Annotated in this window: 47 protein-coding genes and 1 pseudogene (1 of these 48 running past the window's edge); 29 read left to right on the plus strand and 19 right to left on the minus strand. The window is 63.3% G+C overall.

The window, feature by feature from the left end:
• Positions 1-235 precede the first annotated feature (235 nt).
• A complete protein-coding gene (locus NKH12_RS11480) occupies positions 236-850 on the plus strand; it encodes a LysE family translocator (protein ID WP_352953213.1) in 615 nt (204 codons plus the stop codon).
• Positions 851-932: 82 nt separating this feature from the next.
• Here the strand turns inward: NKH12_RS11480 and NKH12_RS11485 are convergent, their stop codons facing one another.
• Both NKH12_RS11485 and NKH12_RS11490 read right to left on the minus strand, forming a co-directional pair.
• A complete protein-coding gene (locus tag NKH12_RS11485; RefSeq protein WP_352953214.1) occupies positions 933-1,256 on the minus strand; it encodes a YciI family protein in 324 nt (107 codons plus the stop codon).
• A gap of 129 nt (positions 1,257-1,385) precedes the next feature.
• Complete coding sequence (locus NKH12_RS11490; protein ID WP_352953215.1) at positions 1,386-1,949, minus strand: peroxidase-related enzyme; 564 nt, start codon at positions 1,947-1,949, stop codon at positions 1,386-1,388.
• 135 nt (positions 1,950-2,084) lie between these two features.
• Here NKH12_RS11490 and NKH12_RS11495 point away from each other — a divergent pair, with 135 nt between their 5' ends.
• Both NKH12_RS11495 and NKH12_RS11500 read left to right on the plus strand, forming a co-directional pair.
• Positions 2,085-6,893 (plus strand): NAD-glutamate dehydrogenase, encoded by a 4,809-nt coding sequence (locus NKH12_RS11495; protein WP_352953216.1) that lies wholly within the window; start codon positions 2,085-2,087, stop codon positions 6,891-6,893.
• A gap of 92 nt (positions 6,894-6,985) precedes the next feature.
• Positions 6,986-8,365, plus strand: coding sequence for an MFS transporter (locus tag NKH12_RS11500; protein ID WP_352953217.1), 1,380 nt, complete (start codon positions 6,986-6,988; stop codon positions 8,363-8,365).
• A gap of 157 nt (positions 8,366-8,522) precedes the next feature.
• On the opposite strand, the gene purH is transcribed toward NKH12_RS11500, so the two are convergent.
• The 4 genes from purH to htpX form a co-directional block, all read right to left on the minus strand.
• Positions 8,523-10,139 carry a bifunctional phosphoribosylaminoimidazolecarboxamide formyltransferase/IMP cyclohydrolase gene (gene purH, locus NKH12_RS11505; RefSeq protein ID WP_352953218.1) on the minus strand — a complete coding sequence of 539 codons (1,617 nt, stop codon included), beginning with the start codon at positions 10,137-10,139 and terminating at the stop codon, positions 8,523-8,525.
• Positions 10,140-10,205: 66 nt separating this feature from the next.
• Positions 10,206-11,954: a heparinase II/III family protein gene (locus tag NKH12_RS11510; protein WP_352953219.1), complete on the minus strand. Its 1,749-nt coding sequence runs from the start codon at positions 11,952-11,954 to the stop codon at positions 10,206-10,208.
• A 139-nt stretch (positions 11,955-12,093) separates the two neighbouring features.
• Entirely contained in the window at positions 12,094-13,488 is a 1,395-nt protein-coding gene (locus NKH12_RS11515) for an RsmB/NOP family class I SAM-dependent RNA methyltransferase (RefSeq protein ID WP_352953220.1), read from the minus strand.
• Complete coding sequence (htpX, locus tag NKH12_RS11520) at positions 13,479-14,492, minus strand: zinc metalloprotease HtpX (protein ID WP_352953221.1); 1,014 nt, start codon at positions 14,490-14,492, stop codon at positions 13,479-13,481. Before htpX ends, NKH12_RS11515 begins: the two co-directional genes overlap by 10 nt.
• A 142-nt stretch (positions 14,493-14,634) precedes the next feature.
• On the opposite strand from htpX, the gene NKH12_RS11525 reads away from it, so the two are divergent.
• Positions 14,635-14,874, plus strand: coding sequence for a DUF1674 domain-containing protein (locus NKH12_RS11525; RefSeq protein WP_352953222.1), 240 nt, complete (start codon positions 14,635-14,637; stop codon positions 14,872-14,874).
• A 7-nt stretch (positions 14,875-14,881) separates the two neighbouring features.
• Here the strand turns inward: NKH12_RS11525 and NKH12_RS11530 are convergent, their stop codons facing one another.
• Positions 14,882-15,547 carry an HAD-IA family hydrolase gene (locus NKH12_RS11530; RefSeq protein ID WP_352953223.1) on the minus strand — a complete coding sequence of 222 codons (666 nt, stop codon included), beginning with the start codon at positions 15,545-15,547 and terminating at the stop codon, positions 14,882-14,884.
• 176 nt (positions 15,548-15,723) lie between these two features.
• Between NKH12_RS11530 and NKH12_RS11535 the strand changes: the two genes are divergently transcribed.
• The 3 genes from NKH12_RS11535 to NKH12_RS11545 all read left to right on the plus strand — a co-directional run bounded on the left by NKH12_RS11535 (position 15,724) and on the right by NKH12_RS11545 (position 20,003).
• Positions 15,724-16,593, plus strand: coding sequence for a transglutaminase-like domain-containing protein (locus NKH12_RS11535; protein ID WP_352953224.1), 870 nt, complete (start codon positions 15,724-15,726; stop codon positions 16,591-16,593).
• 344 nt (positions 16,594-16,937) lie between these two features.
• Complete coding sequence (locus NKH12_RS11540; protein WP_352953225.1) at positions 16,938-18,299, plus strand: pilus assembly protein TadG-related protein; 1,362 nt, start codon at positions 16,938-16,940, stop codon at positions 18,297-18,299.
• A gap of 435 nt (positions 18,300-18,734) precedes the next feature.
• Complete coding sequence (locus tag NKH12_RS11545; RefSeq protein ID WP_352953226.1) at positions 18,735-20,003, plus strand: class I SAM-dependent methyltransferase; 1,269 nt, start codon at positions 18,735-18,737, stop codon at positions 20,001-20,003.
• A 1-nt stretch (position 20,004) separates the two neighbouring features.
• Here NKH12_RS11545 and NKH12_RS11550 read toward each other — a convergent pair whose 3' ends face one another.
• Both NKH12_RS11550 and acs read right to left on the minus strand, forming a co-directional pair.
• Entirely contained in the window at positions 20,005-20,751 is a 747-nt protein-coding gene (locus tag NKH12_RS11550) for an MOSC domain-containing protein (RefSeq protein WP_352953227.1), read from the minus strand.
• Entirely contained in the window at positions 20,751-22,706 is a 1,956-nt protein-coding gene (gene acs, locus NKH12_RS11555; RefSeq protein ID WP_352953228.1) for an acetate--CoA ligase, read from the minus strand. Before acs ends, NKH12_RS11550 begins: the two co-directional genes overlap by 1 nt.
• 305 nt (positions 22,707-23,011) lie before the next feature.
• Here acs and NKH12_RS11560 point away from each other — a divergent pair, with 305 nt between their 5' ends.
• A complete protein-coding gene (locus tag NKH12_RS11560) occupies positions 23,012-23,284 on the plus strand; it encodes an usg protein (RefSeq protein WP_065011174.1) in 273 nt (90 codons plus the stop codon).
• A gap of 250 nt (positions 23,285-23,534) precedes the next feature.
• Here NKH12_RS11560 and NKH12_RS11565 read toward each other — a convergent pair whose 3' ends face one another.
• Positions 23,535-24,569, minus strand: coding sequence for an aldo/keto reductase (locus NKH12_RS11565; RefSeq protein WP_352953229.1), 1,035 nt, complete (start codon positions 24,567-24,569; stop codon positions 23,535-23,537).
• A gap of 36 nt (positions 24,570-24,605) precedes the next feature.
• Positions 24,606-25,787, minus strand: coding sequence for an MFS transporter (locus NKH12_RS11570; RefSeq protein WP_352953230.1), 1,182 nt, complete (start codon positions 25,785-25,787; stop codon positions 24,606-24,608).
• Between the two features lie 133 nt (positions 25,788-25,920).
• Between NKH12_RS11570 and NKH12_RS11575 the strand changes: the two genes are divergently transcribed.
• Positions 25,921-26,829 carry a LysR family transcriptional regulator gene (locus NKH12_RS11575; RefSeq protein WP_352953231.1) on the plus strand — a complete coding sequence of 303 codons (909 nt, stop codon included), beginning with the start codon at positions 25,921-25,923 and terminating at the stop codon, positions 26,827-26,829.
• A gap of 59 nt (positions 26,830-26,888) precedes the next feature.
• On the opposite strand, the gene NKH12_RS11580 is transcribed toward NKH12_RS11575, so the two are convergent.
• Entirely contained in the window at positions 26,889-27,938 is a 1,050-nt protein-coding gene (locus tag NKH12_RS11580; protein ID WP_352953232.1) for an aldo/keto reductase, read from the minus strand.
• 346 nt (positions 27,939-28,284) lie between these two features.
• The gene (locus NKH12_RS11585; protein WP_352953233.1) at positions 28,285-30,468 is read right to left on the minus strand and encodes a primosomal protein N'; all 2,184 of its coding nucleotides are present in this window, start codon (positions 30,466-30,468) and stop codon (positions 28,285-28,287) included.
• Positions 30,469-30,659: 191 nt separating this feature from the next.
• On the opposite strand from NKH12_RS11585, the gene fsa reads away from it, so the two are divergent.
• The gene (fsa, locus tag NKH12_RS11590) at positions 30,660-31,313 is read left to right on the plus strand and encodes a fructose-6-phosphate aldolase (RefSeq protein WP_023678103.1); all 654 of its coding nucleotides are present in this window, start codon (positions 30,660-30,662) and stop codon (positions 31,311-31,313) included.
• 278 nt (positions 31,314-31,591) lie between these two features.
• Here the strand turns inward: fsa and lptE are convergent, their stop codons facing one another.
• Together lptE and leuS are read right to left on the minus strand one after the other, a co-directional pair.
• Positions 31,592-32,188 carry an LPS assembly lipoprotein LptE gene (lptE, locus tag NKH12_RS11595; RefSeq protein ID WP_352953234.1) on the minus strand — a complete coding sequence of 199 codons (597 nt, stop codon included), beginning with the start codon at positions 32,186-32,188 and terminating at the stop codon, positions 31,592-31,594.
• Between the two features lie 16 nt (positions 32,189-32,204).
• Complete coding sequence (gene leuS / locus NKH12_RS11600) at positions 32,205-34,829, minus strand: leucine--tRNA ligase (RefSeq protein WP_352953235.1); 2,625 nt, start codon at positions 34,827-34,829, stop codon at positions 32,205-32,207.
• 145 nt (positions 34,830-34,974) lie between these two features.
• Between leuS and NKH12_RS11605 the strand changes: the two genes are divergently transcribed.
• From NKH12_RS11605 to NKH12_RS11635, 7 genes are all read left to right on the plus strand, one after another.
• Positions 34,975-35,637, plus strand: a complete 663-nt coding sequence (locus NKH12_RS11605) for a YggS family pyridoxal phosphate-dependent enzyme (RefSeq protein WP_352953236.1) — start codon at positions 34,975-34,977, stop codon at positions 35,635-35,637.
• A 211-nt stretch (positions 35,638-35,848) separates the two neighbouring features.
• On the plus strand, positions 35,849-36,244 hold the full coding sequence (locus tag NKH12_RS11610) for an AGROH133_08824 family phage infection protein (protein ID WP_352953237.1): 396 nt from the start codon (positions 35,849-35,851) through the stop codon (positions 36,242-36,244).
• A gap of 246 nt (positions 36,245-36,490) precedes the next feature.
• Entirely contained in the window at positions 36,491-37,048 is a 558-nt protein-coding gene (locus NKH12_RS11615; RefSeq protein ID WP_352953238.1) for a F0F1 ATP synthase subunit delta, read from the plus strand.
• On the plus strand, positions 37,048-38,577 hold the full coding sequence (gene atpA / locus NKH12_RS11620; RefSeq protein WP_029349046.1) for a F0F1 ATP synthase subunit alpha: 1,530 nt from the start codon (positions 37,048-37,050) through the stop codon (positions 38,575-38,577). The genes NKH12_RS11615 and atpA overlap by 1 nt, the downstream gene beginning before the upstream one ends.
• A 33-nt stretch (positions 38,578-38,610) precedes the next feature.
• Positions 38,611-39,495 (plus strand): F0F1 ATP synthase subunit gamma, encoded by an 885-nt coding sequence (locus NKH12_RS11625; protein ID WP_352953239.1) that lies wholly within the window; start codon positions 38,611-38,613, stop codon positions 39,493-39,495.
• 73 nt (positions 39,496-39,568) lie between these two features.
• On the plus strand, positions 39,569-41,152 hold the full coding sequence (gene atpD, locus NKH12_RS11630; RefSeq protein ID WP_352953240.1) for a F0F1 ATP synthase subunit beta: 1,584 nt from the start codon (positions 39,569-39,571) through the stop codon (positions 41,150-41,152).
• Positions 41,153-41,249: 97 nt separating this feature from the next.
• Positions 41,250-41,657 (plus strand): F0F1 ATP synthase subunit epsilon, encoded by a 408-nt coding sequence (locus NKH12_RS11635; RefSeq protein ID WP_352953241.1) that lies wholly within the window; start codon positions 41,250-41,252, stop codon positions 41,655-41,657.
• Between the two features lie 332 nt (positions 41,658-41,989).
• Here NKH12_RS11635 and NKH12_RS11640 read toward each other — a convergent pair whose 3' ends face one another.
• The gene (locus NKH12_RS11640; RefSeq protein ID WP_352953242.1) at positions 41,990-43,468 is read right to left on the minus strand and encodes a mannitol dehydrogenase family protein; all 1,479 of its coding nucleotides are present in this window, start codon (positions 43,466-43,468) and stop codon (positions 41,990-41,992) included.
• A 175-nt stretch (positions 43,469-43,643) separates the two neighbouring features.
• Between NKH12_RS11640 and uxaC the strand changes: the two genes are divergently transcribed.
• The 8 genes from uxaC (at position 43,644) to NKH12_RS11680 (ending at position 50,772) form a co-directional block, all read left to right on the plus strand.
• Positions 43,644-45,053 carry a glucuronate isomerase gene (gene uxaC, locus NKH12_RS11645; RefSeq protein ID WP_352953243.1) on the plus strand — a complete coding sequence of 470 codons (1,410 nt, stop codon included), beginning with the start codon at positions 43,644-43,646 and terminating at the stop codon, positions 45,051-45,053.
• A gap of 37 nt (positions 45,054-45,090) precedes the next feature.
• Positions 45,091-46,068, plus strand: a complete 978-nt coding sequence (locus NKH12_RS11650) for a TRAP transporter substrate-binding protein (protein WP_095495458.1) — start codon at positions 45,091-45,093, stop codon at positions 46,066-46,068.
• Between the two features lie 104 nt (positions 46,069-46,172).
• Entirely contained in the window at positions 46,173-46,700 is a 528-nt protein-coding gene (locus NKH12_RS11655) for a TRAP transporter small permease (RefSeq protein WP_029349033.1), read from the plus strand.
• A 4-nt stretch (positions 46,701-46,704) separates the two neighbouring features.
• On the plus strand, positions 46,705-47,985 hold the full coding sequence (locus NKH12_RS11660; protein ID WP_352953244.1) for a TRAP transporter large permease: 1,281 nt from the start codon (positions 46,705-46,707) through the stop codon (positions 47,983-47,985).
• A 9-nt stretch (positions 47,986-47,994) separates the two neighbouring features.
• A complete protein-coding gene (locus NKH12_RS11665; RefSeq protein WP_352953245.1) occupies positions 47,995-48,771 on the plus strand; it encodes a FadR/GntR family transcriptional regulator in 777 nt (258 codons plus the stop codon).
• Positions 48,772-48,798: 27 nt separating this feature from the next.
• A complete protein-coding gene (gene kduI / locus NKH12_RS11670) occupies positions 48,799-49,656 on the plus strand; it encodes a 5-dehydro-4-deoxy-D-glucuronate isomerase (protein ID WP_352953246.1) in 858 nt (285 codons plus the stop codon).
• Positions 49,653-50,420 (plus strand): 2-dehydro-3-deoxy-D-gluconate 5-dehydrogenase KduD, encoded by a 768-nt coding sequence (kduD, locus tag NKH12_RS11675; protein WP_352953247.1) that lies wholly within the window; start codon positions 49,653-49,655, stop codon positions 50,418-50,420. Before kduI ends, kduD begins: the two co-directional genes overlap by 4 nt.
• A 13-nt stretch (positions 50,421-50,433) precedes the next feature.
• Positions 50,434-50,772, plus strand: coding sequence for a cupin domain-containing protein (locus NKH12_RS11680; protein ID WP_126035635.1), 339 nt, complete (start codon positions 50,434-50,436; stop codon positions 50,770-50,772).
• A 142-nt stretch (positions 50,773-50,914) separates the two neighbouring features.
• Here NKH12_RS11680 and NKH12_RS11685 read toward each other — a convergent pair whose 3' ends face one another.
• Entirely contained in the window at positions 50,915-51,286 is a 372-nt protein-coding gene (locus tag NKH12_RS11685) for a hypothetical protein (protein WP_352953248.1), read from the minus strand.
• A 156-nt stretch (positions 51,287-51,442) separates the two neighbouring features.
• On the opposite strand from NKH12_RS11685, the gene NKH12_RS11690 reads away from it, so the two are divergent.
• Together NKH12_RS11690 and recQ are read left to right on the plus strand one after the other, a co-directional pair.
• On the plus strand, positions 51,443-52,930 hold the full coding sequence (locus NKH12_RS11690; protein WP_352953249.1) for a hypothetical protein: 1,488 nt from the start codon (positions 51,443-51,445) through the stop codon (positions 52,928-52,930).
• A gap of 754 nt (positions 52,931-53,684) precedes the next feature.
• Positions 53,685-55,529 (plus strand): annotated as a pseudogene (gene recQ, locus NKH12_RS11695) (DNA helicase RecQ).
• A 38-nt stretch (positions 55,530-55,567) separates the two neighbouring features.
• Here recQ and NKH12_RS11700 read toward each other — a convergent pair.
• Positions 55,568-56,527, minus strand: a complete 960-nt coding sequence (locus tag NKH12_RS11700; protein WP_352953250.1) for a DUF1186 domain-containing protein — start codon at positions 56,525-56,527, stop codon at positions 55,568-55,570.
• Positions 56,528-56,969: 442 nt separating this feature from the next.
• On the opposite strand from NKH12_RS11700, the gene NKH12_RS11705 reads away from it, so the two are divergent.
• The gene (locus NKH12_RS11705) at positions 56,970-57,212 is read left to right on the plus strand and encodes an antitoxin MazE family protein (RefSeq protein WP_352953251.1); all 243 of its coding nucleotides are present in this window, start codon (positions 56,970-56,972) and stop codon (positions 57,210-57,212) included.
• Positions 57,209-57,556, plus strand: coding sequence for a type II toxin-antitoxin system PemK/MazF family toxin (locus NKH12_RS11710; RefSeq protein WP_352953252.1), 348 nt, complete (start codon positions 57,209-57,211; stop codon positions 57,554-57,556). The genes NKH12_RS11705 and NKH12_RS11710 overlap by 4 nt, the downstream gene beginning before the upstream one ends.
• Positions 57,557-57,665: 109 nt before the next feature.
• Here the strand turns inward: NKH12_RS11710 and NKH12_RS11715 are convergent, their stop codons facing one another.
• Positions 57,666-57,671, minus strand: the final stretch of a protein-coding gene (locus NKH12_RS11715; protein WP_352953253.1) for a hypothetical protein. Its footprint extends 318 nt past the window's final position; the window shows 6 of its 324 coding nt (coding positions 319-324); its start codon lies off the right edge, out of view; its stop codon occupies positions 57,666-57,668.

Consider the following 57,671-nt stretch of genomic DNA (forward strand, 5'->3'; position numbering starts at 1 on the left):
AAGCCGCCACCGGTCAATCCAAGCCGACCAAAAGACCGAGCCTCTCCCAATCAGATGGCCTTCATATATGAATAACTTTCCCCGGACAGCCCTGCGTTCACGGGGAGAAGATGGCGGCAGCCAGATGAGGGGCAGCGCCGACGACTCTTCAGAGGGCAAGTTCTCTGCAGTCTGCAGGGTGCCAAATCGCCGCCGATCGGATATCCTTGGCTCTCTGACGCTCGAAGGCACTCACATGCACGTCACCTCGCTTCTGATCTTCGCCGCCGCCCTTTTCGTCGCCGCCGGCTCGCCCGGCCCCTCGATCGCCGCTCTGGTGGCACGGGTCATCGCAAAGGGTTTTCGCGATGTGTTCCCGTTCCTGCTCGCCATGTGGATCGGCGAGGGCATCTGGCTGTCGCTGGCGGTATTCGGGCTGGCGGTGGTGGCGCAGACCTTCCATCTCGCCTTTGTCGTGCTGAAATGGGTCGGCGTCGCCTATCTCGCCTATCTCGCCTGGAAGATGTGGACAGCCCCGGTCGAGGCGCGCGAGGGCGAGATGCCGCGCGAGGAGTCGGCCGTTAAACTGTTCTTTGCCGGCATGGCGGTGACGCTCGGCAATCCCAAGATCATGATGTTCTACCTGGCGCTGCTGCCGACCATCATCGATCTCGCCTCGGTGACGGTCGTCGGCTGGGTCGAGCTGACGCTGACGATGGCCGTGGTTCTGGTCGCCATCGATCTGGCCTGGGTGCTTGCGGCAGCGCAGGCGCGAAAACTGCTGAAGAGCAAGCGCGCAATGAAGATTGCAAACCGCGTCAGCGCCAGCACCATGGCCGGCGCCGCGGCGGCGATCGCGGCGCGGTCATAGCGCATAATCCCGAACCGAAGAACCGCGTCATCGAAAATGGCAACCGGTTTTTGCTTCGCGGACCTTCGGTTCGGAAAGAACGTCACATCATCTCGATGATCGGCGCGATCTCGACGCTGAAACCCGGGTCCCTCAGGATAGGACAATCCTTGGCCTTGTCGACGGCATCGTCGATGTCTTTCGCTTCGATGATTGTGTAGCCGGCGGTCGGATTGCTGCCGCCATTGTTCTCGACCTTGCCGCCCGGCAGCACGGTCTTCGACATGCCGACCGGATTGCCACCGTCGACCACGGCCGAGCCAAGCTTGCCATACCAGCCGTTCCAGGCATCCATCGCTGCTTGCCGTTCTGCCTCGTCGGTCGGCATCTTGCCCGAGCCATGATACACATAGAGAAATTTCGCCATGTTCTCCTCCGTTGATCGGCGGCATCAACCGGGCTGCGGTCATGCCGCAGGGCGATCATCGGGCCAAACCGGCAAACAAGCAACGAGAATGCGCAATAGCTAATATATCCTGTTCGGTTGACTCGCACCTCACCTTGCCATCGCGTGGTATTCATCGTTCGGCCGCATGTCGACCGCCGCCGCCACCCGGTTCGACATGTTGAAGAAGGCGGCGGTCGAGGCGATGTCCCAGATGTCGCGATCGGAAAAGCCGGCCTCACGCAGCGCGGCACGGTCGGTCTCGACGATCTTGCCCGGCTGCTCGGTCAGCTTCACCGCGAATTCAAGCATCGCTTTCTGTCTAGCGGAAAGCTCGGCGGCGCGAAAATTCATCACCATCATCTCGCCGAAAGCCGGATCGCCGGAAAGCTGGCGCACCGCCGCGCCATGGGCGGCGAGGCAATAGTAGCAATGGTTGATTGAGGAGACGGCGACTACGATCATCTCACGCTCCAGCTTGGACAGGCCGGATTGGCCCAACATCAGATCATTGTACATATCGGTGAAGGCGCGCAGCTTCGTCTCGTCGAAAGCGTAGGCCAAAAGCACGTTGGGAACGAGGCCGAGCTTTTCCTCGCATTTGGCGAAATAGGCTTTTGTCGCTTCGCTGAGTTCCGCGGGTGCGAGGTCAAGTGCAGTGATTTTTCCGGCCATGGGCTGTTTTTCCTTGTTCGTCGGTGATTTGCCGCCGAATTCCGACATTTCGTCGCAAGCGGTCAAATCTTTGTCGCCAATATCGGTCATCTGCTACCATAGTTATAAAACATATGACGGGAGGGATTTAGCGACATGGCCGGCCTGAAATCTGCAAGCCAGTTGAAAAAGATAAGCACGGCCAAGGGCAGCGAGAAACCCGCCAGGCTTGCCGATTACCTGCTCGCCCGAGCGCCGGCCGAAGATGTTGCCGCCTATGAGGTCACCGCTCTCGAACGCGCCGCCGATCTCGCTGGACGCGCCGTCGTCAGGCACAAGAAGGGCGACTGCGTCGTCGCCATAGACCTCGATTCCGGTGTCGTCCGCCAGGGCAGGCCGATGACGGTGATCACCGTTGTCAATGACAACATGCCGTTCCTGTTCGATTCCGTCCTCGGCGAGATCACCGAGAGCGCCGGCGAACCGCTGCTGGTCACCCACCCGGTCATCGTCGTCAGGCATGGCAAGAGCGGCGTCGACGAAATCCTCGGCGATGGCGGCTTTGCCAAGGGCGATCACAGTCATGAGCGGCTGAGCGTCATCCACGTCCATATCGGCCGTCTTTCGGCCGAGCAGGCCGACGCATTGGCTGGGCGGCTGAAAAAAATATTGGACCAGGTGCGCGCCGCCGTCACCGACTGGAAGCCGATGCTGGCCCGCCTCGACCAGGCAATCTCCGAGTTCCGCTACGCTCCGGTGCCGCTCGACAAGGCCCACGTCGCTGAGGCGATCGCCTTCCTCGAATGGCTGCGCGACGACAACTTCACCTTCCTCGGCATGCGCGAGTTTAGATATACCGGCGGCGAGAAGAGCGGCATGCTGGAGCGCACGGAAAAGCCCGGCCTCGGCATCCTCTCCGATCCCGACGTGCTGGTGCTGCGGCGCGGCACCGAAGCGGTGTCGACGACGCCGGAAATCCGCGCCTTCCTGCACGGGCCGGAACCGCTGATCGTCACCAAGGCCAACGCCAAATCGACCGTACATCGCCGCATCTATCTCGATTACATCGGCGTCAAGACCTACACCGCCAAGGGCGTGCTTGCAGGCGAGTTGCGCATCGTCGGCCTGTTCACCTCGACCGCCTACACGCGCTCGGTGATGAAGATCCCTTATCTCAGGTCGAAAGCTGAAACGATCATCGCCAAATCCGGTTTCAACCCTGAAGATCACTCCGGCAAGGCACTGATCAACGTGCTGGAGAGCTATCCTCGCGACGAGCTGTTCCAGGTTCCAGTGCCGATCCTGCGCAAGCACGCTGAAGCCATTCTGGGGCTGATCGAGCGGCCGCGCGTCAGAGCGCTGGTGCGCGCCGATCAGTTCGACCGCTTCGTCTCGGTCCTCGTCTTCGTGCCGCGCGACCGCTACGACAGCGTCGTACGCGAGAAGATCGGCACCTATCTGAAGACGGTGTTCCAAGGCCGGCTGTCGGCCTACTACCCCGCCTTTCCGGAAGGCGGGCTGGCTCGTGTCCATTTCATCATCGGCCGTTCCGGCGGCAGGACGCCGAAGGTCGACCAGACGACGATCGAGGCAGCGATCCGCGCCATCGTGCGGACCTGGGACGACATTCTGCGCGAGACCGCGGCCGAGACCGTCGCCGATGCGGCGCTCACGGCGATCGCTTCGCGCTTCTCGGGAAGCTATCGCGACAGCTTCTCGCCGGCGGAGGCGTTGGCCGATGCCGGGCGCATCGCCAGGATCAGCGCGGCCAATCCGATCGCCATCGACTACTATCGTCATGCCAACCAGGAACCGCATCAGGCGGCGCTGAAGATCTATCACCATGGCAGCCCGGTGGCGCTGTCGCGGCGGGTGCCGGTGCTGGAGAACATCGGCTTCCGCGTTATCAGCGAGCGCACCTTCGAGGTCGGGGACGAGGCTTCCGGCATGATCAATAGTGATCAGCCGGGCATGGTCTTCATCCACGACATGGAGCTTGAAAACAGCTACGGCAAGCCGATCGACCTCGGCGACCGCGGCGCGCTGTTCGAGGACGCGTTCCTTTCCGTCTGGCGCGGCGACATCGACAATGACGGCTATAACGGCCTTGCCCAGACCGCCGGCCTGTGGTCGAGCGAGGTCACCATCCTGCGCGCCTATGGCCGCTATCTGCAGCAGGCCGGGATCCCGCAGAGCCAGGATTTCATTGCCGCCGCGCTCAACCGCTATCCGGAGATCGCGCGTGGCCTGCATGAGCTGTTCGTCGCCCGCCTCGGACCGACGGCGGAGACGGAAGGGGTGGTCGCGGCCAAGCACCTCAAGGCCAAGATCAGGGATGCGTTGGAAGAGGTTCCCAACATCGATGACGACACCATCATCCGTCGTTACCTCAACCTGATCGAAGCCTCGCTACGCACCAATCATTTCGTTCCCGATCTGAAGGAGAAGGGCCAGTCGCTGGCGATCAAGCTCGACTCGCAGGCGGTCGACGGCCTGCCGGCGCCGCGGCCGTGGCGGGAGATCTTCGTCTACGGCTCCGAGGTCGAGGGCGTGCATCTGCGCTTCGGCCCGGTCGCCCGCGGCGGTCTGCGCTGGTCGGACCGCGCGCAGGACTACCGCACCGAGGTGCTCGGTCTGGTCAAGGCACAGCAGGTCAAGAATGCGGTGATCGTGCCGGTTGGCGCCAAGGGCGGGTTCTATCCGAAGAAGCTGCCGATGGGCGCCGGCCGCGACGCCATCTTCGAAGCCGGCGCGTCCGCCTACAAGAATTACGTTTCCAGCCTGTTGTCGATCACCGACAATATCGGCCTCGACGGCGTCATACCGCCAGCCGGTGTGATCAGGCGCGACCAGGACGATCCCTATTTCGTCGTCGCCGCCGACAAGGGCACGGCGACCTTCTCCGACACCGCCAATGCCATCAGCGAGAAGCATGGCTTTTGGCTCGACGACGCCTTCGCCAGCGGCGGCTCGGCCGGCTACGACCACAAGAAGATGGGCATCACCGCCAAGGGGGCCTGGGAAGCGGTCAAGCGGCATTTCCGCGAGATGAACCGCGACATCCAGACCACGCCCTTCACCGTCGTTGGCGTCGGCGACATGTCGGGCGATGTGTTCGGCAACGGCATGCTTCTGTCCGAGCAGACCCGGCTGATCGCCGCCTTCGACTATCGCGACATCTTCATCGATCCCGCTCCAGACATGGCGGCTTCGATGGCCGAGCGCCGGCGCATGTTCGCCCTCGCCCGTTCGAGCTGGCAGGACTACGACAAGACGAAACTGTCCGAAGGCGGCGTCATCGTCTCGCGCAGCCAGAAATCGATCACGCTGCCGCCGGCCGCGGCCGCGGCGATCGGCCTCGGCAAGACGACCGCCTCGCCGGTCGAGATCATGAGCGCAATTCTCAAGGCGCCGGTCGACCTTTTATGGTTCGGCGGCATCGGCACATATCTCAGGGCATCGACGGAAACCAACCAGGATGTCGGCGATCGCGCCAATGATGCTATTCGGGTGACCGCGCTCGAAGTGCGCGCCAAGGTCATCGGCGAGGGCGCCAATCTCGGCGCGACGCAGCGGGCCCGCATCGAGTTCGGGCTGAATGGCGGGCGCTGCAATTCCGACGCCATCGACAATTCGGGCGGCGTCAACTGCTCCGACGTCGAGGTCAACATCAAGATCGCGCTGGCTTCAGCCATGCGCAAAGGGGCACTGACCCGCCCAGCGCGCAACAAGCTTCTTGCCGAGATGACCGACGAGGTGAGCGCGCTGGTGCTGTCCAACAACTACGAGCAGACGCTGTCGCTGTCCCTTGCCCGCAAGCGCGGCCTTGCCGACATCGCCCATCAGAGCCGTTTCATGGCAGCGCTCGAGGCGCGCGGTCTGCTCGACCGCAATGTCGAAGCTCTGCCGTCGCCGGCAGCCCTTGCGGAGCGCGAGGCGCGGGGCGAGCCGCTGACCAGGGCCGAACTCGGCGCGCTGTTGGCCTATGCCAAGATCGTGCTGTTTTCCGATATCGTCGCCAGCGACGTGCCGGACGATCCGCATTTCGACCGTGACCTGATGGGCTATTTTCCGGACCGGATGGCGATGAAATACGCGGCCGAGATCCATGGCCATCGCCTGCGCCGAGAAATCATCGCCCGTGTCGTCGCCAACGATCTGGTCAATCGCGGCGGCCCATCCTTCGTCAACAGGCTGCAGGAAGCAACCGGCCGCAGTGCGGCCGACGTGGTCCGGACCTTCGCCGTGGTGCGCGACGGCTTCGGCTTGCTGGCGCTCTATCGCCAGATCGACGCGCTTGACAACCAGATCGACGGACAGGTGCAGCTCGACCTCTATCAGGCCGTTAGCCGGCTTATCTATGTGACCAGCGGCTGGTATCTCAAGAACGATACCGGCATCGCACCGCTCGGCCAACGGATCACCGAATTGCAGGACGCGCGCAAGGCACTGGAGCCGAAGCTCGTTTCGCTGCTGCCGGCCTTCTCGCGCGAGCGGATCGAGGAACGGCGGCATGGTCTGGCCAAGGGCGGCGCGCCCGAAAAGCTGGCCGAACAGCTGGCGCTGACCGATGTGGCCGGCGTCGTCCCTGACATCGCGCTGACGGCCCGAACGGCGAACGCCGACATTGTCGTCGCTGCGCAGGCGTTTTTCGCGGTCAGCGATGCGTTCCGTATTCCGCGCGTCGAGGATGCGGCGCGCTCGATCGCGCCGTCCGACTACTATGATCAATTGGCGCTTTCCCGCGCCACCGACACGATCGGCGCGGCCAGGCGCGGCATCGCGGTGGCGGCGCTCACCGGCCATGCCAACGCGGCGGACCCGGTGGCGGCATGGCTGGAGGCCGGCGGCGAGAGGGTCGGGCGCATCCGCGAGCGGCTGCAGGCGCTGACCGAGGGCGGCGACATCACCGTGTCGAGGCTGTCGGTGGCATCGGGGCTGATCAGCGACCTGACGGCGCTGTGAGAAGTTTTCCACATCGCGCGGGATTGCTGGCAGGAACTGCGCTATAGAGCGGCGCGGCGCCCTGGTTCGTGGCGCCGTTCGTGGGAGGGCATATGGCCGAGGTAGCAGTGCAGCGAGCGCCGGAACGCGGCATCTGGGGATGGATGCTGTTCGACTGGGCAGCACAGCCATTCTTCACGGTCATCACCACCTTTATCTTCGGGCCCTACTTCGTCTCGCGCATGGCGAGTGATCCGGAAACGGGCCAGGCGGCATGGGGTTACGGCATCGCCGCGGCGGGTCTGGCGATCGCCGTGCTGTCACCGATCCTCGGCTCGATCGCCGACCAGACCGGCCCGCGAAAACCGTGGATCGCACTCTTCGCCGCGATCAAGATCACCAGTCTTTGCTTACTGTGGTTCGCTGCTCCCGGTTCGAACCTTTTCCTGGTCGTGCTGTTCTTCTCGCTGGCCTCGGTCGCGGCGGAATTCTCGACCGTCTTCAACGATTCGATGATGCCGCGTCTGGTGCCGAAGAGCGAAATCGGCCGAATCTCGAATATGGCATGGGGTCTTGGCTATCTCGGCGGCATGATTGCTCTAATCTTCGTCGTCGCCTTCATGGCCAGTTCACCGGAAACCGGCAAGACCATCGTCGGCCTCGACCCGGTCCTCGGGCTCGATCCGAAACTCGGCGAGGACGCACGGGCGACCGGACCCCTGTCAGCGGCCTGGTATTTCCTGTTCATCCTGCCAATGTTCTTTTTCACACCGGATGCCGCGAAGGGCATTCCCCTTCGACCGGCGGTGCGCGAGGGACTGTCGGAACTGAAATCGACGCTGGGTGAAATACGCAAGCGCAGCGGCATCTTCCGCTTTCTCGTCGCCCGCATGGTCTACCAGGATGGCGTCAATGCGTTGCTTGCGCTGGGCGGTGCCTTTGCGGCGGCGATGTTCCACTGGTCGATCACCGAGATCGGCCTGTTCGGCATCATCCTCAACGTCGTCGCCATCGTCGGCTGCCTGGTTGCCGCACGCCTCGACGTGGCGCTTGGCTCCAAGACCATAGTGATGATCTCGCTTGTCCTGCTCAGCATCGCCACGATCGGCATCGTCTCGACCGGGCCGGGCTACACGCTGTTCGGTGCCTGGATGATGCCCGGAGCCGATAGCGGCGGGTTGTTCGGTACACCGGCGGAAAAAGCCTACCTCTTCTTTGGTCTGCTGATAGGGCTTGCCTTCGGGCCGGTGCAGGCATCGTCGCGCTCCTACATGGCGCGCAGCGTCACCGCTGCCGAATCAGGCCGCTATTTCGGCATCTATGCGCTGGCCGGGCGGGCGACCAGTTTTGCTGCGCCATTCATAGTGGCCACGATCACCTTGGCCAGCGGCTCGTCGCGGCTAGGCATGGCGGCAATCGTGCTGTTCCTCGGCGTCGGCCTGGCGATCCTGGTCCGCACGCCGTATCCGGCCGACAACCGGCCGGCGGAGTGAGAGACGTTCGATAATTCTACTCCGCCGGTCGCCTGACGCGATTTTCTGCGCTTCCGGTGCTCACGGACTCAATGTCCGCTCCGCTCCGGTTCTCGAAAACCACGCCATCCGGCTCAGCGGAGCGAATTCTCAGAACGCCTCTACACCGGCATAGCAATCAATGCCTGAAATGCCTCACGCCGGTAAACACCATGGCGATGCCGTGCGCGTCGGCGACGGCGATGACATCGTCGTCGCGCATCGAGCCGCCTGGCTGGATGACGGCGGTGGCGCCGGCTTCGATCGCAGACAAAAGCCCGTCGGCAAACGGGAAAAAGGCATCCGAGGCGACGACAGAATTTTTGGTCAGCGGCTCGGCCAGACCGGCAGCCTCGGCCGCGTCTAGCGCCTTGCGCGCGGCGATGTGCGAGGAATCGACCCGGCTCATCTGGCCGGCGCCGATGCCGACGGTGGCACCGTCTCTGACGTAGACGATGGCATTCGACTTGACGTGCTTGGCGACGCGAAAGGCGAATTTGAGATCGGCCATTTCGGTCGGAGTCGGCGCCCGCCTGGTCACCACTTTCACGTCGAGGTCATCGACCACCGCATTGTCGCGGCCCTGGACGAGCAACCCGCCGGAAACGGATTTCACGATGGAGCCGGCCGTGCGCGGATCGGGCAGGCCGCCGGTGACAAGCAAGCGCAGATTCTTCTTGGCGGCGACGATGCGGATAGCTTCTTCCGAGGCGCCCGGCGCGATGATGACCTCGGTGAAGGTTTTGACGATCTCTTCGGCGGCCTCGGCATCAAGGGTACGGTTCATCGCGACAATGCCGCCAAAGGCCGAGACCGGATCGCAGGCAAGCGCCTTGGCGTAGGCCGCCTTCAACGAAGCGCCCTCAGCGACGCCGCACGGGTTGGCGTGCTTGATGATGGCGACGGCGGCGGAGCGGGCCGGGTCGAACTCGCCGACCAGTTCGAAGGCGGCATCGGTGTCGTTGATGTTGTTGTAGGAAAGCTGCTTGCCCTGAAGCTGGCGCGCCGTCGCGACGCCCGGCCGCTTGTCGCCATCGACGTAGAAGCCGGCGCTCTGGTGCGGGTTCTCGCCGTAGCGCATCACCTGGTCCAGCCTGCCGCCGAAGGCGCGCCAGGTGGGGTGCTCGATCTCCAGCGCTTCGGCGAACCAGCCGGAGATCGCCGCATCATAGCTGGCGGTGCGGGCGAACGCCTTGGCCGCCAGCTTCTTGCGGAAATCCAGCGAGAGCGAGCCGAAATTCATCTCCAGGGCGTTGATCACCGAGGCATAGTCCTCGGGATCGGTGACGATGGCGACATAGGCGTGGTTCTTGGCCGAGGCGCGGATCATCGCCGGGCCGCCTATGTCGATGTTCTCGACGATCGAGGCGTAAGCGGCGCCGGAGCGGCGGACATCCTCGAATGGGTAGAGATTGGAGACGACGAGATCGATCGGCTCGATGCCATGATCGCGCATCGCCGCGGCGTGTTCGGGATCGTCGCGCACGCCGAGCAGCGCGCCATGCACGGACGGATGCAGCGTCTTGACGCGGCCGTCCATGATCTCGGGAAAGCCGGTAAGGTCGGAGACGTCGCGCACGGCCATGCCTGCCTCGGCGATCGCCTTTGCCGTGCCGCCGGTGGAGACCAGCTCGACGCCGGCCGCGGCCAGCGCCCTGGCGAAATCGATGAGCCCGGTCTTGTCGAAGACGGAAAGCAGCGCGCGGCGAACGGGAACGAGGTCGGGCGCGGGGATGTTCTTGGCGGCGACGGCCATGGGCTGGCGGCCTTTCACGGCTGGTTGGGAAAGTGTCCGCGCGCCGTAGCACATGAGGCCTGGAAATCAAACTGCGAGGCTAACCGCAGTCTCAGCTTTTTGCCGGAGGACGGCGATCACCGTCCGCGTCAGTTGCCAATGGACTTCGGAAACCTCCGATGCCTTGAAGGCCAGCACGATCTGCCGGCTGCGGCGCGGGCCGCCAAGACCGGCGAAATAAATCGATTCCTCGACCTCGGGCGTCACCTCGGTGCAGGTGAACACCCACGTGTCGGCCTGATCGGCGGTCAGCACCAGGCGACCGTGCTCGTCCTGGAGCAGGCCTATGTCGGGATGGATGTGGAAGCGCACCGTGACGAAATCGCGACCGTTGTTGCGGATGGCCGCGCCGCCCGGCCGCAGAATGCGATCCTTACCGGCGAGCACATTGCCGTTGGCCGACAATTTCAGTTCGCGCTCATGCAGGAAGCCGAAGCGCGCGACATAGCCGTCGTGGCGAGCCAGAAAACCCTGGCTGCCTTGCTGGTCGGTGCGCTTGCAAAGCACATGCTGCGGGCCGCCGATCAACGGCGTGCCGAGCAGATCGTTGACGCGCAGCGAGTGGCTGAAACGCGCTGACGAGGTGTCGTTGATGGTGGCGGTCGAATGGGCCGCCGTGGCGCGGGCAAGCGGCCGGAATTCGGCGGCGCCGTAGGTGTCGACGCCAGCGTTGACGACATAATGCTGGCGGCCTGAAGACAGCTCGAAGGCCAGGCATCCGGCGTGCGCCGCGTTGGAAACATCGATGGGCGGCGGCGGACCGGTATCGGCGATCACGGTGACGCCGCTCATGGAGAGACGCTCGTAGCCCGAATGCGGTGCGTGCAGCAACGGCGCGCCGGCGGTGTCGTCGTGGCGCAGAATGGTGGCGATGCGGTCGTGGATAGTCGCACCCATGCCGTTGAAGCGGGCGAGGCTGCCGTTCTGGTGGCGAAAGAAGCGCAACGCCGGCAGCATACGGTCGATGGCGCCCATCAGCGCCGCCGGCGGCGTTTCGGCTTGATTGGCATAAGTCTGCCGCAGCGGCAGAAGGTCGGCGAGAATTTCAAGCACGGCCATCGGATTGCGGGAAATATGGCCGCCATCCGGTAGAATCTGGCGGTCGAGCTCCTCGGCAAGGTTGCGGGTTGCACCGCGCAGCGCCGATGGCGGCGCCGGCAGTGACAGAGCGGCAAAGGCAAGCGCGATGCGGGCGCGCAGCCTGTCCTTGCCGTCCGGCATCTCGCGTGCCATCGCCCTGAGATAGCGGATCTGCATGGCCAGCGATTTCAGAAACGCCCGGTAGAAGGGAAATTCAGCACCCTGCAGCACTACCGAGGAATGCTGCAGCCAGGCAATAACGCGCTTGGCCGTCGTGCCGGGCTCCCAGGCGACACCGGAAATGTTGCTGCCATGAATAGTGATCCAGTCGGAGACCAGCGCGCGGGCATTGGCTGCGGCAAGCTCGGTGCCGGCGGCGCGCATATGGCGCAGCCAGCGAAAGCCGTGCAGGGCCTTTTGCCAGCCGGGATTGGCCACGGCGATTTGGAAGGGCGACTTGCCGCCGGTCTCGACCAGATGCCCCGACAGCGGATAGCGACCATAATAGATCTCGAGCGCAATCTGCGGGTCGGCCAGGCGCAGGTCCGGCGGAGCGATCAACACGCGTTCCGGCGTGCGGCCGGAGTAGCGCCAGCGATAGATAGGCCCGGCACGCAGGCGCCGGCGCGTCTTGCGCCAGAACTCCTTCGCGACAAGCGTCCATAGACGCGTCGTGCTGCCGGCAGCGATCGCCAAAAGCCCTCCTGATACCCCTCAATCCGAAGACAAGTTATATGGTTCAAGAACTTATGCGAAGGCGAATTTCCACTGAGGCCTTGGAGTTCAGCCTGTTTTCCGCAGGATTCTTCCTAAAATAGTCTTCAAATTCTCAGCTTTAGCCGGCCCTGCGCATGCGGGCGGCGAAGAAGCCGTCCAGGCCGGACCGTTCCGGTGAGCCGAGCTCGAGATCGGCGGGCGTGGTGCGCAGCGTGCCTTGCGAGGTCAGGAAAGGATCGATGCCGGCGATCTCGCCCGGGCGGAGCGGATCGTCGACGATATCAGCCGTTCCGGCGAGGAAGGCGCGGTGAAGCGCCTCGCCTTCGAGCGGGTCGAGCGAACAGTTGGAAAAGACGATGCGACCGCCGGGCCTGACCAGGGTGACGGCGCGGGCGAGCAGCCTCCGCTGCAGATCGGCGAGTTTTTCGACGTCGGCCGCCGTCTTCGTCCAGGGCACGTCGGGATGCCGCCGCACCGTGCCGGTCGAGGAGCAGGGCGCATCGAGGAGGACGGCGTCGAACGGTTGTTCCGGCTCGTATTTGAGCAGATCGGCCTGGACGATCTCTGCGGACAAACCAAGCCGCTCGAGATTCTGCGAGAGCCGCGCCAACCGGTTCTTCGAGGAATCAATCGCGGTGACCTCGGCGCCGCCGAGAATGAGCTGAGCGGTCTTGCCGCCAGGGGCGGCACAGAGATCGGCGACGCGCAAACCCCTGATGTCGCCGAAGAGCCGGGCCGGAAGACTGGCGGCGGCATCCTGAACCCACCAGGCGCCGTCTTCGAAGCCGGGCAGCTCGGTGACGGAGGCGCTGAGCTTTTCCACCCGCACCGTGCCGGTCGGCAGCACGATGCCGCCGAGCCGCTCGGCCCACAGCGCGGGATCGGACTTGGCGGTGAAGTCGACCGGCGCCTCATACCTGTGGGCGGCGAGGATTTGCCTGGCCTTATCGGCGCCATAGGCAGCTTTCAGCCGGTCGGAAAACCATTTCGGCGCTTCGTCGGTAGCGGCAAGCGCCGCAGCCAACTCGGCCTGCTTGGACCGCGCCAGCGTGCGCAGCACGCCATTGACGAGACCGGAGAAGCGCACCGTGCGCGGATCGGACTTGGCGTGGGTCACGGCAAGGTCGACGGCGGCACTGTCGGGAATGTCGAGGAACAGGATCTGCGCCGCCGCTACATGCAGAATGTGCGAAAGCGCGGTGGCGTTGGGCGGCAGCGGCTTTTCCAGCCGGCGCGCCAGCAGCCCTGATATGGTCATGCGAAAGCGCAGCGCAGTGACCAGTATAGCGCGCACCAGCGCCCGGTCGCGCAGGTCGAGCGCCTTGTATTGCGGATGGCCGTTCTCGTGGTCGGTCAAACCGTCGAGCGGCGTCTTGGCATCGATGACGGCGGCAAGCAACCGTGCCGCCGCCTTGCGCGCGGCGAGACCAGCGACGGGCTCGTCGGGGCTCGCTGTATTGTTTTCATGATCGCCTGAAATTCGGTGCCGGCGTTTCGCTTCGCTCACGACCACGGGCCTTTGGGTCCGGTCGGATTGCGGCCCCAGGGATTGGATTTCGGCCTGGCCGGTTCAGTCGGCTGCTCAGGCTGCTCGGCTGCCTTCTCCCACGGGCCGGACGGCCGCTGCTCGTCCTGCCGCGGCATCGGGGCCTGCCGCTGAGCGGGGGCGGATGTCATGTCCCGCGCCATCGCCTGCAAAGCCGCGATGCGGTTGTCGGTGTTCGGGTGGGTGGAAAACAGACTGTCCATGCGCTCGCCGGAAAGAGGATTGATGATGAAGAGGTGGGCGGTCGCCGGATTGCGCTCTGCATCCGGGTTGCGGATGCGTTCGGCGCCACGGGCGATTTTGTCAAGCGCCGAGGCAAGCCAAAGCGGCTGTCCACAGATCTCGGCGCCGCGCCGGTCGGCCTCGTATTCGCGGGTGCGGCTGATCGCCATCTGCACAATCATCGCGGCTAACGGCGCCACGATCATCGCCACCAGCACGCCAATAATGCCGAAGGAATTGTTGTTGTCGCGGCTGCCGCCGAAAAAGAAGGCGAAATTGCCGAGCATCGAGATCGCGCCGGCAAGCGTGGCGACGATCGTCATGGTCAGCGTGTCGCGGTGCTGCACATGGGCGAGCTCGTGCGCCATGACAGCCGCGACCTCCTCATGCGACAGTTGCTGCAGCAGCCCGGTGGTGGCGGCGACCGCGGCATTCTGCGGGTTGCGGCCGGTGGCGAAAGCGTTGGGCTGCGGGTTGTCGATCAGATAGGTTTTCGGCATCGGCAGGCCGGCCTGTCTGGCGAGGCTCTGCACGATGGCGTAATATTCCGGCGCGTTCCTTTCGTCGACCTCGACGGCGCGGTTCATCGACAGCACCATCTTGTCGGCATTCCAATAGCTGAACAGGTTCATAGCGGCGGCAATCAGCAAGGCGATCACCATGCCGCCCGATCCGCCGATCAGATAGCCGACGCCCATGAACAGCGCGGTCATCGCGGCCAAAAGCATGGCGGTGCGAAGTGTGTTCATCGTCTGCTCCCGTTTCTGCCGGCCCTGCGTAAAAAGGGGTCGATCGCTATCGGCTCATCGCTATATGATGGGAACCATGCGGCCCTGTTTCAATTGGGGCCCGTTTCAAATGGGGCCAGTTTCAATCCGCCGGGAATATCGGATGATCGACGAAACCAATAAAACAGCTGAAACCAGTAATACAAACGCCGGCCCCGGTCACGACGCGCCGCAAAAGACGCTGACGCCGGCAGCCCGCCGTGCTTTGGCGGAAGCGGAAGCACGGCGCGAACGCTATCGCCAGCAGGAAGCCGCGATGCCCCGGGAGATCGGCGGGCGTGGCAGCAAGGAACCCGGCCGCTATGGCGACTGGGAGGTGAAAGGCCTGACCAGCGATTTCTAAGGGCACCCTACGCCGCAGTGCGCTCCGCCGCGAGGACAACCCAGCCTCGGTCGTCGACCGTAATGCCTAGCCCGTCATAAGAGGCGATCGCAGCATGCGGCGTTTGCAACGGATGCTGGTGCGTGGCGCTGATCACCACTACCGCAGCTCCTGCGGCCTCGGCCGCCGATATGCCGGCGGGCGCATCTTCGAAAACGAGACAGTCGCCCGCATCCACGCCCAACAGCTCGGCCGCCAGCCGGAAGCAATCGGGCGCCGGCTTGCCGCGGGAAACGTCCTCCGCCGCAACAAGGACGGCGGGAAGCGGGATGCCTGCGGCCGCGATGCGCAGGAGAGCCAGCTCGCGCGGCGCGGAAGTGACGATGGCCCAGCGCTCGGGCGGCAGCGACGCCAGAAACGCCGCGGCGCCGGCGATCGGAAGGATGCCCTCGATATCGGCCGCCTCGGCCTGCAGAAGCGCATCGGCCTCGCGCATCGGATCGACGCCTGGAAGCGCCAGCCGAGCGATGGTCTCGATCGCCCGCACGCCGTGGATCGTCGGCAGGAATGCGGCAACGTCGACACCTTGCCGGCGTGCCCAATCTGCCCAGACCCTTTCTGCGGCGGCAATCGAATTGACCACCGTGCCGTCCATGTCGAACAGGAAGGCTGCGAATTTCTTGCCTGCGAACATCTGTTATCCCGGGAGGTTGTGTCGGAGGGAACCAAAAGCGTGTCGATCGACCGTAACGTCGCGTCGGCTGCATGGGAAGGCGCGAGATCGCCTTTTCGATATACGAGGGAACCATGGCGGGCCGTTTCGCGTTGACCAAACTGTCTTCCACCATGCTCAAAAAAGAGGAAACCGCGATGCTGATTCGGCTCGGCTACGAAATCGCCATCGACTGTGCTGAAGCCACCCCGGTGATTTCGCTGCTCGAGATCCACAGGGACCGCCAGGCCGACATAAAACGGCAGACGCGCGTGCTGACCTCGCCTTCCGTGCCAACCCGGCTCTATCACGATCTTTATGGCAACACCTGCCGCCGCTTCACCGCGCCTGGCGGCGGCTTTCGCATTCTTTACGACGCCGTCGTCGAGGACAGCGGCGAGACCGACGAGGTCAACCCGCTGGCCAGGCAAGTGCCGGTGGCGGAGTTGCCTGATGACGTGCTCTGCTATCTGCTCGGCAGTCGCTATTGCGAGACCGATCATCTCAGCGATCTGGCCTGGCAGGTTTTCGGGCCTGTTCCATCCGGCTGGGCGCGGGTGCAGGCGATCGTCGACTATGTCCACAACCGTCTGTCGTTCGGTTACGGCTATGCGCGCTCAACCCGCACGGCGGCGCAGGCGCATGAAGAGCGCGTCGGAGTCTGCCGCGACTTCGCTCATCTGGCGATCACGCTCTGCCGCTGCATGAACATCCCCGCCCGCTACGTGAACGGTTATCTCGGCGACATCGGCGTACCGGTCGACCCGGCACCGATGGATTTTTCGGCGTGGCTGGAAGTGTTTCTCGACGGCAAATGGTACACGTTCGACCCTCGCCACAACACGCCGAGGATCGGCCGCGTCGTCATCGCGCGCGGCCGCGACGCGACCGACGTGCCGCTGCTGCACAGTTTCGGCCCGCACCAGCTCAGCTTGTTCAAGGTCTGGACCTACGAGCAGGAAAGCAACCTGTTCAACCCGCCCCATCGCGGCGTCGACAGGACCGCCAGCGCGCAGATGCTGGCATAGAAGCGCAAGCACGAACGGCGTGCGTCTTGCGGTTACGATCATCCGGGCTGTCGTACGGATCTGATGGCCCCTGGTCCGCTTCGGCACAGCGCGCCTGTGCCGGATCGGGATGGGGTTTTGGTGCTCTGCGGCGGACGGCGTGATCATGGTAAGCGCTTCGTAAACGAAATTGCCGCAGCGGCTTGTCGTTTACCGTTTGTTCACCTTGCCGCGTTTCGAAACCAAGCAGAAACAACGATTTGACAATGAGCCGGTAGCTGTTGGTCCCTTCGCGGCGCCGTCCGGCCGGAATCCTGCAATGCCCCTCACACGGCCTCGAGGTCGTGGCGAATGGAGGCGGAAGCATGCGGCATTTTGGGGGTCTTTTTCACGCGATCGGCAGCTTTGCCGGGGATCGAAGCGGAAATTTCGCGGTTCTGTTCGGCATGGTTGCGTCGGTGCTGGCGCTGGGCGCCGGCTTTGCCGTTAACGTTTCCCAGCTTTATAACGCCAAGTCGAGCTTGCAAGGCGTGGTCGATGCGGCGGTGACCTCGACGGCGCGCGACCTGACGACCGGCGTCATCAAGGAGGCCGACGCCAACAAGTCGGTGCAGGCGTTTCTCGATGCCAACAGCCGAGCGGGCATCCTGCAGGCTGATCGGATCGTCCTCGACAAGTTGACGCTCGACAGGACCGCCAAGACGGTTCAGGCGGACGTGCATGTCGATCTCGGCCTTTATTTTCCGCTTTTCAGCATGGGTGAGATGAAGCGCGTTGCCGCATCGACGACAGCGCTCTATTCGGACAAGACGATCGAAGTGGCGATGATGCTCGACGTCACAGGGTCGATGGCCGGCCAGAAGATCATCGATCTGAGGACAGCTGCAGCGAACGCGGTCGACAGCTTCCTGGACGGCCAGGACTCCTCTAACCCCCGAGTGCGTGTCTCAATCGTACCATACGCCAATTCGGTGAATGCCGGCGCCCTTGCTGCCAGCAGCGTCTATGTCGAAACCTCGACCAGCCAGCGCAAGCAGGCGCCAGGCAATGGCGCCGTACAGTATGTCTCCGGCTTAATGCGTCCGGACAATTGCGCCACCGAGCGCAAGGGTACCTATCAATATTCGGATGTAGGTCCCGACATCAGCATGGTCAATCGCGATTACCTGTTGTCGTCCTTTGCCGGGCAGACCGGCACGGCTGGCTGCCCGGCCGCCAGGTTGAAGCCGCTGACGGCGGACGCCGCGGCGCTCAAGAACGTCATCAAGAACTTTGTCGCATCGGGCGGCACCGCGGGCCATATCGGCGTGCAGTGGACATGGTACATGCTTTCGGAAAACTGGGGCAGCGTGATGAATGCTTCGCAGCGGCCGGCCAAGGCGGATCCGAACAAGGTCGCCAAAATCGCGATCCTGATGACCGACGGCGAGTTCAACCTGTCCTACTTCGATGCCAGCACTGTCGGTGAGGTCTACAATGATGCCGGCAAGGAACCGACCCGCACGGCAGCCAAGACGCTCTGTACCGCCATGCGCGACAAGGGTATCGAAATCTTCACCATCGGTTTCGATCTCAACGAGGAGAATGCCGAGGCGACACTGCAGAATTGCGCGAGCCCGGATACCGCCAAGATCAAGCACTTCTATCAGGCCGCCAACGGGACGGAACTCAACCAGGCTTTCCAGGAGATAGCGCGCAACATCGAAAGCCTGGCATTGACCAAATAGAGGGCATTACCTGACAGGATCCGGACAAGGAAAAGGCCGCCGCTTCTTTCGAAGCCGGCGGCCTTCCGTGTTCCGTCCATGGCGCGGCTCATGGCAGCGACGTGTAGAGTTTAAGTGCTGGAGCGTCCTTTGCGTGTCCAAAGGACGCTCGGCGCTCCAGGCGTCGCCAGCCGCGCATCTCGCGCCTTAACGGGAAGACTGCTTCCCGAAAGTGCAATCCGCTGAGGCCACGTTCTGGAAAACGAAATCACTCGACATCGGATCACCTCCTTTCGATTTGTTGAAGACGCCCTCATGATGGGGTGTCGATCTGCAAATGGCAAGGCGCCATGGTGAAAATGCCGTACGCGTTTGCCGCTAACTGCTTGCGGCTATCCGATCGGACAGGCAAAGTCGCTGCCGCACCGCCAGCGTGCTGAGCAGGGGAGGATGGGGATGGAGGCAGCCGACAGAGCCGCACGGATCGTTCGAACGGTCATCGAGACATTGAAGCCAGGTTTCGCTGTCAAGCTGTGGAACGGCGAGCGGATCGGGCCCCCCACCGGCCCCGTGGTCACCATCAACGACCAGGACATCGTCTGGCAGGTGATGCGTCGGCCCAACCTCTCGACGCTGATCGAAATGTGGATTTCCAAGACCATCGACGTGGAAGACGGTTCGCTGTTCGATTTCTACGCCCTGCCCGCGCACGGTAAACTCAGGACGAAGCTCAAGTCGTTGCCCAAGCTCGCGGTCCTGCGCGACCTGCCGGCCGTGCTTTTTTCGAGAAAACAGATGACGGCGCGGACCGACCTTTCCGGGCGCACCCCCTTCGTCAGCGGATCGAACAGGCAAGCCATCCAGCACCACTACGACATTTCGAACGCCTTCTACCGGCTCTTCCTCGACGAACGCATGGTCTATAGCTGCGGCTATTTCAGCGATTTCGCCAATGGCATCGACCAGGCGCAGAAAGACAAGCTCGACCACATCTGCCGCAAGCTCCGGCTGAAGCCGGGCGAAAAGCTGCTCGACATCGGCTGCGGCTGGGGAGCCATGCTCATCCATGCCGCGAAACGTTACGGCGTCGTCGGCCACGGCGTCTCGCTGTCGGAAGCCCAGACCCAGCTCGCCCGCGAGCGCATCCGCGCTGAGGGGCTGGAGGATCGCATCACCATCGAGATAAAATCCTATGCCGAGCTATCCGGCTCCTTCGACAAGATCTCGTCGATCGGCATGTTCGAGCATTTGGGGCTGGCCAACCACGCCGCCTATTTTTCGACCATCCATCGCCTGCTCAAACCGGGCGGCATTTATCTGCATCACGCCATCACCCGGCGCGACAAGGGCAGCATCAAGAAGACCTTGCGCAAGGGCCCGGAATTCAAGGCGCTGATCAAATACATCTTTCCCGGCGGTGAGCTCGATACGATCGGCATGACGCTCGGCAATCTCGAAGCGCACGGCTTCCTCGTCTACGATGTCGAGAATTTGCGCGAGCACTATGCCCGCACCTGCCGCCTGTGGGCCGAGCGCCTCCACGCACGCTTCGACGAGGCGATCGCCGAGGTCGGCGAAGCCAAGGCACGCCTCTGGCTGCTTTATCTCACCGGCTGTTCGATCACTTTCGAACGAGCCTCGGCGCAGGTTTTCCAGACGGTCGTCACCAAGCGCGCGCGGGGCCCAAGCGGCCTGCCGCCGACGCGGGCGGACCTTTATCGGTAGCCTACAGGAGGCGCATCGTCTCGCCGAGTTCAACGCGGGCGGGGCGGTCGACCGTGCAGTAGACGCCGAAATTGTGGGCGTTATGGCGGACCAGATTGCGCAGGATCGCCGCATCGTGGCCGAAACCATCCTGAGCGATGATGGTGAAGCCGCAGCGGCGGCATGGTTCGAAGATGGTCAACAGCAGATCGCCGATCGCCAGCTTGCGTCCGATCCATTCCGTCTCCGGGAATGATCCCTCGATCGCCGTCATGTCGACGACGATGTTGGGGCGGAAACGGCGCGGGTCGGCGGCGCCTTCCGGATGCAGCGCCTTCAGGCGCGCCAGCGAAGCGGTGGTCAGGAGGTGGATGGGCGCCTTGCGGTAACGCTCGGCGGTCAGAAGGCCGGTATAGTCCGGCGCATCTTTCTGGCGAAACGGCCGGATCGAGGCCGCGAAGCCGAGAAAGGCAGAAACGGTATAGTCGCTCTCGACGCCCGGCGCCGTCAACCACTTGCCACCGGGAATGGCAATCTCAAGCGCGCGGTCACCATTCAGCCGGGTCCGAATGAGTGGCACCTTGTGCCATTTCCCCTCGCGGTCAGGCCGCGCGATCTCACCGTCAGAGGCGTCTACAAGGCCGAACAGGCGGTCGCCGTCGATGGTCTCAAGGCCGACGGAGATCACATCCCGGTGTTCGCCGGCAAGCGAACTCGCCGGATAGCGCCAGAGCTCGCTGACAGTACCGATCTCCGTCGAGGCGGGCATCAGGCCCGCTTGTTCTGCCGGTTGGCGATGAGGTCGTCGACGACCGCCGGGTCGGCCAGTGTCGAGGTATCGCCGAGCGCGGCAAAATCGTCCTCGGCGATCTTGCGCAGGATGCGCCGCATGATCTTGCCCGAACGGGTTTTCGGCAGGCCGGGAGCGAACTGGATCTTGTCGGGCGTGGCGATGGCGCCAATGTCCTTGCGGACATGGGCGACGAGTTCCTTGCGCAACTCCTCGCTCGGCTTCTCGCCGGCCATCAGTGTGACATAACAGTAGATGCCTTGGCCCTTGATGTCGTGCGGATAGCCGACGACGGCAGCTTCCGAGACTTTCTCGTGCGAAACCAGCGCGGATTCGACCTCGGCCGTGCCCATGCGGTGGCCGGAGACGTTGATGACGTCGTCGACGCGGCCGGTGATCCAGTAGTAGCCATCGGCGTCGCGGCGGCAGCCGTCGCCGGTAAAATATTTGCCCTTGTAGGTCGAAAAATAGGTCTGCACGAAGCGCTCGTGGTCGCCATAGACGGTGCGCATCTGGCCTGGCCATGAATCGGCGATGCAGAGGTTGCCGCTTGCAACACCGTCCAGCACCTTGCCGTCGCCGTCGACCAGTTGCGGCTTGACGCCGAAGAACGGCCGCGTCGCGGAACCTGCCTTGAGGTGGGTGGCGCCGGGCAGAGGCGTGATCAGGATGCCGCCGGTCTCGGTCTGCCACCATGTGTCGACGATCGGCACCTTGCCGTTGCCGACGACGTTGAAATACCACTCCCAGGCTTCCGGATTGATCGGCTCTCCGACCGTGCCGAGCACGCGCAGCGATTTGCGCGACGTCCTGGCGACATGGGCGTCGCCGGCGCCCATCAGCGCCCGCAACGCCGTCGGCGCGGTGTAGAAGATGTTGACCTTGTGCTTGTCGATGACCTCCCAGAAGCGGGACTGCGACGGGTAGTTCGGCACGCCTTCGAACATCAGCGTGGTGGCGCCGTTGGCGAGCGGCCCGTAGACGATGTAGCTGTGGCCGGTGACCCAGCCGACGTCGGCGGTGCACCAGTAGATATCGCCGTCATGATAGTCGAAGACATGTTGGTGGGTCATCGAGACATAGACGAGATAGCCTGCCGTGGTGTGCAGCACGCCCTTCGGCTTGCCGGTCGAACCTGACGTATAGAGGATGAACAGCGGGTCCTCGGCCTTCATCTTCTCCGGCTTGCACTCCGCCTTAACCGTCGCGACCTCGTCGTGGTACCAGACGTCGCGTCCGGCTACCCAGCCGGTCTTGCCGCCGGTGCGGCGCACGACGACGACCCTCTCGACTTTCGTTCCGGCCTTGGCGGCGATCTCGATCGCCTTGTCGGTGTTGTCCTTCAACGGGATCGGCTTGCCGCCGCGCAGGCCTTCGTCGGCCGTGATGACGAAGGTTGATTTGCAGTCGTCGATGCGGCCGGCTAGCGCGTCCGGCGAAAAGCCGCCAAAGACCACCGAATGGATGGCGCCGATGCGCGTGCAGGCGAGCATTGCATAGGCGGCTTCCGGGATCATCGGCATGTAAATGGTGACGCGGTCGCCCTTCTTGACGCCGTGCTTCTTCATCACGTTGGCGAGCCGGCAGACATGCGCGTGGAGCTCGTTATAAGTGATCTTCCCGTCGTCGTAGGGATTGTCGCCTTCCCAGATGATGGCGGTCTGGTCGCCGCGCTTCTTCAGATGCCGGTCGATGCAGTTCCAGGAAACATTGGTCTCGCCGTCCTCGAACCATTTGATCGAGACCTTGCCGTCGAAGGAGGTGTTCTTGACCTTGCTGTAGGGCTTGAACCAGTCGATGCGCTTGCCGTGCTTGCCCCAGAACTTGTCCGGGTTCTTCACGCTGTCGGCGTACCATTTCATATAGGTGTCATTGTCGATCAGCGCATTCTTCTTCCACGCCGGCTGGACGCGATGGACATGAACCTCGGACATTTTTCCATTCCCTCCCAAGACCAACTGTCAGCTTGCTCGCCGAGCAGCATCGCGGCGAAGCGGCCGCGAATTCGCGCGCATTATTAACAGTTCCGCGGTGACGGCAACATTAGACGTTGGATTCGCGCGGCGGGATGCCGCAGACGTCGTTTTCGCCGCTATCAGCACTCGACCACGATCGCTGCTAACCGCATGTTTTTGCGTTGTAAATCTGGCCTCTAACTACGAAATATCAATAGACGATTAAGCAAATAGCGCGCACAATTTCAACTTGGGAGGAAAGGAGAATCAACCAGGGGACCGCGATGCGCGACCATTCCGAAATGGACCTGATGCTCAAGGGCTATGGCTTGACCACGGCCAAGATTCTTTATCATTTTCCCGATCATCCGCATCTGCTGCAGAGCTTCATCTGGCAGGACTACGACATCGCTCCGAAATTTCCGGTGCTGATCCGGTTCATCGAGTTCTGGCAGACCAAGCTAGATGGCCCGCTGCATTCGGTGAGCTACACGCACCAGAAGCTGATCGCGCCCAACGAATGGCACAAGGTCGACGGCGAGTTCGTGCTGCATTAGTCGACGGCTTAGGACGTCAGGTTGCAATCGTATTGGATGCCGAGGTGGGCGCTTTACGGCGCCCCCCTTTGTCCTGCCGGACATCTCCCCTACAAGGGGGGAGATCGGCAGCTTCGCTGACCGTGCCATTCTTTCACAACGTTGGAGATCTGGCGAAAGTCGTTGCAACATCCAATCTCCCCCCTCGTGGGGGAGATGTCCGGCAGGACAGAGGGGGGCGCTGTCCCGCGGCCTGTCGGCCCCCGCGCAATCAGACCGCAGGCGGGCTCAGCCGGGCGAAACCCTCCTGCCGGCGATAGGGGAAATACGGATAGGGTGCGGTAACGGCGCTTGCGGCGTCGAGCTTCTTCATCTGGTCTGCCGTCAATGACCACCCGGCGGCGCCGAGGTTCTGGCGCAGCTGTTCCTCGTTGCGCGCGCCGATAATGACAGAGGCGACGGTCGGCCGCTGCAGCAACCAGTTGATGGCGATCTGCGGCACGGTCTTGCCGGTTTCCTCGGCGACAGTGTCGAGCGCATCGACGACCCTGTAGAGCTGTTCGTCCTCGACAGGTGGCCCGAAGCTTGCGGTGTCGTGCAGCCGGCTTTTTTCCGGCAGCTTCTCGCCGCGGCGGATCTTGCCGGTCAGGCGGCCCCAGCCGAGCGGGCTCCACACCAGCGCGCCAACACCCTGGTCGAGGCCGAGCGGCATCAGCTCCCATTCATAGTCGCGCCCGACCAGCGAATAGTAGACCTGGTGGGCGACGTAGCGCGGATAGCCGTGCTTGTCCGCCAGGCCGAGCGATTTCATTACTTGCCAGCCGGAAAAGTTGGAGACGCCGACATAGCGCAGCTTGCCGGTGCGCACGAGACTGTCCAGCGTCGACAGCACCTCCTCGATCGGCGTTGCGGCGTCGAAAGCGTGCAGTTGCAGCAAGTCGATGTAATCGGTGCCGAGACGCTTCAGCGCATCCTCAACGGCCTTGATGAGACGCGAACGGGAGGAGCCGGCATCGTTAGGTCCGTCGCCCATCGGCAGCGAGGTCTTGGTCGAGATCAGCACGGCATCGCGGCGGCCCTTGATGGCTGCGCCGAGCACCTCTTCGGAGGCGCCGTTCGAATAGACGTCGGCGGTGTCGAACAGGTTGACGCCGGCCTCCAGGCAGATGTCGACCAGCCGCCGCGCTTCCGTCGCATCGCTATTGCCCCAGGCGCCGAACAGCGGCCCCGAACCGCCGAAGGTTCCAGCGCCGAACGAGAGCGCCGGGACCTTCAGGCCCGAGGCGCCAAGACGTCGATAATCCATGGTTTGCTCCTTGTAGTTTGGATTTGTCTGGGATCGTCACGACCGGGCGGATGCCGGTACGCCGAGGACCGAGCTGCGGTCGAGGCGCAGCGCCAGCGCCGCAACGGCCAGCGCCGAGAGCGGCAGCAGGGCGGCGACCCAGGTCACGGCACCGAGGCCGGGGCCATGGGCGATGACCACGCCGCCGAGCCAGGCGCCGGCGGCGTTGCCGAGATTGAAGGCGGCGATGTTGAAGGACGAGGCCAGGCTCTGACCGGCGCCTTCAGCCTTTTCCAGCACCCACATCTGCAGCGGCGCCACGGTGGCGAAGGCGGCGGCGCCGAGCAGGCCGACATATATGACGGCCATCGCCGGGCTATGCAGGGCAAAGGTCATCGTGCCCAGCACCAGCGCCAGCACAACGAGACTGCCGAGAACGGAAGGCGCCAGCGATCGGTCGGCGAACTTGCCGCCGGCGAGATTGCCGGCGATGAGGCCGCCGCCGAAGACAAGCAGGATCGGCGACACGGCTGCTTCCTCAAAACCGGTGATCTCGGTCAGCAAGGGGGCGATATAGGTGAAGACGGCGAAGACGCCGGCATAGCCAAGCACGGTGATGGCGAAGCCAAGCAGGACGGGCGCGCGGCCGAGCACAGCGAGATCGCCGCGCAGATCGCTCTTTTCCAGCGCTGCCTTGTTGCGCGGCACCAGCAGGAGAATTATGGCGAAGGCGACGATACCGACCAGGGTCACCGCCCAGAAGGTCGCCCGCCAGCCGAAGGCCTGGCCGAGCCACGTGCCGAAGGGCACGCCGAGGATGTTGGCGATGGTCAGGCCGGTGAACATCAGGGCGATCGCCGAGGCCTTCTTGTTGGGCGCCACCAGCCCGGTCGCAACGACCGAACCAACGCCGAAGAAGGTGCCGTGGGCAAAGGCGGTGAGCACGCGGGCGCCCATCAGTGTCCAGTAGTCGGGGGCCAGCGCACAGGCGAGGTTGCCCAGCGTGAAGATCGCCATCAGCGTCAGAAGCACGGTCTTGCGCGGCCAGCGGCCGGTGGCGATCGTCAGCAGCGGCGCGCCGACGACGACGCCGAGCGCATAGCCTGAGATCAGCTGGCCGGCGGCCGAGATCGAGACACCGAGATCGGTGCTGACGTCGAGCAGCAGGCCCATGATGACGAATTCGGTGACACCGATGCCGAAGGCACCGGCGGCGAGGGCATAAAGAGCAAGAGGCATGGCGGTTCCCACTTCGATCACGGTCGTTTGATGGGACGCCGTGTCTTCCCACGCCCCGTCCCGGAAGATCGTGTCGCGATGTGCTGTGAACCAGCCTTGCGTCAGGCACATTGTCTGTGAAATAGATTCACGAATGGCGAGACCAGACATCAACCGCTCCGGCGAGATCGAAGTGTTCGTCCGCGTTGTCGAGGCAGGCAGCTTTTCGGCCGCCGCTCGCGCGTTGCGGATGACCCCGTCGGCGGTGAGCAAGCTGATTGCCCGACTTGAGGCCCGTCTTGGCGCGCGGCTGGTCACCCGTTCGACGCGCAAGCTGCAACTGACACCGGAGGGAGCGGCCTTCTTCGACAGCGGCGTGCGCATCCTGGCCGAGATGGCGGCAGCCGAGCGCGAGGCGGCGGCCGGTGCCGCCCCGCGTGGGCGGCTGCGCGTCAACAGCTACGTGCCGTTCGGGCAGCACCGGCTGATCCCGCTTTTGCCGCGCTTCCTCGAACGTTATCCGGAAATCGCCATCGATCTGGTTTTGACCGACAATGTCATCGACCTGATGGAGGAGCGCGCCGATGTCGCCATCCGCGCCGGGCCGCTCGGCGAATCACGGTTGGTGGCGCGCAAGCTCGGGCAGAGCCGGGTGGTCGTCGTCGCCGCGCCATCCTACCTCAGGACGCATGGCACGCCCCGAACGCCGGCCGATCTCGATTATCACAACCGGATGGGTTTCTGCTTCGTGCGCCATCTCGACGGCTGGCCTTTCGTCGGCGCGGCTGGCGAGGCCATTGTCGTCCCGATCACCGGAAATGCGCTGGTCAGTGACGGCGAGGCGATGCGGCTGATGGCGCTCTCCGGGACAGGCATTGCCCGGCTGGCGCGCTGGCATGTGGAGCCCGACATCGCCGCCGGGCGGCTGGTGCCGCTGCTGGAGAATTTCTACCCCGGCGACGAGGAGCTCACTCATGCCGTCTATGTCGGGCAGGGCAAGCACTTGCCGGCTCGGGTGCGGGCCTTTCTCGATTTTCTGGTCGAGACGGTCCGGCTGACCTGAACCCAAAAAGATCGGGAGCCCGCCGGCTCCCGCAACATCAAATCGAATATGCGATTGAATTACTTTTTCGGCGCAAAGGGCGCCGGCCGCCGGCCAGCCGCCTGACGCTCGAGCATCCAGCCCGGATATTCGGGTGGCAGCGCGCTGACTTCGTCGAGACGAGCAAGATCGTCGCTGTCGAGCTTCAACTCGGTGGCGGCAAGGTTCTGCTCGAGCTGCTCCATGCGGCTGGTGCCGATGATCACGCTCATTACGAAGGGTTTTGCCAGCACATAGCCCAGCGCGACCGTGGCGACGCTGACGCCGTGCTTGGCGGCGATCTCGCGCATGACGGCGACCGCCGCCCAGGCGCGGTCTTCATTGACCGGCGGGAAATTGAAGCTGGCGCGACGGCCCTCGCCATTGCCGGGCGCGCCGGGTCCGTATTTGCCGGAGAGCAGACCGCCCGCCATCGGCGACCAGACCATCAGCCCAAGCTTCTCCTCGTTGAGCAGCGGCACGATCTCGCGCTCCAGATCGCGGCCGGCGATCGAATAGTAGGACTGGACGGTCTCGAAACGGGCAAAGCCTTTGCGTTCGGCAATGCCGAGCGCCTTGGCGATGCGCCAGGCCGCCCAGTTCGAGACGCCGACATAGCGGACCTTGCCGCTGGCAACCAGATCGTCGAGCGCTCTGAGTGTCTCATCGATCGGCGTCACCGTGTCGGTGCCGTGAAGCTGATAGAGATCGATATGGTCGAGCTGCAGCCGCTCGAGACTGGCCTCGACCGAATCCATGATGTGGCCGCGCGAGGAACCGCGCTGGTTGGGGCCGTCGCCCATGGCGCCATGGACCTTGGTGGCGATGATCACATCCTGCCGCTTGATGCCGAGATTCCTGAGCGACTGGCCGAGAAGCCGTTCCGATGCACCGAAGGAATAGACATCCGCGGTGTCGAAGAAATTGACGCCAGCGGCGAGCGAGCGCTGGACGATCTCGTCGACGCTATCCTGGTCGAGGCTGGCGATCAGGCCCCATTGGGCGTTTTCGCCGGCGGCGCCGAAGGTCATAGTGCCCAGGCAAAGTTCGGAGACGAACATCCCCGTATTTCCAAGTTGGTTATAGCGCATGGCACGGCTCCGGGAATTTGGTGGTGAGATCTCCCAAATAGGAACGGAACGTTTCGTTTCCAGTCCTGGCCCAACGAATTCTCGGCCTGGTAGAAAGGCCGGCGCCGCTACGAACACCAACCGCGTCGCCTCAGCCAGCCAGGCGCGCCACGATCGCGAAGGCAGTCATGCCGAAGGCGACTGCGGCGAGCGGCAGGAGGAGCTCGACCAGCGCGGTTTTGGCGCTCACGCGCCCTTGCCTCGCAGCCACTGCCCGTTTGAACGGCCTGTCGGTTTTGACGGCCAACACCCGGCATTTTGCGATTCTCGACGTGCCGAACGCGCCTCGGAAGCGCAATTCGACACCTCACAAAAAACTCTGCGGGTCGATGTCGACTTGCACGCGCACCGAGCCCCGTATCTTCGGTCCCTCGGCCAGGATGGTGCGAATGAACCCCTGCATGTCGGCGCGCCGCTCGCCCTGGATCAGCAGGCGAAAGCGATGGCGGCCGCCGATCAGCGACAGCGGCGCCTCGGCCGGGCCGAGCACGAACAGGTCGGCGGCCTGAGGTGCGGCGCGCCGCAAACCCCGCGCATGGCCCTCCGCTTCCGCCCTTGTCGCAGCACTGACGATGACGCCGGCGAGCCGGCCGAAAGGCGGCAGCCCTGCCCGCTCGCGCTCGGCGATCTCGCGCTCGTAAAATGCCTCGGCATCACCGGAGACGATCGCCCGCATCACCGGGTGGTCGGGCTGGAAGGTCTGCAGCAGCCCGAGGCTCTTCTTGCCGGTGCGGCCGGCGCGGCCGGTCACCTGGCTGAGCAGCTGGAAGGTGCGCTCGGCGGCGCGCGGATCGCCATTGGCAAGACCGAGATCCGCGTCGACCACACCGACCAGGGTCATGTTTGGGAAATTGTGGCCCTTGGCGACGAGCTGCGTGCCGATGACGATGTCGGCCTCGCCATTGGCGATGGCTTCAAGCTCTAACCTCAGCCGCCGCACGCCGCCCATCAGGTCGGACGACAAGACGATGGTTCGGGCGTCGGGGAACTGCCCGACGACCTCTTCGGCGATGCGCTCGACGCCCGGCCCGCAGGCGACCAGATGATCGAGCGTGCCGCATTCCGGGCAGGCCTCGGGCCGCCGCTCATTGTGTCCGCAATGGTGGCAGACGAGCTGGCCGCGAAAGCGGTGCTCGACCAGCCAGGCCGAGCAGACCGGGCAGCCAAAGCGATGGCCGCATACCCGGCACAGCGTCAGCGGCGCATAGCCGCGCCGGTTGAGGAACAGCAGCGACTGTTCCTTTTTCTCCAATGTCTGGCGCATATGGCCAAGCAGCACCGGCGATAGGAAGCCGCCGCGTGCCGGCGGGGCGCGGCGCATGTCGATCGTCTTCAGGTCTGGAAGCGCCGCCTCGGCAAAGCGCGCCGAAAGCACCGCCCTGCTGTAGCGGCCTTGGCTCGCATTGACCCGGCTTTCGACCGACGGCGTCGCCGAGGCGAGCACCACCGGAAAGCCGCCGATATGGCCGCGCACCACCGCCATGTCGCGCGCATTGTAGAAGACGCGGTCCTCCTGCTTGTAGGCCGGGTCGTGCTCCTCGTCGACAACGATCAGCCCAAGCTCCCTGAACGGCAGGAACAGCGCCGAACGCGCGCCGGCAACCACGCGCACGCCACCTTCCGCCACTTGCCGCCAGACACGCTCGCGCATCCTTGGCGGCAGGTCCGAATGCCATTCGGCCGGCTTGGCGCCGAACCGTTCCTGGAAGCGCTCGAGGAAGGCGTGGGTCAGCGCGATCTCCGGCAGCAGGATCAGCACCTGCTTGCCACGGTCGAGCGCCGCCGCGACCGCCTCGAAATAGACCTCAGTCTTGCCCGATCCGGTCACCCCGTCGAGCAGCGTGACGCCGAATGTGCCGGCCGCGATATTGGTTCGCAGCATCTCGGCCGCATCGCTCTGGTCCGGCATCAGCGAAGGCACGGCGTAGCCCGGGTCGGGTGCTGCGACCACCGGTCGCGGCGGGATCATGACGGTCTCGAACACGCCTTGCGCTTTCAGCCCGTCGATGACCGTCGACGAGACGCCGGCCGCATGCGCCAGCCCAGACCGCGTCCAGGCGAGCCCGCCTTCGGCTGTTTCCAGCACGCGCATCCTCGCACCCGTCATCCGGTCGGGGTTGGCGAAGGTGCGTTGCAGTCCTTCGATCCACGGTTCCGGGTCGAAGGCCTCCGGCGCCCGCAGCAGCATGCGCGCCACCATACCGGGCGGCGATAGCGTGTATTGCGCGATCCAGTCGACGAAGCGGCGCATGGCGCGGTCGATGGGCGGGCAGTCGAAGACCTGCTCGATCGGGCGAAGCTTTTTTGCGTCGATCTTTTCGACGGCGCCGTCCCAGACGATGCCGGCAACCTGGCGCGGACCGAGCGGCACGCGCACGATCGAGCCCGGCACCACGCACATGCCGGCGGGCACGGCATAGGTGTAGGGCCGCTCGGCGGGCATCGGCACCAGCACCGGCGCGGCTGCGACAAAGGGCGAATCTTCGATCATGAGGCGTGACCTTGCCCCGACTTTCGTCTAGATCAAAGTCCGACCCCAAATGTGCATGACATGCACTAGAGCGACGCGCGTCCATCCGGACGCACAAAGTACGCTCTAGAACTTTAAACCTCGCATCGTGCTTTCCAAAAATCGATTTCGATTTTCGGGCCGATGCGATAAAAATCTTTAGGAGACCCGTCATGAAATTTTTTGTCGACACCGCCGATGTCAAGGAAATCCGTGAGCTGAACGATTTGGGGCTGCTCGACGGCGTCACCACCAATCCCTCGCTGATCCTCAAATCCGGCGGCAAGATCGCCGACGTCACCAGAGAGATCTGCGAGATCGTCAAGGGCCCGGTCTCGGCCGAGGTCGTCGCCACCGAGTACAAGGACATGATGGCGGAGGCCAAGATCCTGGCCAGGATCGCTGACAATGTCTGCATCAAGGTGCCGCTGACGCTCGACGGCCTGAGGGCCTGCAAGGACATCCGGTCGGACGGCCGCATGGTCAATGTCACGCTGTGCTTCTCGGCCACCCAGGCGCTACTCGCCGCCAAGGCCGGCGCCTCCTTCATCTCGCCCTTCGTCGGCCGCATCGACGACAGCGGCTGGGACGGCATGGAGCTGATTGCCGATATCCGCACCATCTACGACAATTATGATTTCCAGACCGAGATCCTGACCGCTTCGGTGCGCACGGTGAACCACGTCAAGCAGGCTGCACTGATCGGCGCCGACGTCATCACCGCCCCGCCGGCGACGCTGAAGGCGCTGGTCAAGCACCCGCTGACGGACAAGGGCCTTGAGCTGTTCCTCGCCGACTGGGCAAAGACCGGCCAGAAGATCGGCTGAAATCAAGAAGATCGCTTTCGGCCGTTTCCTACCCGTCTGCAGCGGTTGTGCAGTCTTGTGAGACGTCGGCGGGACAGCACCCCCCTCTGTCCTGCCGGACATCTCCCCCGCAAGGAGGGAGATTGACCGTGATTTCGGCTTTCGCCAATTTCCAAAAGTTTGGAGCCGCTAGTGAAGCTGCCGATCTCCCCCCTTGCGGGGGAGATGCCCGGCAGGGCAGAGGGGGGTGGGAAGGATCGCTGCAGGTTTCATTGACAATAACGATCGACTACTGCTGCCTACAGCTTCCAGCCTCTCAAAATCGCGCTGTCGAGGCTCCAACCCGCCACCGTCTTGCCGTGCTTGATCAGATTCTGGGCGATCGACAGGCGCAGCAGGTCCGCCAGTTCGCGCGCCGCGCGGTTCTCGGCGTCGATTTGCGCCCGGTAGGAGGCAAATTCCTGACGGGGCCTGTCGAAGGACGACGCTATCGAGCGCCTGCCGGTCGCGATGGTCGTGCCGGTCTTGGCGTCGGTCAGCACATAATTCGCGGTCAGTGTCACCGTGCCCGCCGTTGGCTCGTCGTCATCGGTCGTGACCTGCACGGTTGCAGCGGATTCAACCAGTTCGGTTACGCCGAGGTCGAGCGAATAGGCGGGTGAAGCCGGCTCGCCCGCACCCTGGCCGAGCGCGAAGATCAGATTGTTGCGGACCTGCTGGGCATAGCGGGTGTTGACCGGCTTGACCGAGATCGACCCGAGTTCGGCGGCAGCCCCGGCTTGTGAACCGGCCGACAGCGGCGCGCTCGAATAGAGCGGGCGCACCGTGCAGGCCGAAACCAGCGCAACCGAAGCGACCAGGCCATACAGCGCGGTACGGCGCAGCAAATGCGTCACTTCTGTCTTCCTCGGATCAGGCAACGACATTGACGATCCTCTGCGGGACGATGATCACCTTGCGCGGGGCCTTACCTTCGAGCGCTTTCTGCACGAAGTCGAGAGCCAGAACCGCTTTTTCGACGGCACCTTGGTCCGCGTCGCGGGCAATTGTCAAATCGCCGCGCTTCTTGCCGTTGACCTGGACCGGCAGCACGATCTCGCTGTCGACGACAAGCGACGGATCATAGACCGGCCAGGGCCGTTCGGCGACCAGATCGGTGCCGCCGAGCGTCTGCCAGCATTCCTCGGCCAGATGCGGCATCACCGGCGCAATCAGATGCACGAGGATGTCGACGGCTTGCCGGCAGGCAGCCTTGAGCGCCGGCTCGGCCTTGCCTTCGGCCGCCTCGTTGAGCGGCGTGGTGAGCGCATTGGCCAGCTCGTAGATGCGGGCGATAGCGCGGTTGAAGGCGAGCTTTTCGATATCCTCGCCGACCGATTTCAACGCCTTGTGCGCGGCCTTGGAAACAGTCCCTGCCTCGCCTTCCTTCGCCGCTGTCGGCTGGACTGCAGCGAGCGATTCGGCAGCCGTCGACACCAAGCGCCAGATACGCTGGATGAAGCGGTGCGCGCCGGCAGCACCCTCGTCGGTCCATTCGACGTCACGCTCGGGTGGCGAGTCCGACAGCATGAACCAGCGCGCGGTATCGGCGCCGTAGCCGTCGGTGATCTCTTCCGGGCTCACCGTGTTCTTCTTCGACTTCGACATTTTTTCGAGCGGGCCGATCACCGCCTCTTCGCCGGTCGCGATTTCGAGGGCGCGGCGTTTGCCGTCGACGTCCTCCAGCCGAACCTCGCTGGGCGCAAGCCAGCGGCTGTTCGAGCCACTGCCGACCCGATAGGTTTCGTGCACCACCATGCCTTGCGTGAACAAGCCCCTGAACGGCTCGGCGAGATCGACATGGCCGGTCTCGCGCATGGCGCGGGTGAAGAAGCGCGAATAGAGCAGGTGCAAAATGGCGTGCTCGATGCCGCCAATATACTGGTCGACCGGCAGCCATTCGGTAGCCGCCTTGGGGTCGGTCGGGTCGTTCGCCCAGGGCGCGGTGAAGCGCGCGAAATACCACGACGAATCGACGAACGTGTCCATCGTATCGGTTTCGCGGCGTGCATCCTTGCCGCATTGCGGGCATTTGACATGCCGCCATGTCGGATGGCGATCGAGCGGATTGCCCGGCCGGTCGAACTCGATATCGTCCGGCAGCCTGACCGGCAGGTCCGCCTTCGGCACCGGCACCACGCCGCAATCCTCGCAGTGGATCATCGGGATCGGGCAGCCCCAGTAGCGCTGGCGCGAAATGCCCCAGTCGCGCAGGCGGAAGTTGACCTTGCGCTCGGCCATCGGCCGATTGCCGATGGTCTTTTGTTCCAGCAGCTTCGCCACCTCATCGAACGCCTGATCAGGCTTCATGCCGTCGAGGAAGCGCGAATTGATCATCACGCCATCGCCGACATAGGCCTCGTCGATGATCTGGAAGTTTCCCTGATTCTCGCCTTCCGGCATCACCACCGGAATGACCGGCAGGCCATATCTGTTAGCGAAGTCGAGGTCGCGCTGGTCACCGGACGGGCAGCCGAAGATGGCGCCGGTGCCGTACTCCATCAGCACGAAATTGGCGACGTAGACAGGCAGCGTCCACGCATCGTCGAACGGATGGACGACACGGATCGCGGTATCGACCCCCTTCTTCTCGGCCGTCTCCAGGGCCGCCACCGAAGTGCCCATGTGATGCACTTCATCGATGAACTTTGCCAGCGCCGGATTGTGCTCGGCGGACTTTTTGGCCAGCGGGTGGTCGGCGGCGACCGCCATAAAGGAGGCGCCGAAGATGGTATCGGGCCGCGTCGTGTAGACCTCCAGCTCATCTTCGCCATCGACTGGAGTGGCCAGCGGCCAGCGGATCAGCAGGCCTTCCGAACGGCCGATCCAGTTCGCCTGCATCAGCTTCACTTTTTCCGGCCATTCGTCGAGGCCTTCCAGCGAGTCCAGCAGATCCTGCGCATAGTCGGTGATCTTGAAGAACCATTGCGTCAGCTCTCGCTGTTCGACCAGCGCGCCCGAGCGCCAGCCGCGTCCGTCGATGACCTGCTCGTTGGCAAGCACCGTCATGTCCTCCGGATCCCAATTGACCTTGGAGGATTTGCGCGTCACCAGCCCCTTCTCGACGAAATCGAGGAACAGCATCTGCTGGCGGTGGTAGTAGTCGACGTCGCAGGTGGCGAATTCGCGTGCCCAGTCGAGCGACAGGCCCATGACCTTGAGCTGCTCGCGCATGGCGGCGATGTTCTGATAGGTCCAGTCCTTGGGATGGACCTTGTTCTGCATCGCCGCGTTCTCGGCCGGCATGCCGAAGGCGTCCCAGCCCATCGGGTGCAGCACGTTGAAACCCTTGGCTCGCTTGTAGCGCGCCACCACGTCGCCCATCGTGTAATTGCGGGTATGGCCGATATGAATGCGCCCCGACGGATAAGGAAACATCTCGAGCACGTAGTATTTCGGACGCGGGTCGTCGTTATCGGCCTCGAACAGCTTCTTGGCGTGCCAGGCCTTCTGCCATTTGGGCTCTGATGCGCGCGGATTGTATCGTTCGGTTGCCATCGGGTGTTTTTCACTTAAAAGCATGCGCGAACAGCCGGACATGCCCGGCGGCTCAGGAAATGTCGTCGCGGTGTTCACCATGGATTGCCGAACCCGTCAACTGCGACGCCTCGGCCAGGACAAAAACCAGAGTCAGGATATAGGCATGGCGAGCGCCGTCGAACAGTTTTTCACGGTTAAGGCGAAGATCGCCGCCGCCGAGCGCGAGGCGGGACGGAAAGCCGGCGCGGTGACGCTGGTCGCGGTGTCGAAGACCTTCGACGCCGCCGATATCGGTCCGGTCATCGAGGCCGGCCAGCGTGTCTTCGGCGAGAACCGCGTCCAGGAAGCACAAGCCAAATGGCCGGCGCTGAAGCAAGCTTTCCCCGACATCGAGCTGCACCTGATCGGTCCGCTGCAATCGAACAAGGCGAAGGAAGCGGTCGCGCTGTTCGATGTCATCGAGACGGTCGATCGCGAGAAGATCGCTGCCGAACTCGCCAAGGAAATCGCCAGACAAGGCCGGGCGCCAAAACTCTACGTCCAGGTCAACACCGGCTCGGAACCGCAAAAGGCCGGCATCGAACCACGCAAGGCCGTCGCCTTCGTCGCCCGCTGCCGCGACGTCCACGGCCTCGCTATCGAAGGTTTGATGTGCATTCCGCCGGCCGACGAAAATCCCGGCCCGCATTTCGCGCTGCTGGAGAAACTCGGGCTTGAGGCGGGGGTCGAAAAGCTCTCCATGGGCATGTCCGGCGATTACGAGACTGCGATCGCCTTCGGCGCGACGAGTGTTAGGGTTGGCTCGGCGATCTTCGGCAGCCGTTAGCGATCGTTCCCCAACCGCCAATCTCCGACATCTGCGATTAGGCGCAGGCCACCCCGACTTCGTCATCCTGGGGTCTGCGCCGCGTCCGAGGCAACGTTCGCGTTCGCGTTGGACTGATGCGCGCCCGTAAATTGCCGACGCCATCTGGCGCATGTCTCTTCCTTGGCTAGAATGCCCGAAATTTCGAAACAGCCATTTGCGAGGGGACAGTATGGAATTTGCGTTTCCGTGGCCGATGAGCCAGGGCGAGTGGCTGGCATGGTCGAGCGCCGTCGTGACCTTGTTGCTGGGCCTGCTGCTGTTCCTGGCGCCCGGGCTGGCCTTTCGGATCCTGCGACTGCAGGTCAAGCCCGAGAAGGCGGCGGCGATCGCCGAAGGGCGCGGCAGGATGTCGGGCTTCTATCTCGGCGTGGGCCTGTGCTGCATTCTGCTGGCGCAACCGCTGCTCTACATGGCGCTTGGCTTTTCCTGGCTGTTCACCGCCTTCGGCCGCCTGCTGTCGATGATGTCGGACGGCGCCAACACACCTTTCAACTGGGCGTCCATCGTGGTGGAACTGGTGCTGGCGGTGCTGCCGCTTGCCTTCGCCTTCGGCTTTGTGCCTTGAATCAAAGGCTAATTCGGGACCGGCGGTCAAACCGCACCGCCGGATGCGACAATAGTGCCTGAAAACCATGCGGGACGACGCATTGCGGTCTGAAAATGCCTGTGCTAGACGGCAATCGACTTTCGGCCGGGGATAGCGGAAGCCGCGCCTCCGTGCTTGGAAAAATGCAGTAAGGTCAAAGATTTAGCTAGAGTTTTCACTCGCGCAAACAATCTGCGGCCTGTCAGACAAGAGAAAAGACGGTCCGTGGCCCAATCGTCATCGCCAATCTCAGGTGTCGCAGAGCGCTATGCAGGTTCGCTGTTCGACCTCGCGCTCCAGGCGAATTCGGTCGCCCAGGTCGAGGCCGACCTCAACAGTTTCGCGGCGATGCTCGGCAGCGCGGATCTGACCCGTCTGATCAACAGCCCGGTGTTCTCCAGCGAGGACCAGGCCAAGGCCATTGCGGCGATCGCCGACAAGGCAGGGATCACCGGCCTCACCGGCAATTTCCTGCGCGTCGTCGCCCAGAACCGCCGGCTGTTCGCCATCCCCGGCGTGATCAAGGCATTCCGCCAGATCGCCGCCGAGCATCGTGGCGAGACCGCCGCTGAAGTTACCTCGGCGCACGCGCTGACTGACGCCCAGCAAACCGAGCTGAAGGCGGCTCTGAAAAGCGTTGCCGGCAAGGATGTCGCGATCACCGTGACCGTCGATCCGTCGCTGCTCGGCGGGCTGGTGGTCAAGATAGGCTCGCGCCAGATCGATACGTCGCTCAAAACCAAACTCAATTCGCTCAAGCTTGCACTGAAAGAGGTCGGCTGATGGACATCCGCGCCGCGGAAATTTCCGCAATTCTGAAAGACCAGATCAAGAATTTCGGCAAGGAGGCCGAGGTCTCCGAAGTCGGCCAGGTTCTGTCCGTCGGCGACGGCATCGCCCGCGTCTATGGCCTCGACAATGTCCAGGCCGGTGAGATGGTCGAGTTCCCCGGCGGCATCCGCGGCATGGCGCTCAACCTCGAAGCCGACAATGTCGGCGTCGTCATCTTCGGCGCCGACCGCGACATCAAGGAAGGCGACATCGTCAAGCGCACCGGCGCCATCGTCGACACGCCTGTCGGCATGGGCCTGCTCGGCCGCGTTGTCGATGCGCTCGGCAACCCGATCGACGGCAAGGGCCCGATCCAGGCGACCGAGCGCAAGCGTGTCGACGTCAAGGCGCCCGGCATCATTCCGCGCAAATCGGTGAACGAGCCGATGTCGACCGGCCTCAAGGCCATCGACGCGCTGATCCCGGTCGGCCGCGGCCAGCGCGAGCTGGTCATCGGCGACCGCCAGACCGGCAAGACGGCGATCATCCTCGACACGATGCTCAACCAGAAATCGGTGCACGAGCACGGGCCGGAGAAGGAAAAGCTCTACTGCGTCTACGTCGCCGTCGGCCAGAAGCGCTCGACCGTGGCGCAGTTCGTTAAAGTTCTCGAAGAGCGCGGCGCGCTCGACTATTCGATCATCATCGCCGCCACCGCTTCCGATCCGGCGCCGATGCAGTTCCTGGCGCCGTTCACCGCCTGCACCATGGGCGAATATTTCCGCGACAACGGCATGCATGCGCTGATCAGCTACGACGATCTGTCGAAGCAGGCTGTCGCCTACCGCCAGATGTCGCTGCTGCTGCGCCGCCCGCCCGGCCGCGAAGCCTATCCGGGCGACGTCTTCTACCTGCATTCGCGCCTTCTGGAGCGGGCCGCCAAGCTCAATGACGACAATGGCGGCGGTTCGCTGACGGCACTGCCGATCATCGAGACCCAGGCCAACGACGTGTCGGCCTACATCCCGACCAACGTCATCTCGATCACCGACGGCCAGATCTTCCTGGAAACCAATCTGTTCTTCCAGGGCGTCCGCCCGGCGGTCAACGTCGGCCTGTCGGTGTCGCGCGTCGGCTCCTCGGCGCAGATCAAGGCGATGAAGCAGGTCGCCGGCTCGATCAAGGGCGAGCTCGCGCAGTACCGCGAAATGGCGGCCTTCGCCCAGTTCGGCTCCGACCTCGACGCCGCTACGCAGCGCCTGCTCAACCGCGGTGCGCGCCTGACCGAACTGCTGAAGCAGCCGCAATTCTCGCCGCTCAAGGTCGAAGAACAGGTCGCGGTGATCTTCGCCGGCGTCAACGGCTATCTCGACAAGCTGGCAATCGACCAGGTCAGCAAATTCGAGCATGGCTTGCTCAGCCACATGCGCTCGGCCGGCAAGGAGGTGCTCGACGGCATCCGCAAGGAGAAGGCGCTGTCGGACGATCTGCGCGCCAAGCTGAAGGCGGAGATCGACACCTTCGCCAAGACCTTTGCTTGAACGAAGCCGGACGGACGGGATCAGGTTTGAAGCATGCCTTCACTAAAAGACCTTCGTAACCGTATCGCCTCGGTCAAGGCGACGCAGAAGATCACCAAGGCGATGCAGATGGTCGCCGCGGCGAAGCTGCGCCGCGCACAGGAGGCGGCGGAAGCCGCGCGCCCCTATTCGGAGCGCATGGGCGCGGTTCTGGCCAACATCACTCAGGCGATCGGCGGTGGTGGCGAAGCTCCGGCGCTGATGACCGGGACTGGTAAGGACGACGTGCATCTGCTCGTCGTCTGCACCGCCGAGCGTGGTCTGTGCGGCGGCTTCAATTCGCAGATCGCACGCCTTGCCCGCGACCATATCCGCAAGCTTTTGGCCGACGGCAAGCAGGTCAAGATCATCTGCGTCGGCAAGAAGGGGTTCGACATCCTGCGTCGCGACTACGCGGCGCTGATCATCGAGCGCGTCGACCTGCGCGAAGTGAAGACGCTCGGCTTCGTCAATGCCGATGCCATTGCCAAGAAAGTCATCCAGCTCTTCAACGAGGGCGGCTTCGACATCTGCACGCTGTTCTACTCGCAGTTCAAGTCGGTGATCAGCCAGATCCCGACGACCCAGCAGATCATCCCAGCAGGCGTGCCTTCCGCTCCCGCCGAGGCGACGGACGGCGGCAGCGCCGTCTATGAATACGAACCGGAGCCGGGCGAAATCCTCTCCGACCTCATCCCGCGCAACATCTCCGTCCAGGTCTTTCGTGCGCTGCTCGAAAACGCGGCCGGCGAGATGGGCGCCAAGATGAGCGCCATGGACAATGCGACGCGCAACGCCGGCGACATGATCAACAAATTGTCGATCACCTACAACCGCCAGCGGCAGGCGCAGATCACCAAGGAACTGATCGAAATCATTTCGGGCGCCGAGGCGCTCTAGGCGCGCTCCGATGAAGGTCAACGACCTTCAGGCGGATCGCGTGAGAAACAAAGAGACGAAAAGGGTAAAGACGATGGCGAAAGCAGCGACCCCCCAGAAGGCGGCCCCGAAGACCGCCGCGAAGGCGGCAGCACCAGCAAAGGCCCCGGCAGCGGCCGCGAAGGCCGCTCCGGCCAAGAAAGCGGCGGCACCCGTCAAGGCTGCCGCGGCGAAGGCGCCGACCGTTGCCATCAACAAGACCGGCTTGGCCGGCAAGGTTCGCCAGGTCATCGGCGCCGTTGTCGACGTGCAGTTCGGCGAACATCTGCCGGCGATCCTCAACGCTCTGGAAACGTCCAATGTCGGCAATCGCCTCGTGCTCGAGGTGGCCCAGCATCTTGGCGAGAACACCGTGCGCTGCATCGCCATGGACTCGACCGAAGGTCTGGTTCGCGGCCAGGACGTCTATGACACCGGCGCGCCGATCACCGTGCCGGTCGGCCCAGGCATGCTCGGTCGCATCATCAACGTCATCGGCGAACCGGTCGACGAGGCAGGCCCGGTCGACGGCATCGAGATGCGCTCCATCCACCAGCCGGCTCCGACTTATGTCGAGCAGTCGACGGAAGCGCAGATCCTGGTCACCGGCATCAAGGTTCTCGACCTGCTTGCGCCTTATGCCCGCGGCGGCAAGATCGGCCTGTTCGGCGGTGCTGGCGTCGGCAAGACCGTGCTGATCCAGGAACTGATCAACAACGTCGCCAAGGCGCATGGCGGCTTTTCGGTGTTCGCCGGCGTCGGCGAGCGCACCCGCGAAGGCAACGATCTCTACCATGAGTTCATCGAGTCCGGCGTCAACAAGAAGGGCGGCGGCGAAGGATCCAAGGCGGCGCTCGTCTATGGCCAGATGAACGAGCCGCCGGGTGCGCGCGCCCGCGTCGGCCTGACCGGTCTGACGGTCGCCGAATATTTCCGCGACCAGGGCCAGGACGTGCTGTTCTTCGTCGACAACATTTTCCGCTTCACGCAGGCGGGCTCCGAAGTGTCGGCGCTGCTCGGCCGCATTCCGTCGGCCGTGGGCTACCAGCCGACGCTGGCCACCGACATGGGCGCGCTGCAGGAGCGCATCACGACGACGACCAAGGGCTCGATCACCTCGGTGCAGGCGATCTACGTGCCGGCCGACGATCTGACCGACCCGGCGCCAGCGACGTCGTTCGCCCACCTCGACGCGACGACCGTGCTCAACCGCGCGATCTCGGAAAAGGGCATCTATCCGGCCGTCGATCCGCTCGATTCGACCTCGCGCATGCTCGACCCGATGGTCGTCGGCGAAGAGCACTACCAGGTCGCCCGCCAGGTGCAGTCGATCCTGCAGCGCTACAAGTCGCTGCAGGACATCATCGCCATCCTGGGCATGGACGAGCTGTCGGAAGAGGACAAGCAGACGGTCGCCCGCGCCCGCAAGATCGAGCGCTTCCTGTCGCAGCCCTTCTTCGTCGCCGAAGTGTTCACCGGCGCGCCGGGCAAGCTGGTCGACCTCGCCGACACCATCAAGGGCTTCAAGGGCCTCTGCAACGGCGACTACGACCACCTGCCGGAAGCCGCTTTCTACATGGTTGGCGGCATCGAAGAAGCGGTCGAGAAGGCTCAGCGCCTGGCGGCCGAAGCGGCGTAAAGAAGCGAATAGCGAATAGGGAGTAGCGAATAGGGGCGATGTGAGCCGGGCGTTTTGTCTATTCGCTACTCACTACTCGCTGTTCGCTAAATTGATCATGCCTGAAGCTTTCAAATTCGAACTGGTCTCGCCGGAGCGCCTGCTGGTTTCCGAGCAGGTCGAATCTGTCGTCATTCCGGGCGCCGAAGGCGAGATGACCGTCATGGCGCATCACGCTCCGGTCATGACCACGATCAAGCCGGGCGTCGTCACGGTGAAGACCGCGGCAGGTCAGGAGGAGCGTTACGTCGTGTTCGGCGGCTTTGCCGACATCGTTCCAGCCGGCTGCACGCTGCTCGCTGAATCGGCGGTAGCCGTCGGCGACATCGACCGCGCCGACCTTGCCCGCCGCATCCAGGAAGCCAGGGAAGACGCCGCCGACGCCAAGGACGATCAGACCCGTACCAAGGCCGAGCAGTTCCTTAGCCAGCTCACCACGCTCGAAGGGGCCATCCTGCCTGCATAGAGAGCAGGGCTATCCCTCTCGTCATCCAGGGCGAAGCGGAGCTCCTGGGATTCATGCCATTGGTCGCGCAGAATGAGCGTTCTGCAGCGATCCTTCGCGCCCCCCTCTGTCCTGCCGGACATCTCCCCCACTTGGGGGGAGATTGCCAGCTTCGCCGCTGGCGCTCGCTCAGCGACGTTGGCGATTGGCGAAAGCCGTAGTGACAGCCAATCTCCCCACCTGTGGGGGAGATGTCCGGCAGGACAGAGGGGGGCGCTGTCCCGCCGACGTCAAAGCTCTGCACCTCCGCTACGCTCTGATATTACGGCACTAATTAGGATCCGTCCCTACCGTCATTTACTCACTATGCCCAGCGCTGTGAAAGCAGCAGCCACGCCGCCCTGCCGCAGGCGTTCGAGATGGGCGGCCGCGAGGTCGATCAGCGTCAGGCGCTCAGCACCGCCCTTGGCGAAGCCGGCCAGGTCGAACACCGCCGCCACCGCTTCGTCAGCCGACAGGTGCCGAGTGTCGAGTGCGGCCACCGACGTGTCGAGCGGGTCGGTGAAATGGTTTTCCGGCAAGGCTTCGCCGCGCGCCTCGCAAGCGGCGATCCAGGCGGCTACCACCAGCATCAGATGCGCGGGCGGGGCACCGGCACTCATCCGCTCCATGGCCGAGGCAACGATGCGCTGCGGCAGTTTCTGGCTGCCGTCATTGGCGATCTGCGCCGTCCGGTGGGCGAGCGCGGTGTTCGAATAGCGCTTGGCGAGCTGGGCCGTGTAGTCGGCCGTGTCGAGCCCGGCGTCCTTCGGCAGCGTCGTGATGGCCTCGGCCCACAATCCGTCGACGAATTGCCGGAGCGCCGGATCGGCGAAGGCGCGGTCGACCGTCTCATGGCCACTGAGCAGGCCAAGATAGGCGATGGCCGAATGCGAGCCGTTGAGCAGGCGCAGCTTCATGTCCTCGAACGGCCCGACATCACCGACCATGGTGACGCCGAACTTTTCCCAGTCCGGCCTGCCCGCCGGGAAATCGTCTTCGACGACCCATTGGCAGAACGGCTCGGTCATGACCGGCCAGGCGTCCTCGACGCCGAGCTGACCTGATATCCGTGCCCGGTCGGCATGGGTGGTCGCCGGCACGATGCGGTCGACCATGCTCGACGGAAATGCCACCTCGTCGGCGATATGGCGGGCGAGATCGGTGCCGCGCAAAGCGGCGAATTCGACCAGCAGCCGGTGCAGCGTGGCGCCATTGGCCGGGAGATTGTCGCAGCACAGCACGGTGAATGGCCGGATGCCGGCGGCACGGCGGCGCGAAAGCGATTCGGCCAGAAAACCATGCGCCGTGCGCGGCATCTGCGGGTTCGCCAGGTCATGGACAATGTCGGGATGGGCTGTGTCCAGTCCGCCACCCGCCGCCCTGAGATAGGCTTTTTCGGTGATCGTCAGCGTGACGATGGAGGTGCGCGGATCGGTCAGCGCGGCCAGCACCGCGCCCGGATCTTCCGGGCCCACCAGCATCGACAGGATCGAGCCGACGACGCGCAGGCTTTCGCTCTCGCTGCTCCTGACCGCCAGCGTGTAGAGCCCGTCCTGAGGCGCCAGCGCGTCGCGTGTATCGGCGCTGCGCAGCGAGACGCCGACAATGCCCCAATCCGTCTCTCCCGCCGCCAGGCAGTCATCGACATAGGCTGCCTGATGGGCGCGGTGGAATGCGCCGACGCCGAGATGGACGATGCCGGGCACGACACTGTCGCGGTCGTATCCAGGGACCGCGACCGAGGCCGGCAATGCCTGCCGCGTGCTGTTGGAAAGGCGTCTGTCTGTCATCGTGCGATGGGTCTGATCGAGCTCGTGCCGGGCGTGGCCAACATGCGGCGTAACATCCGTTTCTTTCCCGCACAATGGGCTGGCGCTGCGTAAAAGTCATCATACAACAATCTACTTTTTGTATGTTGACATTATTTCTTTCCGATCCTACCGATGCCAGATTGGGAGGAACGACGTGGCCGCATTGACCGATCCGGATCTGCTGTTTCCGTCCGAGGTGCGTCCACTCTCGCTCGCCCGCGATCTCTACGCAGCTGTAAAGGAGCTGCCGATCGTCAGCCCGCACGGTCACACCGATCCGCGCTGGTATGCCCTCAACGAGGCGTTTGCCGATCCGGCGCAATTGCTTGTTGTGCCGGACCATTACATCTTCCGCATGCTGTTCAGCCAGGGCGTCCGGCTCGAGGATCTCGGCGTGCCAACGCTCGACGGCTCACCGGTGGAGACCGACGGCAGGACGATCTGGCGGCGCTTCGCCGAGCACTATTACCTGTTCCGCGGCACGCCGACGCGGCTGTGGTTCGACCATGTGTTTGCCCATCTGTTCGGCATCGAAGAGCCGCTGACGGCCGCAACCGCCGACCGCCATTACGACACGATCTCGACCTTGCTGCAGTGGGAGAATTTTCGCCCGCGGGCGCTGTTCGAGCGCTTCAACATTGAGGTCATCGCGACGACCGAAGGCGCGCTCGACGATCTCAGATGGCACCAGATGATCCGCGACAGCGGCTGGGAGGGCCGCGTCGTCACCGCCTATCGGCCGGACGCCGTCGTCGATCCCGATTTCGAAGGCTTTTCGGCCAATCTCGACCAGCTCGGAGCAATCACCGGCTGCGACACCGGCAACTGGGCCGGCTATCTCGATGCGCATCGCCAGAGAAGGGCCTTCTTCAAGAGTTTCGGCGCGACCGCGTCGGATCACGGCCATCCGACGGCGGAGACCGCCAATCTGTCGGATGCCGCCGCGCAGGAGCTGTTCGACCGCATCCGCCGGGGCTCGGATGACGAGCGCGAGCGAAAACTGTTTCGCGCCCAGATGCTGACCGAGATGGCCAAGATGAGCCGCGACGATGGCCTGGTCCTGCAGATCCATCCCGGCTCCTGGCGCAATCATTCGCCTTCCGTCTTCCAGAGGTTCGGCAGGGACAAGGGCTTCGATATCCCGACCAGAACCGACTATGTGACGGCGCTGAAGCCGCTGCTCGACTGCGTCGGGCTGGAGCGTGACCTAACCATCATCCTCTTCACACTCGACGAGAGCAGCTATGCGCGCGAACTGGCGCCGCTCGCCGGCGTTTACCCGGCGCTAAAACTCGGGCCGGCCTGGTGGTTTCACGACAGCCCCGAGGGCATGCGCCGGTTCCGCGAGATGACGACCGAGACGGCCGGATTCTACAACACCGTCGGCTTCAACGACGACACCCGCGCCTTTCCATCCATCCCGGCTCGCCACGATGTGGCGCGTCGGGTCGATTGTGCCTTTCTTGCGCGTCTCGTCGCCGAGCACCGGCTCCGCGAGGACGAGGCGCACGAGCTGGCGCAGGATCTGGCCTATACGCTCGCGAAAAAGGCGTACCGGCTTTAACGGCGCTTGCCGCCATCGTTTCAACGGGAGGAAACCAATGCTGCATTTTTCCAGACTGGCGGGAGCTACGCTACTTGCCGCCGCACTGATGGCCGGAACGGCAAGCGCCCAGACGGTCCTGCGCTCGTCCGACACGCACCCGGACGGCTATCCGACGGTCGAGGCGGTCAAATATTTTGGCGAGCTTGTGAAGGAGCGCACAGCCGGCCGCTATTCGGTCGATGTCTATCATTCCGCGCAACTCGGCGAGGAAAAGGACACGATCGAGCAGGTGCGCTCCGGCGTGATCGACCTCAACCGCGTCTCGATGGCACCGTTCAACGGGCTCATCCCCGAAACCACCGTGCCCTCGCTGCCGTACATCTTCCGCTCGGAAGACCATATGCACAAGGTCATGGACGGACCGGTCGGCGATCAGATCGCGGCGGCATTCGAACAGGTCGGGCTGGTGCTGCTCGCCTTTTATGACGGCGGCGCCCGCTCCTTCTACAATTCGAAGAAGCCGATCAACTCGGTAGCCGATATGGCGGGCATGAAATTCCGCGTCATCCAGTCCGACATCTTCGTCGACATGGTGGCGGCACTCGGCGCCAACGCGACGCCGATGCCATATGGCGAGGTGTATTCGGCGATCGAGACCGGAGTCATCGACGGCGCGGAGAACAATTTTCCGAGCTACGACACGGCCAAGCATGCGGAAGTCGCCAAGTTCTATTCGCTTGACGAGCACACGATGGTGCCGGAAGCCTTCGTCATGGCGAAGTCGAGCTGGGACAAGCTGACCCCGGAAGACCAGGCGATCTTCAAGGCCGCCGCGAAGGAAAGCGTCGCCAAGCAGCGTGAGCTGTGGGCCGCCAAGGTCAAGGAATCGCGTGCCAAGGTCGAGGCGGCCGGTTCGCAGATCACGACGCCGGACAAGCAGCCCTTCATCGACGCGATGGGCCCGGTCTACGAAAAGCACGTCAAGGACGACAAGCTGAAGGCGATGGTCGAGGCCATCAGGGCCGTGCAGTGATCAAGCGGCGGCGCGGGGATTTCCGCGCCGCCATCCTCTTGCGGAGAGAACCGGTGACCTCCAGCTCAGAACAGAGACCGCCCCTGTCCGGCATCGCGCGCGTGATGTCGCGCGTCAGTACGGCGGCGCTGTGGATCGCCGGCGTCGGGCTGGTGCTGATGACCGCCTTCGTCGCCTGGCAGGTGTTCGGCCGCTATGTTCTGAACCGCTCGCCAAGCTGGACCGAGCAGGGCTCGGTGATGCTGATGAGCTGGTTCATTTTCCTTGGCGCTGCCGTCGGGGTGCGCGAGAACTATCACCTCGGCTTCGACGTCCTGCTCTACGTGCTGCCGAAAGGCGGCAAGCGTTGGCTGAGGATGATCTCGGACCTCGTCGCGCTCGCCTTCGGCATCGGCATGATCTGGTATGGCAGCCAGCTGGTCGCATTAACCTGGGGCGCCACCTTGCCGTCGCTCGGCATATCAGGGGGCTGGGACTACGTCCCGCTTGTCGCGGGAGGTGCGCTCATCGTGCTGTTCACGCTGGAGCGCATCGTGCTGCGCCTCTCCGGTGCGCCGATCGACGATGCGCTCGATGAACTGCCGCCGGCGGAAGTCGCAGCTGAACTCGACACAGCAAACGTGAAGGTCTGACGCCATGGAACTCTGGATACTCTTTGGCGTCTTCACCGTGCTGATGCTTATCGGCACGCCGATCGCTTTCTGCCTTGGCGTCGCAAGCTTTGCCACCGTCCTCTACATGGGCCTGCCGCCGCTCATCGTGTTCCAGCGCCTGAATTCCGGCATGAGCGTCTTTTCGCTGCTGGCCATTCCGTTCTTCATCTACGCCGGCGATTTGATGGTGCGCGGCGGCATCGCCAGCAAGATCGTTGCCTTCGCCGGCTCGCTTGTCGGCCACATGCGCGGCGGCCTCGGGCAGGTCAACATCGCGACCGCTACACTGTTCGGCGGCATTTCGGGTTCCGCGGTGGCGGAGGCAGCGGCGGTAGGTGGCTTGATGATCCCGCAGATGAAGGCGCGTGGATATGGAGCGGATTACGCCGTCAACGTCACCTCGATGGGGGCGCTGATTGCGCTGCTCCTGCCGCCGTCGCACAACATGATCATCTACTCGATTTCGGCAGGCGGAAAGATCTCCATCGCCGACCTGTTCACGGCCGGCATCATCCCGGGCCTGCTATTGGCTCTGGCATTGATGATCACCGCCTACTTCGTGGCGCGCTCCCGCGGTTATCCGACCGAGCCGTTTCCGGGCTTCGCCGCGGTCGCGCATCTCTTCGCTGTCGCTGTGCCCGGCCTGCTGCTGATCGCGATCATCTTCGGCGGCGTGCGATCGGGCGTTTTCACGGCCACCGAGAGTTCCTGCATCGCCGTCATTTATGCGTTGCTCGTGACTGTCCTGGTCTACCGGCAGATGACTTGGGAAGGTTTCGTTCATGCCACCCATGGCGCCGTGCGCACCACGGCCATGGTGCTGCTCATCATCGGTATGGCAGCGGCGTTCTCGTGGTTGATGGCCTTCCTGAAAGTGCCGGCAGCGCTGATAGCCTCGATGAACGCGATCTCGGAAGATCCGCTGGTCGTGCTTCTCCTGCTCAACATCTTGATGCTGTTCCTCGGCACGTTCATGGACATGGGGCCGACGATCATCATTTGCACGCCGATCTTCCTGCCCGTGGCGCAGGCCTACGGCGTCGATCCGGTGCATTTCGGCGTGATCATGATCCTCAACTTCGGCATCGGGCTGAACACGCCGCCGGTGGGCGCAGTGCAGTTCGTGGCGTGCGCAGTGGGCAAGATATCCGTCTGGGAAGCGATGCGCTCGATCTGGCCGTTCTATGGGGCGGGCCTCTTGGTGCTGGGGCTCGTCACTTACATCCCGGCCATCTCGCTATGGTTGCCGAGCGTCTTCAAATAGGGGTTGGCAATGGCATCGGATATCGCGACCAGCCTGAAGATCGAACGCAAGCCCAAGCTGTCGGAGACCGTGGTCGCGGCGATCCGCAAGCAGTTGCAGGGGGGCGGGATCCAGCCGGGTCAAAAGCTGCCGACCGAGGGCCAGCTGACCGAAACCTTCGGGGTCAGCCGCACCGTCATCCGCGAAGCGCTGGTCAAGCTTGCCGCCGACGGTCTGGTCGAGCCGCGCCAGGGCGCCGGGGTCTTCGTCACCGAGCATATCTCGACGATGTTCGGCACACTGGCCGCGGACATGGGCAGCAAGGATTCGATCGCCCTCAACGTGCTCGAGGTGCGCCTGGCGATCGAGATCGAGTCCGCCGGGCTCGCCGCCATCCGTCGCAACGCCGCGCAGGAAGCAGCGATCCAGGAGGCGTTCTTCGAGTTCGAGCGGCTGCTCTTGAACAGTGAGCCGACAGGTCCGGCCGACCTTGCCTTCCACCGGGCGATCGCCAGCGCCACCAACAATCCGTTCTATGTCGAGATGCTCGACGTGCTCGGCCGGCGCGCCATTCCTTGCGACGTGACGTCGCCATGGTCCACCGAACTCGCCCAATCCGACGTCTACCAGCGCGGGCTGCAAGGCGAGCATCTGGTGATCCTGAACGCCATTACATCAGGCGATGCCGAGTCCGCGCGCGAAGCCATGCGCGCGCATCTCACCGCCAGCCAGCAGCGCTATCGTGAGCGCCTGCATGCACGTCAGATTTTTTATGCCGACTCGGTCAAGGCCGCGGCAACCGAATGATCAATGAGGCAGCCCAATGGGACAGCAATGAATCACACTGAAAACCACACGGAGTTCACCTCGCGCTTCGCCATCGACCCTGTTACCGCCGCGGCGATGGGGACGGACGAGCTTCGCCATAATTTTCTGATCGAAGGCCTGTTCCAGCTCGGCCGCATCGGCCTGACCTATACCCATTACGACCGCATGATCGTCGGCGGCGCCATGCCTGCCGGGGTACCGCTTCCGCTGCAGGCGATCAAGCCGACCGGGACCAAGAACTTTCTCGATCGCCGCGAAATGATCGCTGTCAACATCGGCGGCGCCGGCATCGTGAAGGCGAGCGGCCAGTCCTACGAGCTGCAGCCGCGCGACATGCTGTATCTCGGCATGGGCGCCGATGAGGTGTCGTTCGCCTCGGTCAATCCAGCTGAGCCGGCCAAGTTCTATCTGCTGAGCGCGCCGGCGCATCAGAACCATCCCAGCCAGCTGATCCGCATCGGCGATGCCAAGCGGCTCGATCTAGGCAGCCAGGCGACCTGCAACGAGCGCTCGATCTTCCAGTTCATCCATGCCGAAGGCGTCAAAACCTGCCAGCTGGTCGTCGGCATGACCCAGCTTGCGTCCGGCTCGGTCTGGAACACCATGCCGTGCCATGTGCATGACCGGCGCATGGAGGCCTATCTCTATTTCGACCTGCCGGAGGCGGCGCGCGTATTCCATTTCATGGGCGAGCCGGACGAGACTCGCCATCTCGTCATGCGCAATGAAGAAGCAGTGCTGTCGCCGGGATGGTCGATCCATTCGGGCGCCGGCACGTCCAACTATGCCTTCATCTGGGCGATGGCCGGCGACAATGTCGACTATACCGACGTCGATCCGGTAGCGATGGAAGAGCTGCGGTGAGCGACCTCTCGGCTTTCAGCCTGGCCGGCAAGCGCATCCTCGTCACCGGCGCCAATACCGGCATCGGCCAAAGCATCGCCCTGTCGATCGCGCGCGCCGGTGGTGCTGTGGTCGGCGTCGGCCGTTCGGCGACGGATGAGACAGCGGAACAGATCGCCGCGGCGGGCGGACGCTTCGAGGCGGTGCGCTGCGATCTTGCCGATCATGCCGCCGCCCAGGCGATGTTCGATCGCATCTGGGAGGAAACCGGGCCGCTCGATGGGCTAGTCAACAATGCCGGCATCATCCGGCGCGCCGACGCCGTCGATTTGGCGGAAGCCGATTGGGACGACGTCATCGACGTCAATCTGAAGACGGTCTTTTTTCTCAGCCAGAGCTTTGCCCAGCGCGTGCTTGCGAACCCGGGACGGCGCGGCAAGATCGTGAACATTGCCTCCGTGCTGAGCTTCCAGGGCGGCATCCGCGTCGCCTCCTATACCGCCTCGAAACACGGCGTGCTCGGCATCACCCGATTACTCGCCTGCGAATGGGCGTCGAAAGGCATCAACGTCAACAGCATTGCGCCCGGCTATATCGAAACCAACAACACCGAGGCGCTGCGTGCCGATCCAGACCGCAGCGCCGCCATTCTGGCGCGCATTCCGGCTGGGCGCTGGGGCGAGCCGGAAGACATCGGCGACGCGGCCGTCTTCCTGCTGGCGCCGGCGTCCAACTACATGCATGGCGCGGTGGTGCCGGTGGACGGCGGCTGGCTGGCGCGATGAGGAGGATTTGGCGATGACCGGAACGAAGATCTTCTCGCACGCCGGCGAGGGCGCGTGGACGCCGACCCCGGATGGCAATCGCAGGCGTGTGCTGCTGCACACGGACGAACTGATGATGGTCGAATTCGGTTTCGACAAGGGCGGTGTCGGCGCGCTGCATTCGCACCCGCATGTCCAGGCGAGCTACGTCGCAGAAGGCCGTTTCGAGGTCACCATCGACGGCAGGACCGAGATCCTGGAAGCGGGAAGCAGCTTCATTGTGCCTTCCAATTTGGTTCACGGCGTCAAGGCGCTCGAGGCCGGGCGCCTGGTCGACAGCTTTACACCGCACCGCGCCGATTTTATCGACTGAAGGCGCGCGCACGCAGGTCATCGCGGCGTGGATCCGGCCCGAAGAGCAGGACTGCCAAGATCCCCCATGCCCGGTACCTTCCCCTCTACAAGGCGTTCTGGCAGCGTTTTTCTGGTCCCGTTAGGATGCTTATGGAAAACCGCTACGTCTTCAACCCGTTCTGGCAGCACCACAACGGAATAGCGGGTTTCGAAGATTGTGAGAACCGCTTCAAGTGCTCCGCGCGTGCCTTTGCAGTTGCATTCCAGGTGACGTTGCCCGCGTCCTGAGCTTTGTTTTCGACCGACTTTAAGTCCTGCGCAATCAGACCGTCCATTGCGGTTCGACTTGGAACAGCGCAATGAACCGAAGTCAGTTGCCGGACGGCACGGCGATATTGGGCTTCGTAATGCCAGTTTTCGTGGACGTGATGGTGGACAACTCGCAGGTAGACTGGGGGCGGCCATTCAATCCCGTCGTAGTGTAAAACCGCGTTGTCCTCTTTGGCGAGAATGACGAAACCGGCCTCGCGCACAGAATTCCTGACAGTCCCTATCAGACGTCCTCATTCATCGCTTGACCCGCAAAACCTTAATCAGGCCTACTCCACACCTAGCCAATCCCGGCTGCAGCATGACAGAGGTGGGATCCACTATAGGACGCGGCCAACTCTCTGAGGAGGAAGCTTGATATGCGACGCGCGATCGGAAAACGTCCCGGGACGCGAGAATGCATTTATATTGCCCAAGGCCGTTATGGGGCCTTCCTTCAGATAGGCGACGGGCCGGAAGCAGCCAACTTTCTCCCCGTCTCAGGCTATGTGCCGGACGCGATAGACCTGGAACTGTCCATAGAACTGTTCGGCCGGAAGAATGAAGAGGCGCAGAGACGCTGGAGGAGGTCGGCCCGAGTCAGTTTCGATCTTGTTTCCGACTTCAAGCTGGCTGAGATGGACGCCAAGTTTCTGGCAGGCACCGGTGTGACGCGGCAAGACTTCGTGGACGCACTTGTTGGGATAGGCAGTTGTCAGCGTTTTGTTGACCCGAAACGGGATCGATATGCGCTCGACTGCTTTAAGCCTGCTTCGTCGATAGGGATCGCCGACGCAGGATGGTGGGAAAGGATCGCCGGGACACTAAATAGGCAAAGTGTGTTGAGCTTTTATCGCGGGCTTGTCTTGTGTGAGCAGATGAAACCGAAGTCGGGCGGAGGATCGACCACACCGACTAAGCATGTCCTCCAGTGCATTAAGGATCGGATCGACTGTCTTGAGTTGGCAGACTTGCTGGAATGGACCGAGAAGAACCGGCGCAACCCCTACACGCCTTTTGGCGCACACCATTTTTCTTTGGAAAGACATATTGTCGAGTTGCGGGAGGCGCGAGGGCTTGCGGTGGAACTCGGCAGGATCGAACGATGGACGGGCCCGATAGAACGCCGGTTGGGGATGGATCCGGCGAGCGGCGAGTTCGTTGTCGTTGTCGTACCGCTAAGCGGCGCGCCGTTTCTCAAAACGAGATCGTCAAAGACTTCGTGGAATTTCTCGCTACCCAAATCGATGGACCCGGACGCAATTGGTCTGGAGCAGGCATTAGAACTCGTTAATCCAGAAAATCAGGATCGCGCGACGAGGTCCGCTCTGAGCGAGTGGCAAAAGGCTTTTGCCAGATGGCAGCGGCAGGAACGCGCCCGACGAGAGAGACTTGCCAAATCCAGTCCTCATCGAGAGATGAGTGCAGTAAACCGGAGAGCAAGGCGCGAACGTATCGCGCGCTTGGAGTGCATGTCAGCCGAAGCACGTATAGAGGACGCTCTTGACCCTCGCAATTTTCCTATATGGACTCTTCCAGTCGAGCTTTTCGATCCAGCCGCCATCGTTTCTGGCCGGTACCGCGATCTCCTCATACACGCGCTGGTGCCGCTGAAAGGCAAATGGCGAAGACTGCTGCGCGAACTGACCGAGCACCGTGCGAAGGGCAAGCATCTCGACCGTCCGCCGATGCCCCCTCTGCGCGAGGGTGAGCGTGTTGACGTGTACGGCTCCGATATGGCGGTAAGATGGCCGACGCCGCTCCTGAATCGCTTTCCTGAACACCTCCCTGATGTCGCCAGTCTGATACGCTTCGGAGATCGTGCGCGAACCCTTGGCTGTCCTACGAAAGGGCGAAGTGCGCTTTGATCAAGAAAGGATAAGGTTCTGGGCATTTCACCATGAAGCCAGTGCATTTTGGCTAGCGAATCCCACTCTCGCCGGACACTTCTGGACGCCGGTCCCCGGTCGACCGGACATCCTCAAGAATGAGGGTTGGGAGCTCGATTTGGGAGAAGAAGGTCAAGATACCGGATGACGCCATAGCCGTAAATCATACACGAATTTTGCAATCGCGCGCTTGCTCAATGCGAGCTGGCCCAAACGCGGCGTCTTTCTTTCACTGAGTCGACCAAGACCGTACAGATGGACCCAGATGTCGGTGCATTTCCCGGTTGCGAGAGGCAGCCGGGCTCAGGCGCTGGCGATACGGTGGATCGTGCCTATCCTTTCCAGCATATCCCGCAAGCAAAAAGCCCGCGCCTCCGGAGAGACGCGGGCGTGTTGCCTGGGCGCTTGTGGCGCCGCGGTACTCAAAACATCACCGCAGAACCTGAATCTGCCGAATTATGGTGAAGATAGGATTAACCGGCCAGAGCCGGCGCGATATTCACAGCCAAAGCGAATAGGGGCTGGAATCACGATCCCATATCCGCCAATGAGGGAGATATTCTTTCAGACGGCGCCGACGGAGACGGGACTTGAGGGGTGATCGAGCATTCGAATCTGCGGTCAAGGCAGGCATCTGCAGATTGGCGGGGGAACTGTGGCAGGTCACGTCGCCGCTGTTCCCAGCCGTTCCGACACTGCCTTTTCAGGCGGCGCCGATCATAGAAATTCCCTGATGCAGATATCGGCGGCGAGCGTCCCGACGGAGGAACCTAAGCGGCGCGTCTTGAAGGACGTGTTCGGCTTCGACGATTTTCGTCCCGGCCAGGACGCGGTGACGGAAGCGCTGCTGGCCGGGCGTCATGTGTTGGCCGTCATGCCGACCGGGGCTGGGAAATCGCTCTGCTACCAGGTCCCGGCGCTGGTCCTGGGCGGGCTCACCATTGTCGTTTCGCCGCTGGTGGCGCTGATGCAGGACCAGGTCGCCGCATTGCGTCTTGCTGGCGTGGCCGCCGATACGATCAATTCCTCACTCGACCGCGATGCCAATGTCGCCGCATGGCGCCGCGTTGCGGCGGGCCAAACCCGCCTGCTCTACCTAGCGCCGGAGCGGCTCATGACCGCGCGGATGCTCGAGGCGCTGGCCAGGCTCGACATCCGGCTGATCGCTGTCGACGAGGCGCATTGCATCTCCCAATGGGGCCCAGCGTTCCGGCGCGAATATGAAGAGTTGTCGCGGCTGCGCGACATTTTCCCTGATGTGCCGATCATTGCGCTGACGGCGACAGCGGACGAGACGACGCGCACCGACATCGCCGCACAGCTGTTCGCCGGGCAAGTCGAAACCCTGGTGCTGGGTTTCGACCGGCCGAACATCAAGCTTGGCCTCGAGGCCAAGCAGGACAGCAAGCGCCAGTTGCTGAGCTTCGTGCAGCGTCATGCCGGCCGCAGCGGGATCGTCTATTGCCTGTCGCGCAAGAAGACGGAAGAGATGGCGGCGTTCCTCGAGAAGAACGGCGTCCGCGCGCTCGCCTATCATGCCGGCATGAGCAAGGACGCGCGTGAAGCGAATCAAAACGCATTCATGACCTTGTCCGGCGTCGTGATGGTGGCGACCATCGCCTTCGGGATGGGGATCGACAAGCCGGATGTCGCCTATGTCTTCCACACCGACCTGCCGGGCAGCCTCGAAGCCTACTATCAGGAAATCGGGCGTGCCGGCCGCGACGGGCGGGCTGCCGAGGCACACATGCTCTTCGGTCTCGGCGATATCCGCATGCGGCGGCTTTTCATCGACGACGAGGACGCGCCGGCGGAGCATAAAAGGCGCGCGCATGGCCGGCTCGATACGCTGATCGGTTATTGCGAAACGGCCCAGTGCCGCCGCCAGATCCTGCTTGGCTACTTCGGCGAAACAGCAATGCCTTGCGGCAATTGCGACAACTGCCTTGACCAGACGCCACATGCGGACGGCGAGGCGGAGGCGCGGATCATCCTCGCGGCCATCGCGCAGACCGGCGAGCGCTTCGGTGCGGCCCATATCGTCGATGTCCTGCTCGGCCATGAAACCGAGAAGGTCCTGGCCAGGAACCATCACAGGCTTGCCAGCTTCGGGACCGGGGTGACCCACAAGAAGGAGGTGTGGCTGTCGCTGATCCGTCAGCTTGTCGCGGGAGGGTTTCTGACATTGGACTCAGGCGGCCATGGCGGCCTCGCCATCGCCGAAAAGGGCCGTGAACTGGCCCGCGGCGAGGTCCCGTTCCGGTATCGCGTAGCGGCGCCGCGCCCCGGAACGCCCTGAAGGGCACGTCCCGTCCCGGATGATGCCGCGGGCACGGAAGACCTGGATACCGCGCTGTTGGCCTCGCTCAAGGCGGTACGGCTGCGTCTCGCTCGGGAGCGCCAGGTGCCGGCCTTCGTTATCTTCTCGGATCGTACGCTGATCGATATGGCCGAACGCTGCCCGCGCGACCTCGACGCCTTCGCCGCAGTCAACGGCGTCGGCGCCGCCAAGCTCAGGGAATTCGGCGAGATATTTCTCGGCGCAATCGCTGCGCATCAATCCGGAGGTTCGGCCTGAGACAGCCAAAGATCAAAGCCGCCGGTGCTGCAGCAAGGTCAGTTTGCGAGACAGCATTTCTTCGCTTTCTTGCCGCTTCCACAGGGACACGGATCATTCCGTCCGACATGGCGCCAAGGGTTTGTGACCGGCGCTGTCAGGCTCTTCAGCTCGTCGAGCCAAGTTTGTTCCGGCAAGGTCGATTGCCAATCTTCCTCGCCAAAATACTCAAGGTGGCTGGTCCATTCCAACGCTTCAAGCACATCGTCGACATAGCCGAGACCGGCGCGCTTGAATCGGTCGATATCGTTCGGGTTTTGCTCGGCTGCCAGGAGATCGTCTTCGAAATCACTGAGTTCAAGCATGCCCATTGGGATGCGGCCGTCGCGCCAGGCGCTGTGAACAAGCGATGCAAGATTGCGCAAGCCAAGCCGGGCGATTGCCTCCAGCCAGCCGATCCAGGCAAAATCGTCGTCATCGGCCAGCCTCTCGGTGTGGAATCGCTCGAGAAAATCTCGCATTCGGTCAAGCTCGATGCGGCCTTCCCAGGTCAGGAAGGTCGCTGCGCCGAAAACTGTATCGCGGACGAATTGATCGACGGAGCGGTCGCTGATCAAGCTGAACAAAGGGTCGGCGTCGCCATCAAATACGCCGGCGACGATACGCGCCATGCTCTCGGTCACCACGTCGCCGAGCAGGTCATCGAGCTCGCGTCCCGGCCGGCGCAGCAGGCGCAGCAACGGTCCGAACGTTTCAGTGTCGCGAGCGCCGCCCAGAATGTAAATGCCTCGCAAGAGCCGCATCTCATCTTCCCGCGACAGATGCTCTCCTTCGGCCGCTCTTGTGAGGATCGCCCGCAGCGCGGGAGCGGATTCTTCAATCCTTGCGATGCAGTGAGCGATTGCGACGTCGGGAAATTGCCGATCGCTTGCCAAGTCATGCAGTTGATCTTCTATCGGACCGAGATCGAAGCCGGGCCTGCCACGGCAAAGGATTGATTCCAGCTCTTCTTTCTTCATGGCGTCCTCGCTGTCGTTCGCGCTTGGCAAATCTACGACAGACCGGCTGCCTTTCAACAGTTCATCCGCCGCATGAACGGCAAATTCCTGTGCAGAAGGTGTCAGACTCGCGGTATCGATCTCGACAAAGCTCCGTCCCGGAACTGACTTGTGAGACGAGGATCGGCTATGAAGCTGCTACGCCGCAACGCTCCCGGCTACGATACGGCCACCGGTCTTCTGCTCGACCTCAAGGCGATCGCCGAGGAGCGGGGGACGATTGGCGACTTCGCCCGTCGGCTGCAGGCAATCCGCGAAACGGCTGAAGCCAATAGGGTAGCATGGCATGCAATAGCAGCAAGTCACAGCCGGTGTCGTAGCCCGGTGCGGGCTTTCCGATGAGGACTGGTCAAAGCTCGCCCTCTGCAATAGGTTACATGTAACCACTGGCAGGAGAATCGTCATGGCCTCGGCATCGAAGCCCAAGTCCTCGGGCATGAAGGTGCGGGGACATCGTGAACGTCTGCGCCAGCAAGGTTTGCGCCCGATACAGATCTGGGTGCCGGACGTGCGTGCGCCGGCCTTCCGTTCGGAAGCGCATCGCCAGTCACTGGCGGTTGCGGCAAGCGCCCATGCAAGCGAGGATCAGGCGTTCATTGACATGATTTCCGATTGGGACGCGATATCGGATCGGGGTGATGAATGAAGCGTGGCGATATCTGGACGGTCGCCGGCGGCAAGGATTACGCCGGCAGACCGCGTCCTGTCGTCATCATCCAGGATGACAGTTTTGATGCGACGGATTCGATCACCATCTGCGGCTGCACGACCGACGAGACGGACGCGCCATTGTTCCGTCTGGCCGTCGAGCCGAACGAGCGCAACGGACTGCTCGCCGTCTGCCGACTGATGGTGGACAAGATCACCACGGTCCCAAAGTCCAGGATCGGCGCAAATATCGGGCGGTTGGACGACGCGGACATCCTGCGCCTCAATCAGGCCGTTATCGTTTTCCTCGGCATGGCCGTGTCGCCGAGACTGAAGCCGTGACGGTGAGGATGACAGACTCCATGGAGCCGTCGAGCCTCGGCTCCAATGCCATGTCCTGCGAAATCGATCGTTTCGGCCTTCGGCAGCAGGCTCTCACGCCGGCGCGCAATCAGCA

Origin of the sequence: Mesorhizobium sp. M1322 (assembly GCF_040318085.1) — a bacterium.
GTDB lineage: Bacteria > Pseudomonadota > Alphaproteobacteria > Rhizobiales > Rhizobiaceae > Mesorhizobium.

Excerpts from the sequence above, each read along its gene's own strand:
- NKH12_RS11495 (WP_352953216.1), top strand. The coding sequence starts at position 2,085 with ATGGCCGGCCTGAAATCTGCAAGCCAGTTGAAAAAGATAAGCACGGCC.
- fsa (WP_023678103.1), top strand. The coding sequence starts at position 30,660 with ATGAAATTTTTTGTCGACACCGCCGATGTCAAGGAAATCCGTGAGCTG.
- NKH12_RS11580 (WP_352953232.1), bottom strand. The coding sequence starts at position 27,938 with ATGCGCTATAACCAACTTGGAAATACGGGGATGTTCGTCTCCGAACTT.
- NKH12_RS11570 (WP_352953230.1), bottom strand. The coding sequence starts at position 25,787 with ATGCCTCTTGCTCTTTATGCCCTCGCCGCCGGTGCCTTCGGCATCGGT.
- NKH12_RS11665 (WP_352953245.1), top strand. The coding sequence starts at position 47,995 with ATGGCATCGGATATCGCGACCAGCCTGAAGATCGAACGCAAGCCCAAG.
- NKH12_RS11480 (WP_352953213.1), top strand. The coding sequence starts at position 236 with ATGCACGTCACCTCGCTTCTGATCTTCGCCGCCGCCCTTTTCGTCGCC.
- leuS (WP_352953235.1), bottom strand. The coding sequence starts at position 34,829 with ATGGCAACCGAACGATACAATCCGCGCGCATCAGAGCCCAAATGGCAG.
- NKH12_RS11705 (WP_352953251.1), top strand. The coding sequence starts at position 56,970 with ATGGCCTCGGCATCGAAGCCCAAGTCCTCGGGCATGAAGGTGCGGGGA.
- NKH12_RS11485 (WP_352953214.1), bottom strand. The coding sequence starts at position 1,256 with ATGGCGAAATTTCTCTATGTGTATCATGGCTCGGGCAAGATGCCGACC.
- kduI (WP_352953246.1), top strand. The coding sequence starts at position 48,799 with ATGAATCACACTGAAAACCACACGGAGTTCACCTCGCGCTTCGCCATC.
- NKH12_RS11605 (WP_352953236.1), top strand. The coding sequence starts at position 34,975 with ATGGCGAGCGCCGTCGAACAGTTTTTCACGGTTAAGGCGAAGATCGCC.
- NKH12_RS11690 (WP_352953249.1), top strand. The coding sequence starts at position 51,443 with ATGCGACGCGCGATCGGAAAACGTCCCGGGACGCGAGAATGCATTTAT.
- atpA (WP_029349046.1), top strand. The coding sequence starts at position 37,048 with ATGGACATCCGCGCCGCGGAAATTTCCGCAATTCTGAAAGACCAGATC.
- NKH12_RS11700 (WP_352953250.1), bottom strand. The coding sequence starts at position 56,527 with ATGAAGAAAGAAGAGCTGGAATCAATCCTTTGCCGTGGCAGGCCCGGC.
- NKH12_RS11680 (WP_126035635.1), top strand. The coding sequence starts at position 50,434 with ATGACCGGAACGAAGATCTTCTCGCACGCCGGCGAGGGCGCGTGGACG.
- htpX (WP_352953221.1), bottom strand. The coding sequence starts at position 14,492 with ATGAACACACTTCGCACCGCCATGCTTTTGGCCGCGATGACCGCGCTG.
- NKH12_RS11710 (WP_352953252.1), top strand. The coding sequence starts at position 57,209 with ATGAAGCGTGGCGATATCTGGACGGTCGCCGGCGGCAAGGATTACGCC.
- NKH12_RS11545 (WP_352953226.1), top strand. The coding sequence starts at position 18,735 with ATGGAGGCAGCCGACAGAGCCGCACGGATCGTTCGAACGGTCATCGAG.
- atpD (WP_352953240.1), top strand. The coding sequence starts at position 39,569 with ATGGCGAAAGCAGCGACCCCCCAGAAGGCGGCCCCGAAGACCGCCGCG.
- NKH12_RS11655 (WP_029349033.1), top strand. The coding sequence starts at position 46,173 with ATGTCGCGCGTCAGTACGGCGGCGCTGTGGATCGCCGGCGTCGGGCTG.
- NKH12_RS11550 (WP_352953227.1), bottom strand. The coding sequence starts at position 20,751 with ATGCCCGCCTCGACGGAGATCGGTACTGTCAGCGAGCTCTGGCGCTAT.
- NKH12_RS11625 (WP_352953239.1), top strand. The coding sequence starts at position 38,611 with ATGCCTTCACTAAAAGACCTTCGTAACCGTATCGCCTCGGTCAAGGCG.
- NKH12_RS11575 (WP_352953231.1), top strand. The coding sequence starts at position 25,921 with ATGGCGAGACCAGACATCAACCGCTCCGGCGAGATCGAAGTGTTCGTC.
- NKH12_RS11525 (WP_352953222.1), top strand. The coding sequence starts at position 14,635 with ATGATCGACGAAACCAATAAAACAGCTGAAACCAGTAATACAAACGCC.
- NKH12_RS11500 (WP_352953217.1), top strand. The coding sequence starts at position 6,986 with ATGGCCGAGGTAGCAGTGCAGCGAGCGCCGGAACGCGGCATCTGGGGA.
- NKH12_RS11565 (WP_352953229.1), bottom strand. The coding sequence starts at position 24,569 with ATGGATTATCGACGTCTTGGCGCCTCGGGCCTGAAGGTCCCGGCGCTC.
- NKH12_RS11490 (WP_352953215.1), bottom strand. The coding sequence starts at position 1,949 with ATGGCCGGAAAAATCACTGCACTTGACCTCGCACCCGCGGAACTCAGC.
- NKH12_RS11540 (WP_352953225.1), top strand. The coding sequence starts at position 16,938 with ATGCGGCATTTTGGGGGTCTTTTTCACGCGATCGGCAGCTTTGCCGGG.
- NKH12_RS11530 (WP_352953223.1), bottom strand. The coding sequence starts at position 15,547 with ATGTTCGCAGGCAAGAAATTCGCAGCCTTCCTGTTCGACATGGACGGC.
- NKH12_RS11560 (WP_065011174.1), top strand. The coding sequence starts at position 23,012 with ATGCGCGACCATTCCGAAATGGACCTGATGCTCAAGGGCTATGGCTTG.
- NKH12_RS11535 (WP_352953224.1), top strand. The coding sequence starts at position 15,724 with ATGCTGATTCGGCTCGGCTACGAAATCGCCATCGACTGTGCTGAAGCC.
- NKH12_RS11610 (WP_352953237.1), top strand. The coding sequence starts at position 35,849 with ATGGAATTTGCGTTTCCGTGGCCGATGAGCCAGGGCGAGTGGCTGGCA.
- NKH12_RS11635 (WP_352953241.1), top strand. The coding sequence starts at position 41,250 with ATGCCTGAAGCTTTCAAATTCGAACTGGTCTCGCCGGAGCGCCTGCTG.
- purH (WP_352953218.1), bottom strand. The coding sequence starts at position 10,139 with ATGGCCGTCGCCGCCAAGAACATCCCCGCGCCCGACCTCGTTCCCGTT.
- NKH12_RS11640 (WP_352953242.1), bottom strand. The coding sequence starts at position 43,468 with ATGACAGACAGACGCCTTTCCAACAGCACGCGGCAGGCATTGCCGGCC.
- acs (WP_352953228.1), bottom strand. The coding sequence starts at position 22,706 with ATGTCCGAGGTTCATGTCCATCGCGTCCAGCCGGCGTGGAAGAAGAAT.
- NKH12_RS11585 (WP_352953233.1), bottom strand. The coding sequence starts at position 30,468 with ATGATCGAAGATTCGCCCTTTGTCGCAGCCGCGCCGGTGCTGGTGCCG.
- NKH12_RS11660 (WP_352953244.1), top strand. The coding sequence starts at position 46,705 with ATGGAACTCTGGATACTCTTTGGCGTCTTCACCGTGCTGATGCTTATC.
- NKH12_RS11650 (WP_095495458.1), top strand. The coding sequence starts at position 45,091 with ATGCTGCATTTTTCCAGACTGGCGGGAGCTACGCTACTTGCCGCCGCA.